Origin of the sequence: Dolosicoccus paucivorans, from assembly GCF_900100125.1 — a bacterium.
GTDB lineage: Bacteria > Bacillota > Bacilli > Lactobacillales > Aerococcaceae > Dolosicoccus > Dolosicoccus paucivorans.
Map to the genome: position 1 here is coordinate 1 of NZ_FNEL01000003.1, position 57,671 is coordinate 57,671.

At 37.2% G+C, this 57,671-nt stretch carries 57 protein-coding genes, 2 pseudogenes and 1 other annotated feature (1 of these 60 running past the window's edge); of the genes and pseudogenes, 10 read left to right on the top strand and 49 right to left on the bottom strand.

All coding sequences use genetic code 11. The annotated features are described in order from the left end of the window. From BLR79_RS00860 to BLR79_RS00870, 3 genes and pseudogenes are all read right to left on the bottom strand, one after another. Positions 1-204 (bottom strand): annotated as a pseudogene (locus tag BLR79_RS00860) (IS30 family transposase); the annotation flags it as partial. 89 nt (positions 205-293) lie between these two features. Next, positions 294-542: a hypothetical protein gene (locus tag BLR79_RS00865; protein WP_092083933.1), complete on the bottom strand. Its 249-nt coding sequence runs from the start codon at positions 540-542 to the stop codon at positions 294-296. A 1-nt stretch (position 543) separates the two neighbouring features. Next, a complete protein-coding gene (locus BLR79_RS00870; protein WP_092083934.1) occupies positions 544-1,596 on the bottom strand; it encodes a bifunctional glycosyltransferase family 2/GtrA family protein in 1,053 nt (350 codons plus the stop codon). 137 nt (positions 1,597-1,733) lie between these two features. Here BLR79_RS00870 and BLR79_RS00875 point away from each other — a divergent pair, with 137 nt between their 5' ends. Together BLR79_RS00875 and BLR79_RS00880 are read left to right on the top strand one after the other, a co-directional pair. Further along, positions 1,734-2,609 carry a DegV family protein gene (locus tag BLR79_RS00875; RefSeq protein WP_159427551.1) on the top strand — a complete coding sequence of 292 codons (876 nt, stop codon included), beginning with the start codon at positions 1,734-1,736 and terminating at the stop codon, positions 2,607-2,609. 50 nt (positions 2,610-2,659) lie between these two features. Further along, a complete protein-coding gene (locus tag BLR79_RS00880) occupies positions 2,660-3,370 on the top strand; it encodes a GNAT family N-acetyltransferase (RefSeq protein ID WP_268752889.1) in 711 nt (236 codons plus the stop codon). A 28-nt stretch (positions 3,371-3,398) separates the two neighbouring features. On the opposite strand, the gene BLR79_RS00885 is transcribed toward BLR79_RS00880, so the two are convergent. From BLR79_RS00885 to BLR79_RS00900, 4 genes are all read right to left on the bottom strand, one after another. After that, positions 3,399-4,019: an NUDIX hydrolase gene (locus tag BLR79_RS00885; protein WP_092083940.1), complete on the bottom strand. Its 621-nt coding sequence runs from the start codon at positions 4,017-4,019 to the stop codon at positions 3,399-3,401. 10 nt (positions 4,020-4,029) lie between these two features. Then, complete coding sequence (locus BLR79_RS00890) at positions 4,030-5,169, bottom strand: RtcB family protein (protein WP_092083942.1); 1,140 nt, start codon at positions 5,167-5,169, stop codon at positions 4,030-4,032. Positions 5,170-5,264: 95 nt separating this feature from the next. Next, entirely contained in the window at positions 5,265-6,545 is a 1,281-nt protein-coding gene (locus BLR79_RS00895) for a dicarboxylate/amino acid:cation symporter (RefSeq protein WP_092083944.1), read from the bottom strand. Further along, a complete protein-coding gene (locus BLR79_RS00900) occupies positions 6,542-7,408 on the bottom strand; it encodes an SDR family oxidoreductase (RefSeq protein ID WP_092083946.1) in 867 nt (288 codons plus the stop codon). The genes BLR79_RS00895 and BLR79_RS00900 overlap by 4 nt, the downstream gene beginning before the upstream one ends. Positions 7,409-7,604: 196 nt before the next feature. Here BLR79_RS00900 and BLR79_RS00905 point away from each other — a divergent pair, with 196 nt between their 5' ends. Next, positions 7,605-8,000 (top strand): DUF4430 domain-containing protein, encoded by a 396-nt coding sequence (locus BLR79_RS00905; RefSeq protein WP_092083948.1) that lies wholly within the window; start codon positions 7,605-7,607, stop codon positions 7,998-8,000. Continuing rightward, positions 7,976-8,497 (top strand): ECF transporter S component, encoded by a 522-nt coding sequence (locus BLR79_RS00910; RefSeq protein WP_092083950.1) that lies wholly within the window; start codon positions 7,976-7,978, stop codon positions 8,495-8,497. Before BLR79_RS00905 ends, BLR79_RS00910 begins: the two co-directional genes overlap by 25 nt. Here the strand turns inward: BLR79_RS00910 and BLR79_RS09370 are convergent. Beyond that, a complete protein-coding gene (locus BLR79_RS09370; protein WP_092084070.1) occupies positions 8,484-8,729 on the bottom strand; it encodes a DUF503 domain-containing protein in 246 nt (81 codons plus the stop codon). The genes BLR79_RS00910 and BLR79_RS09370 overlap by 14 nt on opposite strands. Before the next feature lie 132 nt (positions 8,730-8,861). On the opposite strand from BLR79_RS09370, the gene BLR79_RS00920 reads away from it, so the two are divergent. Then, positions 8,862-9,461, top strand: coding sequence for a DUF4230 domain-containing protein (locus BLR79_RS00920; protein WP_092083952.1), 600 nt, complete (start codon positions 8,862-8,864; stop codon positions 9,459-9,461). 49 nt (positions 9,462-9,510) lie between these two features. Here BLR79_RS00920 and BLR79_RS00925 read toward each other — a convergent pair whose 3' ends face one another. Then, positions 9,511-10,761, bottom strand: coding sequence for an amidohydrolase family protein (locus tag BLR79_RS00925; RefSeq protein WP_092083954.1), 1,251 nt, complete (start codon positions 10,759-10,761; stop codon positions 9,511-9,513). A gap of 184 nt (positions 10,762-10,945) precedes the next feature. Here BLR79_RS00925 and BLR79_RS00930 point away from each other — a divergent pair, with 184 nt between their 5' ends. Continuing rightward, positions 10,946-12,106 (top strand): MFS transporter, encoded by a 1,161-nt coding sequence (locus tag BLR79_RS00930; RefSeq protein WP_200778853.1) that lies wholly within the window; start codon positions 10,946-10,948, stop codon positions 12,104-12,106. A 36-nt stretch (positions 12,107-12,142) separates the two neighbouring features. Here BLR79_RS00930 and BLR79_RS00935 read toward each other — a convergent pair whose 3' ends face one another. The 9 genes from BLR79_RS00935 to BLR79_RS00975 form a co-directional block, all read right to left on the bottom strand. Further along, the gene (locus tag BLR79_RS00935) at positions 12,143-12,685 is read right to left on the bottom strand and encodes an EamA family transporter (protein ID WP_092083956.1); all 543 of its coding nucleotides are present in this window, start codon (positions 12,683-12,685) and stop codon (positions 12,143-12,145) included. A 1-nt stretch (position 12,686) separates the two neighbouring features. After that, entirely contained in the window at positions 12,687-13,064 is a 378-nt protein-coding gene (locus tag BLR79_RS00940) for a DMT family transporter (protein WP_092083958.1), read from the bottom strand. 61 nt (positions 13,065-13,125) lie between these two features. After that, positions 13,126-13,770, bottom strand: a complete 645-nt coding sequence (locus BLR79_RS00945; protein WP_092083960.1) for an amino acid ABC transporter permease — start codon at positions 13,768-13,770, stop codon at positions 13,126-13,128. Between the two features lie 59 nt (positions 13,771-13,829). Further along, positions 13,830-14,030, bottom strand: a binding site (T-box leader). Between the two features lie 39 nt (positions 14,031-14,069). Then, positions 14,070-14,411 (bottom strand): hypothetical protein, encoded by a 342-nt coding sequence (locus tag BLR79_RS00950; RefSeq protein WP_092083962.1) that lies wholly within the window; start codon positions 14,409-14,411, stop codon positions 14,070-14,072. After that, positions 14,408-14,761, bottom strand: coding sequence for a DUF6568 family protein (gene traF / locus BLR79_RS00955; protein ID WP_092083964.1), 354 nt, complete (start codon positions 14,759-14,761; stop codon positions 14,408-14,410). Before traF ends, BLR79_RS00950 begins: the two co-directional genes overlap by 4 nt. 78 nt (positions 14,762-14,839) lie before the next feature. Then, a complete protein-coding gene (locus tag BLR79_RS00960) occupies positions 14,840-16,393 on the bottom strand; it encodes an LPXTG cell wall anchor domain-containing protein (RefSeq protein WP_092083966.1) in 1,554 nt (517 codons plus the stop codon). Positions 16,394-16,486: 93 nt separating this feature from the next. Then, the gene (locus BLR79_RS00965) at positions 16,487-17,623 is read right to left on the bottom strand and encodes a CapA family protein (RefSeq protein ID WP_159427553.1); all 1,137 of its coding nucleotides are present in this window, start codon (positions 17,621-17,623) and stop codon (positions 16,487-16,489) included. Between the two features lie 24 nt (positions 17,624-17,647). After that, a complete protein-coding gene (locus BLR79_RS00970) occupies positions 17,648-18,307 on the bottom strand; it encodes a thermonuclease family protein (protein ID WP_092083970.1) in 660 nt (219 codons plus the stop codon). Between the two features lie 136 nt (positions 18,308-18,443). Then, positions 18,444-18,893, bottom strand: a complete 450-nt coding sequence (locus tag BLR79_RS00975) for a PTS sugar transporter subunit IIB (protein WP_092083972.1) — start codon at positions 18,891-18,893, stop codon at positions 18,444-18,446. A gap of 143 nt (positions 18,894-19,036) precedes the next feature. Between BLR79_RS00975 and BLR79_RS00980 the strand changes: the two genes are divergently transcribed. After that, positions 19,037-20,140 carry a helix-turn-helix domain-containing protein gene (locus tag BLR79_RS00980; protein ID WP_092083974.1) on the top strand — a complete coding sequence of 368 codons (1,104 nt, stop codon included), beginning with the start codon at positions 19,037-19,039 and terminating at the stop codon, positions 20,138-20,140. A gap of 39 nt (positions 20,141-20,179) precedes the next feature. Here BLR79_RS00980 and nrdH read toward each other — a convergent pair whose 3' ends face one another. The 4 genes from nrdH to BLR79_RS01000 form a co-directional block, all read right to left on the bottom strand. Further along, positions 20,180-20,401: a glutaredoxin-like protein NrdH gene (gene nrdH / locus BLR79_RS00985; protein WP_092083976.1), complete on the bottom strand. Its 222-nt coding sequence runs from the start codon at positions 20,399-20,401 to the stop codon at positions 20,180-20,182. A 73-nt stretch (positions 20,402-20,474) separates the two neighbouring features. After that, positions 20,475-21,257 carry an ABC transporter ATP-binding protein gene (locus BLR79_RS00990; protein WP_092083978.1) on the bottom strand — a complete coding sequence of 261 codons (783 nt, stop codon included), beginning with the start codon at positions 21,255-21,257 and terminating at the stop codon, positions 20,475-20,477. A 9-nt stretch (positions 21,258-21,266) separates the two neighbouring features. After that, entirely contained in the window at positions 21,267-22,154 is an 888-nt protein-coding gene (locus tag BLR79_RS00995; protein ID WP_092083980.1) for an ABC transporter permease, read from the bottom strand. Between the two features lie 2 nt (positions 22,155-22,156). Beyond that, positions 22,157-23,143, bottom strand: coding sequence for an ABC transporter substrate-binding protein (locus tag BLR79_RS01000; RefSeq protein ID WP_092083982.1), 987 nt, complete (start codon positions 23,141-23,143; stop codon positions 22,157-22,159). A 405-nt stretch (positions 23,144-23,548) separates the two neighbouring features. Between BLR79_RS01000 and BLR79_RS01005 the strand changes: the two genes are divergently transcribed. Next, positions 23,549-25,243: an Rqc2 family fibronectin-binding protein gene (locus tag BLR79_RS01005; protein WP_092083984.1), complete on the top strand. Its 1,695-nt coding sequence runs from the start codon at positions 23,549-23,551 to the stop codon at positions 25,241-25,243. 37 nt (positions 25,244-25,280) lie between these two features. Here the strand turns inward: BLR79_RS01005 and BLR79_RS01010 are convergent, their stop codons facing one another. The 8 genes from BLR79_RS01010 to parE all read right to left on the bottom strand — a co-directional run bounded on the left by BLR79_RS01010 (position 25,281) and on the right by parE (position 36,172). Next, on the bottom strand, positions 25,281-25,967 hold the full coding sequence (locus BLR79_RS01010; protein WP_159427554.1) for a TlpA family protein disulfide reductase: 687 nt from the start codon (positions 25,965-25,967) through the stop codon (positions 25,281-25,283). Between the two features lie 19 nt (positions 25,968-25,986). Next, a complete protein-coding gene (locus tag BLR79_RS01015) occupies positions 25,987-26,646 on the bottom strand; it encodes a cytochrome c biogenesis CcdA family protein (protein WP_092083988.1) in 660 nt (219 codons plus the stop codon). 19 nt (positions 26,647-26,665) lie between these two features. Beyond that, positions 26,666-27,598: a manganese-dependent inorganic pyrophosphatase gene (locus BLR79_RS01020; RefSeq protein WP_092083990.1), complete on the bottom strand. Its 933-nt coding sequence runs from the start codon at positions 27,596-27,598 to the stop codon at positions 26,666-26,668. A 137-nt stretch (positions 27,599-27,735) separates the two neighbouring features. Further along, complete coding sequence (locus tag BLR79_RS01025) at positions 27,736-28,179, bottom strand: OsmC family protein (RefSeq protein ID WP_092083992.1); 444 nt, start codon at positions 28,177-28,179, stop codon at positions 27,736-27,738. A gap of 93 nt (positions 28,180-28,272) precedes the next feature. After that, positions 28,273-29,043 carry a pyruvate formate-lyase-activating protein gene (gene pflA / locus BLR79_RS01030; RefSeq protein WP_234970755.1) on the bottom strand — a complete coding sequence of 257 codons (771 nt, stop codon included), beginning with the start codon at positions 29,041-29,043 and terminating at the stop codon, positions 28,273-28,275. Between the two features lie 28 nt (positions 29,044-29,071). Then, positions 29,072-31,300, bottom strand: coding sequence for a formate C-acetyltransferase (pflB, locus tag BLR79_RS01035; protein ID WP_092083996.1), 2,229 nt, complete (start codon positions 31,298-31,300; stop codon positions 29,072-29,074). 347 nt (positions 31,301-31,647) lie between these two features. Beyond that, positions 31,648-34,107, bottom strand: coding sequence for a DNA topoisomerase IV subunit A (gene parC, locus BLR79_RS01040; RefSeq protein WP_092083998.1), 2,460 nt, complete (start codon positions 34,105-34,107; stop codon positions 31,648-31,650). A gap of 1 nt (position 34,108) precedes the next feature. After that, positions 34,109-36,172 carry a DNA topoisomerase IV subunit B gene (parE, locus tag BLR79_RS01045; RefSeq protein ID WP_092084000.1) on the bottom strand — a complete coding sequence of 688 codons (2,064 nt, stop codon included), beginning with the start codon at positions 36,170-36,172 and terminating at the stop codon, positions 34,109-34,111. Between the two features lie 274 nt (positions 36,173-36,446). Between parE and plsY the strand changes: the two genes are divergently transcribed. Continuing rightward, the gene (gene plsY, locus BLR79_RS01050; RefSeq protein ID WP_092084002.1) at positions 36,447-37,052 is read left to right on the top strand and encodes a glycerol-3-phosphate 1-O-acyltransferase PlsY; all 606 of its coding nucleotides are present in this window, start codon (positions 36,447-36,449) and stop codon (positions 37,050-37,052) included. Positions 37,053-37,082: 30 nt separating this feature from the next. On the opposite strand, the gene BLR79_RS01055 is transcribed toward plsY, so the two are convergent. From BLR79_RS01055 to BLR79_RS01110, 12 genes are all read right to left on the bottom strand, one after another. After that, positions 37,083-37,982: an aldose 1-epimerase family protein gene (locus tag BLR79_RS01055; protein ID WP_159427555.1), complete on the bottom strand. Its 900-nt coding sequence runs from the start codon at positions 37,980-37,982 to the stop codon at positions 37,083-37,085. 24 nt (positions 37,983-38,006) lie between these two features. Then, positions 38,007-39,425: an ATP-dependent protease ATPase subunit HslU gene (gene hslU, locus BLR79_RS01060; protein WP_092084006.1), complete on the bottom strand. Its 1,419-nt coding sequence runs from the start codon at positions 39,423-39,425 to the stop codon at positions 38,007-38,009. A 16-nt stretch (positions 39,426-39,441) separates the two neighbouring features. Further along, positions 39,442-39,972, bottom strand: coding sequence for an HslVU peptidase proteolytic subunit (hslV, locus tag BLR79_RS01065; protein WP_092084008.1), 531 nt, complete (start codon positions 39,970-39,972; stop codon positions 39,442-39,444). A gap of 19 nt (positions 39,973-39,991) precedes the next feature. Beyond that, positions 39,992-40,888, bottom strand: coding sequence for a tyrosine recombinase (locus BLR79_RS01070; RefSeq protein WP_092084010.1), 897 nt, complete (start codon positions 40,886-40,888; stop codon positions 39,992-39,994). A 132-nt stretch (positions 40,889-41,020) separates the two neighbouring features. Further along, a complete protein-coding gene (gene topA / locus BLR79_RS01075) occupies positions 41,021-43,072 on the bottom strand; it encodes a type I DNA topoisomerase (protein WP_092084012.1) in 2,052 nt (683 codons plus the stop codon). A gap of 113 nt (positions 43,073-43,185) precedes the next feature. Next, complete coding sequence (gene dprA / locus BLR79_RS01080) at positions 43,186-44,088, bottom strand: DNA-processing protein DprA (protein WP_092084014.1); 903 nt, start codon at positions 44,086-44,088, stop codon at positions 43,186-43,188. Positions 44,089-44,136: 48 nt separating this feature from the next. Beyond that, complete coding sequence (locus BLR79_RS01085) at positions 44,137-44,910, bottom strand: ribonuclease HII (RefSeq protein WP_092084016.1); 774 nt, start codon at positions 44,908-44,910, stop codon at positions 44,137-44,139. Further along, positions 44,900-45,730 (bottom strand): ribosome biogenesis GTPase YlqF, encoded by an 831-nt coding sequence (gene ylqF / locus BLR79_RS01090; protein ID WP_234970756.1) that lies wholly within the window; start codon positions 45,728-45,730, stop codon positions 44,900-44,902. Before ylqF ends, BLR79_RS01085 begins: the two co-directional genes overlap by 11 nt. After that, complete coding sequence (lepB, locus tag BLR79_RS01095; RefSeq protein WP_092084020.1) at positions 45,702-46,349, bottom strand: signal peptidase I; 648 nt, start codon at positions 46,347-46,349, stop codon at positions 45,702-45,704. The genes ylqF and lepB overlap by 29 nt, the downstream gene beginning before the upstream one ends. Beyond that, a complete protein-coding gene (locus BLR79_RS01100; RefSeq protein ID WP_092084022.1) occupies positions 46,342-47,835 on the bottom strand; it encodes a S41 family peptidase in 1,494 nt (497 codons plus the stop codon). Before BLR79_RS01100 ends, lepB begins: the two co-directional genes overlap by 8 nt. A gap of 16 nt (positions 47,836-47,851) precedes the next feature. Beyond that, positions 47,852-48,580 (bottom strand): purine-nucleoside phosphorylase, encoded by a 729-nt coding sequence (gene deoD / locus BLR79_RS01105; RefSeq protein WP_092084024.1) that lies wholly within the window; start codon positions 48,578-48,580, stop codon positions 47,852-47,854. A gap of 21 nt (positions 48,581-48,601) precedes the next feature. Then, the gene (locus BLR79_RS01110; protein ID WP_092084026.1) at positions 48,602-48,820 is read right to left on the bottom strand and encodes a YozE family protein; all 219 of its coding nucleotides are present in this window, start codon (positions 48,818-48,820) and stop codon (positions 48,602-48,604) included. Between the two features lie 141 nt (positions 48,821-48,961). Here BLR79_RS01110 and trhA point away from each other — a divergent pair, with 141 nt between their 5' ends. Beyond that, on the top strand, positions 48,962-49,603 hold the full coding sequence (gene trhA, locus BLR79_RS01115) for a PAQR family membrane homeostasis protein TrhA (RefSeq protein ID WP_092084028.1): 642 nt from the start codon (positions 48,962-48,964) through the stop codon (positions 49,601-49,603). A 44-nt stretch (positions 49,604-49,647) separates the two neighbouring features. Here the strand turns inward: trhA and BLR79_RS01120 are convergent, their stop codons facing one another. From BLR79_RS01120 to BLR79_RS01150, 7 genes and pseudogenes are all read right to left on the bottom strand, one after another. Next, positions 49,648-50,136: a dihydrofolate reductase gene (locus tag BLR79_RS01120; RefSeq protein ID WP_092084030.1), complete on the bottom strand. Its 489-nt coding sequence runs from the start codon at positions 50,134-50,136 to the stop codon at positions 49,648-49,650. Between the two features lie 12 nt (positions 50,137-50,148). Beyond that, positions 50,149-51,077 (bottom strand): annotated as a pseudogene (locus BLR79_RS01125) (thymidylate synthase). Positions 51,078-51,090: 13 nt separating this feature from the next. Beyond that, positions 51,091-52,986 carry an ABC-F family ATP-binding cassette domain-containing protein gene (locus BLR79_RS01130; RefSeq protein ID WP_092084032.1) on the bottom strand — a complete coding sequence of 632 codons (1,896 nt, stop codon included), beginning with the start codon at positions 52,984-52,986 and terminating at the stop codon, positions 51,091-51,093. 116 nt (positions 52,987-53,102) lie between these two features. Next, a complete protein-coding gene (locus BLR79_RS01135) occupies positions 53,103-54,779 on the bottom strand; it encodes a formate--tetrahydrofolate ligase (protein WP_092084034.1) in 1,677 nt (558 codons plus the stop codon). Positions 54,780-54,790: 11 nt separating this feature from the next. Further along, on the bottom strand, positions 54,791-55,294 hold the full coding sequence (locus tag BLR79_RS01140; RefSeq protein ID WP_092084036.1) for a methylated-DNA--[protein]-cysteine S-methyltransferase: 504 nt from the start codon (positions 55,292-55,294) through the stop codon (positions 54,791-54,793). A gap of 103 nt (positions 55,295-55,397) precedes the next feature. Beyond that, positions 55,398-55,961, bottom strand: a complete 564-nt coding sequence (gene merB / locus BLR79_RS01145; protein ID WP_092084038.1) for an organomercurial lyase — start codon at positions 55,959-55,961, stop codon at positions 55,398-55,400. 168 nt (positions 55,962-56,129) lie between these two features. Continuing rightward, positions 56,130-57,671 carry the 3' portion of an ABC transporter ATP-binding protein gene (locus BLR79_RS01150; protein WP_092084040.1) on the bottom strand. Its footprint extends 186 nt past the window's final position, so only the last 1,542 of its 1,728 coding nucleotides appear in the window; the start codon falls outside the window, past its right edge — the gene reads right to left on this strand; the stop codon is at positions 56,130-56,132.

Here is a 57,671-nt window from a genome sequence, read left to right on the forward strand (position 1 = left end):
CTTAGAGCCACACTTAGATTTGTTAGCTTTGTAGCCTTCATAATAGTCGATGATAGTTCCACCATCGTCTAAATAATGATAGACATTATAGATGGTTTGAGCAGATCTTCTTAACTTTTTAGCGACTATGTAAGCTTTTTCGCCAATTTCGTAGTAGTTTTCTATCCAAGTCAGTTCTTTCGTGGTAAGATGTGTATAGGCCATTTTGTGTCTACTCCCTTATTTATGATTGGACTCATAAATAGTGTAGCACAAATGGTCTTATTTGTTTTTTTCTAGCTTAATTTTACAATTCAGGTCTTTAAAAGTGGTTTTTGATTCATCCAGTGATTGATCATTTGATAAAGAAAATAAACGCTTCCTAAAACAACTAAAAGATAATAGGTCTCCTTTAACCGGCCAAACATTCCGCCAAAGGACAGTAAAATAATTATCCATCCACTCGTTAAAAAGGCACTTAAACGTAGTGGCAAGTGAAATGAAGTTTTATTCCAATAGACACCGCCTAAAAAACTAAATAAAGCAAGAAAGTTAGTTAACATCTTAATCCTCCTTTTTCGATTGGAAGATCAAATGCTTTTGAATTTGGTAACTTAATAAAAACAATCCACTATCCACAATGACTTTAACCCAAGTGACATTAAAAGGTAAGTAACGATGGATTAAACTGACTAACCCGCCTGAAAGGATCAATTGAACAAGGACTAAGCTATAATACTTTAATAAACTTTGCTGACTGGTGTCTTGAAAGACATAGTAACGGTTTAAACAATAATTACTAAAAGAAGAAATACCTCGACTTAATACCGTCGCTAACATAATGTTTTGCGTCGTATCTTGTTTAAAAAACTTCATTAATAAAAAGAACGATAAAATATCAATCAAAAAAGACCCGATAGCCGAACTTAAGTACTTAATAAATACCCCGTAAATGGCAACTGAGTCGTGAATCACTCTAAAATGAGTTCCTTCATTGTCGTTGTGATAAATCGTTTCAATCGGTACTTGAATTAACGAAACACCTAACTTTTTGGCATCCAGTAACATATTCAATTCATACTCAAATCGATCTCCTTGTGTTTTGAGTAATTCCTTTAACATCGAGCGTGGGATCACTCGTAGACCCGTTTGCGTATCTTGAAGGTTGATGCCGGTTAATAAATGAAGAATACGTCGTGTTAAAATGTTACCAAAACGGCTTTTAAAAGGAACGTCATTGGTAAAATGGCGTACCCCTAATACAAGTGAATGAGGGTGATTTAAAAAGGTCTCCCCTACTTTGACCATATCTTCATATCGATGTTGTCCATCTGAATCAATCGTAATGACGCCTTGGATGAAAGGTAAATGATCTAAAATATAAGTAAAGGCTGTTTTTAAAGCAGCTCCTTTTCCTAGATTCATTTCATGGGTTAATAAATGAACGCCGTAGGTGTCTTTTGCTGTTTGGAAATAATGATCAAAAGACTTAGCGCTTCCGTCATTGACGACAATAATAGTCGTTGGCGTACTTTCTTTTTGTCTAATTCGTTGCAGTAGCGTTAATAGCCGTTCATCCGGCTCTAACGATGGAATTAAAATTGCTAAATGCTTCATAAACTCCTCCCATTATAGGATATTCATATATTTTATATTGTACCATACCCCTTTGGAATCGCGTATCCTAATAAATTTGTCGCTTTGTGATATACTAGATGTGTTAAAAAATTATGAATAAAGGAAGTGACCAACGGATGAAAACAGCTTTTATTATTGATAGTACGGCTGGATTAACGGATCCTACTTTATTAAATCACCCGGATGTTTACATTGTTAATTTATCAATTCACTTTGAAGATGGACAAACCTTTTTAGATACAAGTGACCCTGAAACACTCACTCAACTGTATGAAGCGATGGAACAACAAAAGACCATCCCAACAACAAGCCAACCTGCTTTAGGGGATTATTATGAATTAGTGGAATCGATCATTGAAAAAGGTTATGAATCAATTATTGCCATTCATCTTTCAAGTCCGTTAAGTGGAACCTATCAGTCCGCGCGAATGATTTTAGAAGAATACAGCGATCAAGTTAACACTGCTTGCATCGACTCTAAAGGTGCGTCAGTTGTTATGATGAACTTATTAGAAAGCGGTCTTTATTTAGTTGAACGAGGCGGCTCCTTCGAAAAGATTGTCCAAACTTTAGAAGATCTTGTCGCTAATAGTTATATTTATATTTTAGTTGGCGGATTAGATCATTTAGTTAAAGGGGGCCGTTTAAGTCACGGATCGGCTTTATTAGGTAATTTACTGCGCATCAATCCAATACTTAAAGTGTTAGATGATGGAACGGTTGAAGTCGTAGAAAAAGTCCGTACTCGTAAAAGAGCTCACCAACGTTATGTTGAACTCGTTAAAGAATACATTAAAGACCACCCAGGACCTGTTCGTGTCTTTTTAGCTCATACTCAAAATGAAAAAGAAATGAAGGAAGTAAAAGAACTGATCGAATCAGCCATTCCTTCAGTCAAAGTTCAAATGGAAAACTTAACACCCGTCATTGGTGTTCACTTAGGAACGGGATGTTTAGGATTAGGACTAACTCCTGATATTTTCTCACATTAATTGAAAGAAGGTTTGTAAATGACGCCCATTCCGCGTTTACTGGTTCAACGATTCACCTTTCAACCGTCGCTTGGAACCAACACCATAGTGTATATAGCCCTCATTTTTATGACCAAAACTTTATTGAATTTAAAGTGTTACCCTTTTTTGAAGAATTTATTGAAATTGAATCCTACCAAAAACGAACCACTAAAAGTGATGCGCTAGTCTTTAAATTTCCTAGAAATAGACACCCGCGTCCAAGCGTGAATACTTACTTAAACCGCCATGGCTACGATCAATTAACACTAAATGTCTATATAAAAGAAAATAACTTTAACCCCCACTCTACTTTGCCAAAGGAATATGTGCTTGAAGTAATTACTGCTAACAACTTAAAAGAGTATTTAGCTTACCAGTATCAACAAGACCTTCCTTTAGGCGAAGCTTTTGCTAAAAGTAATCAAGCTATGTTAGAAGAGTTATTTAAAAACAACGAGTTCTTTGGCTACTTTATTCAATATAAGGATCAAATCGTCGCTCACGCTCAATTTTTACACCACTTAGATAAAGTTGAACTTTATTATATTGAAGTCGAACCCTCCCACCGCCAAAAAGGATTAGCAGCCTATTTACAAAATCTAGCTAAAAAAGAGTTTCCAGAACTCCCTCTTTTTGCGGTAGCCGACGCTCAAGATGTAGCAGCGAACTCAATGTATCAATCTTTAGGTTATACATTAAGTTATTGGTTCTTACAATTTCAAAAAGTGCTCATTAAATAAAAAATATAAATCGACCTCAGTCTATTCACTAAGGTCGATTTTTTTGCTTAGAATCTTTAAGAAGAGAAATAAATTGATCAGTTAGTCGCGCAGTTAACCCCCATAGGGACTCTTTTGTAGAATAGATGGGTACTTTGGTATTAAACCCTTTTAACTGCTGGCTACTAGATAAACCAATCGTTTGGAAAGGAAAGTTTGTGTTAACTCTAGGAGTGTATTGAATCGAGTGGTAGATGGGAGGTTGGTTCATTAGAACGTTAATTGGTATCGTAAAGACTCGCTCGACTTCTTTCGTATTGAGCGGTAAATCTTTTAAATGAGTAAGGGTTAATCGACCTACAAAGCAATAGATGATCCGTTCTTGATCAATAATTGGATCAAGTTGGCCGATCACTTCAATCTCATTTTCTTTTATCCCTAACTCTTCTACCGTTTCTCTTATGGCTGCTTTTTTAGCAGTTTCCCCAGCTTCAACCCCTCCACCTGGAAAAGAGGTTTGTCCAGGGCTAGAGATATGTTGACTTCTAACTTCATAAACGATTTGCCACTGGTTATTTAACCAAATGAGTGGCAATAAGACCGCATACACTTTCCGATTTCGTTCAATGGAAACTTGATGGTTTTTTATAATTTGTATAATATCTTCCACAGGACACCTCTTATCCTTTAAAGTTATAAATAGGCGTTAGATGATGTAACACTTCAACTGTTGGGTCAATCTCATCTAAGATCCATTCTTTAGGTTTATAAGCCAACGGTGCTTCATCAATCGTCCGGCGATTAACACTCGTTGAATAAATTCCTTTCATCATTTGCTGGAATTCGTTAATCTTTAACTGTTTGCGCGCTTGAGTACGACTCATCAATCGCCCGGCACCATGGGGCGCAGAATAGTTCCAATCTTTATTTCCTAATCCTCTAGCAATTAACGAACCATCTTTCATGTTGAGTGGAATTAACAAGCGTTCGCCTTCGTGAGCTGAGGTGGCTCCTTTTCGAATAATCCCTTCTTTTGGATCAACGAAGTTATGAATTGAATCAAATTGATCCACCGCTTGCCAGCCCATTTGTTCTAAAATCGTCTCAATCATAGCTTTCCGGTTTAAATGTGCAAAAGTTTGCGCCACCGTTACGTCGTTTAAATAATTGTCTAACGGATCATCGGTTAAGTAGTCTAAATCACTCCGACGAGTGTTAGTCATTTGGTGGGCAATTTGTTGATGGTATTCAGCTACTTGAACCCCTAAGTTTCTTGAACCTGAATGAATTGTTAACCAGTAACTTCCGTCATTGGACCGGCTTAATTCGATAAAATGGTTCCCTCCACCTAATGTGCCAAGGGAGCGAACTAGACGGTCATATAAATCTTTATTCATAGGAATGGTTAATCGGTCCAACGCCTCTTTAATTTCTTGAGGGTATCTAACTTGGCGTTGGGATTTATGAACTTTAAATCCTGTTGGGATCTGTTGTTTAATCGCTCGGTTTAATTGAGGCATGGTGTTAGGGTTAAGAGAGTCGATTTGAACAGAATACATCCCGCACCCAATATCGACGCCTACGACATTAGGACAAACGCGCCAATCAGCTTGGTCTTTAGGCAGTTGGATGGTGGTTCCAATCGTTGAACCTTTTCCAACGTGACAATCAGGCATAATCCGAATGTGAGTATCTTCGGCCATCGGATGATCCGTCATCGCTTCAATTTGGTTTAATACGCCTTCATCCGCTTTGGGGGCAAATACTTTTGCTTTAGCGTACTCACCTTGGACAATTAATGGATTCGTTTGATTACTCATAAGATGACCTCCTTACCTTTAGTATAGCATACTCTTTAATGAGCTATTTTAGCGCAAAATAAAAGAACATATCGCTATGTTCTTTTATTAGTTGATTAAGTTGTTGCTTTATAATATTGTTTTTCATCAAAGGAGCCATCTTTAGCTTGTTTAGCCATAATAAGCGTACACACTGCGTCTCCTGTAATGTTGACAGCGGTTCTTGTCATATCTAAAATGCGGTCAATCCCCATAATCATGGCAATAGCTTCAACAGGTAAGCCAACGGAAGCAAAGACCATCGTTAGGGTGACAAGTCCTACTGAAGGAATTCCAGCGGTACCAACGGAGGCTAAAGTTGCAGTAGCAATAACAATTAAATAATCGCGTGGGGTTAAGGTAATCCCATAAGCATTCGCTGCAAAAACAATAGCCACTCCTTGCATAATCGCGGTACCGTCCATATTAACTGTCGCTCCTAGAGGAATCGTAAACGAAGAAATACGACGACTAACTCCCATATTTTCTAGCGTTTGAATGTTCACCGGTACGGTTGCGTTAGAACTTGATGTTGAAAAGGCAAAGGTCATGACCGGGATGAATTTCTTAATGAAAATAAATGGGTTGACCCGAGCTAGTATCACAAGTAAAACAATATAAACGCCGAATTGTTGGACGAATAAACTTAAGAATACGACCATCATGTATTTCAACATAGATAAAATCGCTCCAAACCCTAACGTTGAGAAGGTACGAGCAATTAAACTAAATACACCAATCGGTGCAAGAGTCATGACTAAGTTCGTCATATCCATCATCATGTCGTTTAGCTCTTCGAATAAGTTAGCAATTTGTCGGCCTCGGTCCGCCATATTCGCTAAAACAATCCCAACGACGATCGCAAAAACGATAATTTTTAACATATCCCCTTCAGCTAACGCTTGAATTGGGTTTTTAGGAATCATTTCGATAATTGTATTCGTAAAGCTTAAATCTTGATCAGCGACGGCTAATTCAGCTGCTTGGGCAGGATCAAGAGCTAAATTCATTCCTAAACCAGGTTTAAAAATAACTCCTAAACCTAAAGCAATCGCAATCGCTAAACTCGTTGTAAATAAATAAAAGGCTAGTGTTTTAACTCCAATGCTTCCAAGCTTTTTAGTGTCTCCCATACTCATTGTTCCTGTGACTAAAGAACAAAAAACTAAGGGAACAACAAGCATTTGCATCGCAACAATAAAACCTTGTCCAAAAATTTTAAACACGCCATCAACAATAAATGTTTGAACGCCACTTACATTAATAAAAAATTGGTTAATTAAAATACCTGTTAATAAACCACCTAATAGAGCAATAAAGATCTTCGTTGTAAGGGACTTAACTTTTAATGATTTCATTTAGCCTCTCCTTTCAATGGGTACCCATGCTCTCTTAAATAATCTTTGAGTGCTGTCTTCCAAGCAGGGAATTTATACAACTTAGATAAATGAAGCATATAGTTATCTAACGCTGTATATTGAGGTCTAAAGTTAGTTGAAGAAATCGTTTCATCTTCAATGACTTCTCCTTGTAACCCTGTTAAGTTCAAGACTTCCTTTGCAAATTCAGCATAGGTCGCTACCCCTTCACACGTTGCATGGTAAGTACCAAATTCATAAGAACGCATTAAGTAAATAATAAATTTAGCCAACTCATAAACAGATGTTGGTGAGCCGTAGTAATTTTTAGCTACATAAATCGGTTCATTATTTTGAGCTGATTCAATAATGCGTTCAACACGACGGTTAACCGGAGAGTATAAATAACTCATGCGAATAATAAAATAACGCGAGTTAAATTGGCGAACTAATTGTTCTCCAAATAATTTAGACTGACCATAGACGGTTTGCGGTTCGGGTTCCACATACTCACGGTAAGGTTCATCACTTCCACCGTCAAACACTTCATCGGTTGATAGATGAATCAATTTAGCATCGACATGACTGGCAGCAATCGCCATATTCCGAGCGCCCAGTCCGTTGACCGCGTACGCTTTATCTGGGTTTTCTTCACATTCTACTGGGTTTGTATAACCAGAACAGTTAATAATCACATTCGGACGAATTCGTGAAGCAAATAAAACGGTCTCTTCTGCATTCGTTACATCAACCGTATCGATGTCTGTTAAAATAATGGTTTCGGCTAAAGGGTTTAAGTATTCAGATAGGGCTTGACCCACTCGGCCGTTGGAGCCGCTAATCCATACTCTCACATTATTCATAGTTCACACCTCACAATTTATAGTTTCTTTATATTATCATCGTTTATTATGTTTTTCAAATAGTATTACATTAAAATCTGATGAATTGGTGATTCTTATTATAAATCATCTCTAATGAACAATCCATTATTTTTTTCCTTCTAAACACATGATATAATGAGTTTAAAATCTATTACACCATTATCGGAGGTTATCTATGTTTAAAAAACTTTCTCTACTTATGGCAAGTGTATTTCTTGTCGGATGTGCTACGACAAATGCTCCTTCCACTACTCAATCTCATGAAGAAACAAGCATTGAAAAAGCGCAAACTATTGATGTCATCATCCAATTAAAAATTAAAGATGCACCGGATCAACAAAAAGAAGTCCGTGTAGAAGAAGGCGCCACAGCCCTTGATGCGCTAAAAAAAGCTTATGAAGTTAAAGAATCCGATGGATTTGTTACAGAAATTGACGGATATTCAAACGATGAAACCACTCAAACTTACTGGATGTACGAAGTAAACGGTACGATGGCTGAAGTAGGAGCTAATGATTATCTTTTAAATAATCACGATACAATGACATGGACGCTAGAACCGATTCAATAAAGTGGTCTGCTAGACGCATCGCCTTATTAGGGTTACTCAGTGCAGTAAGCTATGTCGGACGCTTGGTTTTTTCCTTTATTCCAAATGTCCAACCAATGAGTGTCATCCTCCTTCTTATTAGTCACTACTTAGGGATAATTGATGGAATCATTGTGGCTAGTTTGTCCGTTGTACTTTCTAATCTTTTTTTAGGATTTGGTCCGTGGACGATTTATCAAATCCTTTCCTATGGGCTCGTACTTTTAATGATCACTCCTCTATTTAAACGGCGCTCATCTAGATGGTACCGAGCTTTTTTAGCAGGCCTTTTAGGGTTACTATATGGATTGATTATTTCTTTATTATTCGTCTATAGTTACCGAGTGAATCATTTTTGGGCTTATTATTTAAGAGGAATTCCTTTTGATTTAAATCATTGTCTTGGAAATATCGTCTTTTATTTATTATTAGACCCAATTGTTAAAAAACGATTGCCTTTTTTAATTAATAACAACTAAGTTTTGTGATTTCAACAGGATACCACTCTTCAATCGCCTTTAAAAAGCGATCAATGATTCGCTCATTATGACTGTCGCTATTAGAAACAATGGCTAAGCCGATTGTGCCTGTTTGCCAGTGATCTAAATGATCTACTTCGCTAATAGAAAGTCCAAAACGCTGTCTACCTCGTTGGATTAAACTTTTAAGAACCCGACGCTTGTCTTTTAAATGATGACTTTCAAAAAAAATATAATTCTACTTCATAGGCAGTGACAATCACATAACTCATCCTTTCATTCGATAAACTCATCCTCTAGACGGATGATTGATTGTATCGTTTATTCTACACTATAATTGACATAAATATATGGAGGTGGATCAATGAAACAAAAAAAGTATTGGTTTAAAGGAATTATCGTTGCTCTTTTAACACTTATTCTTTTAACCATTGGTTTATGGGTATTTAAACCTTTATCGGTTAAACAACACACACAAATGCCTTCAGACTTAATCAGTCACCAAATCGCATCAATAGAAGAGTTAGCCACGAGCCAATACCACTATACGAATATGGGAACTTATGAGGATTTCTCCACATGGGCAGATATTAAACTGCCCTTTACAACGAAAAAGTTCGTTGTTTCTTATGAAGGTGACGTTACGGCTAGTATTAATATGGATGAAGTGACTACTCACGTAAAGGATCAAACGATCGAAATCACTTTACCTAAAGCGCATATTTTATCCCATCAAATTAATGAAAAAAGTTTAAACGTGTTCGATGAAGCATCGGCTCTTTTTAATCGATTATCCATTGAAGATGTTTATTACTTTACCGATCAACAAAAAGAAAAAATCGAACAAGAAGCGGTGGATAAAGGACTTCTTGAGGATGCAACTGAGCGTGCAAAGCAATTAATCGAAGACGTCCTACTCGATCAAAAAGGGTTAAAAAACTATACTATTGTATTTAATCAATAATAAAAAGCGATGAAATCTTTTCGGTTTCATCGCTTTTTGAATGATTAAATTAGTCTAACTCAAGTTCTACATCATACTCAACAGGTTTTTTCTTAAATAAATACTCTCCATTACGAACAGATGCTAGGACATCGGCACGAATACGCTGTGCTTCATAAACATCTGGAGCGTCTAAAACAATAAAGTTAGCAGAGTTTCCTTCTTCTAAGCCATAATCATCTAACATCATTGTTTTTGCGTTATTGTAAGTAATTAAGTCAAAGTTACGCTTAAAATCTTCGTCATTCATTAATTGAGTTAAATGAATCCCGTTATCTAAAATATTCATTAAGTTACCGTTTCCAGCTGGGTAGAACAAGTCAGCAATCGAATCTTGAGCAAATCCAACGTTAATGCCGTGATCAACGAATTCACGCACGCGAGTAATTCCTCGGCGTTTTGGATAAGTGTCATAACGACCTTGTAAGTAAGCATTTTCTGTTGGTGCAACAATGAAGTTTAAGCCTGTTTTAATAAAGTTACCAATCATACGGTAAGCATATGAATCATCTGCTGAACCAAATGAACATGTATGGCTTGCGGCAGTGTATTTACCGTAATCGTTATAATAAGCTTCTGCCGTTAATAACTCTAAGAAACGTGATTGTGGGTCGTCGTTTTCATCAATATGAACGTCCACCATACGGTTGTATTTATAAGCTAGCTCCATCATTTGTTGAACAGATTTCTCACCGTATAAACGGGCAATTTCAGAGTGGGGGATGCCTCCAACAGCGTCCGCTCCCATTTTTAATCCTTCTTCAACAAGTTCTAAACCGTTTTTGTAAGAATACATGGATTCTTGTGGGAAGGATACTAATTGTAGTGTGACTTTGTCTTTTAACTCTTCACGTAATTCAAGCAATGCTTTCATGCCGGTCATGTTTGGGTCAGTCACGTCAACGTGAGTTCGAATATACTGTGTTCCGTAACTCATTTGCTCTTTAATCCCTCTAAGAGCGCGCTCTTTTACTTCTTCAACGGTTTGAGTACGCTTATACTCTGCCCAACGTTCGATTCCTTCAAATAAAGTTCCTGAATCTGAACCTGTTTGGTCCCCTTCTAAACCAGTGTAAACGTAGTCTAAGTGAATATGTGGATCTACATAAGGCGGAAGTACCAATCTACCTTCTAAGTCGATGACTTCATCAGCTGGGCCTAAGTCTTTCCCAATTGCTTTAAACTTACCATTTTCGACTAAAATTTCATTGGCATCATCGTGCTTATAGATGACAGCATTAATAAATTTTTTAGTACTCATTCTATCTTCCTCCTTGTTTTTCTTAGTTTCATTATAAAACAAAATGAGCAACAATACAAACTTCAATAATTGATTTAATCAGTTTTCATCACTGTTTTCATAAATTGGATTTAAAGATTGTAAACCATTATACTAAGTATAGGGAGTATATTTTAATTAATTATTTATAGAAAGGAGAATAACAATGACTCAACATAAAAAAATTCATCTGCCTTTATTTATTTTAATGGCAAGTATTACGTTTATGGCGATTTTATCTGAGTTGGTTCCTGCGGGAATTTTGCCACTCATGAGTCAAGACTTGGGGGTCTCAGAATCAAAGGTAGGACTGTTAGTAGGTTATTATGCTATCGCTAGCGCTCTTTGTTCGATCCCTTTAATTACCGCAACATTACATATTAACCGTAAGTTTCTACTGATGACGCTGCTAGTGGCGTTTGCTTTAAGTAACTTTCTTGTTGGTTGGACTCATTCTTACTCTGTAATGATCGTAGCACGTATTATCGGAGGTGCAGCGGCGGGTGTTTTATGGCCGATGATTTCTGCTTATGGTATGCGTTTAGTTCCCAAAGAGCTCCATGGGCGTGCCATTGCGATTATTATGTCCGGGACAACCTTTGGCTTAAGTTTAGGGATGCCTTTAATGACATCAATTGGCCAACGCTTTGGATGGCGGATTGAATATTATGTCGTAGGTGGGTTAATTTTAACCATCGCTCTTTTAAGCGCTTTATTCTTACCGTCTATTTCTGGTGAAAAAGTCGCGAAAGATAGCTCCCCTCTTACGTTACTTAAACAACCTTCTATTTTACTCGTTTTAGCTTTAACACTCCTTGCAGTGATTGCTCATTATGCAGCCTATACTTATATTACCGCAATTGTTGATGCACTAGCATTTAGCGGTGGCATTCAAATGGCTTTAATTTTATTTGGAATAGGTTCGATTATATCCGTTTGGATTGCAGGGCGTTACGTTGATGAGCATTTATATTTACTGTCTTTATTTTTATTAAGTACCGGCGTTATTTCGATGGGGTTATTCCTTTCATCAGCATTCATTCATATTGTTAGCTACTTAGGCTTTCTGCTATGGGGAGTTAGCTTTGGAGCGTTAGTTACTTTATTCCAAGCAGCTATCACTCGCCAAGTCAGCTCTGGAACAGATATCGCAACGAGCTTGCAGTCAAGTACATTTAATTTAGCGATTATGATCGGCAGTTGGGTAGGAAGTATCTTATTAAGCTCTCCTAACCGTAGTGCTCTTTCAATTGTCACCCTTGCATTTATACTCCTTATTATTAGTGTGGTTGTCTCTTATGTTTCTAAACCAACACTGGATAAATAAAGAAACAGGGTCCCTTTTAAAGGTGACCGTGATTTTTTATTGTTGACGATGAGTTGAAGTGGGTTTAACTTTCTTTGCATCTAAGACACTAAGAAGTGTAATCGTTATTAAAACAAGAACAATCCCCATTAATTCAGCTGGTTGGAAATGACGGTGAAATAGCCATACTGAAAAAATGGTCGCCACAATGGGTTCTAAAGCTGATAATACACTTGCTAAAGTTACGGGTAAATAATTTAAACTCGATAAAAAGACAATAAACGGAACGGCTGTTCCTAATGTGATAACGAAGATTAAACTAAATAATTCCCCTTGAGTCAACTGAACATTTGGTTGCCAGAACGGAGAAAATAATTGAAAAATCATCCCGCCGATTAACATACCCCACCCTGCTACAACGAGGGTACCGTATTTTGTCATAATTCGGCGCGGGTAGAGTAAATAAAAAGCTAATGCTATTGCTGAACTAACCCCAGTTAAAAAGCCTCTTGGCGAAATGGTTAAAGAATCGAGTTGACCGTTTGTTGTAATTAGGACAATGCCAATTAAAGTTAAAATAATCAAGAAAAATTCCGTCATATTAAATACTTTTTTTTCTCGTTAAGACAAGAAATAAAAAGATAAAGATTGGAGCTGTATATTGTAAAATAGTCGCAGTGGATGCGTCTGTGAATTGAATCGCTTTAAAAAAGGTATACTGCATCGCAGACATACCAAAAATCGAAAAGATGATTAATTGACGACGATCTTGTTTATGATAAATCCATGTAAAGATAGATTCCTTTTTTATAAAAGCATACGTTAAAATCATTAAGCCAGCCATAAATAAACGTGTGCTAATAAGCCATTCAGCACTTAAATGAGGATTAGTAAATAATAGTTGCGCCACCACTCCTGATAATCCCCATAAAGTTCCTCCTGTCACTGCTAAAGTAATTCCTTTAAAATAATGATTCATATAATCTCTCCTCAGTTTAAGTCATGAGAAAAAGACATCCTAAACTAGAATGTCTTTTGGACTAGTCGACTCGACTTAAATAGTGCTCAAATTTGTGAACAAGTGTAGAAATAACAAATGTCATGACAAAATAAATGAGTGCAGTAAATAATAAGGGAGTAAAGACAGTATAAGTAGCACCTCGTACGGTGTCTGAAGCAAACATTAAGTCTTTAATTCCTAAAACTGATACAATCGAAGTTTCTTTAATAAGTACCGCAAACTCATTACCAATGGCTGGTAAAATATTACGAATCGCTTGAGGAATAACTACTTTGACTAAGGTTTTGTTTGAAGATAATCCTAAAGCTCTAGCCGCTTCTGTTTGACCTTTATCAATGGATTGTAAACCTGAACGAACGATCTCACAAATATAAGCAACGGAGTTAATCGTCACCGCTAGTACCGCCGTTAAAAAGTCAGGCAAGACAATACCTAACATCGGTAAACCAAAGTAAACAATATACACTTGAACAAGCAAAGGCGTTCCTCGAATTAATTCAACATATCCTCGGCTAAATCCGTTTAAAAACTTATTATTCGAAAGACGCATCAACGCCATTAACGCCCCAAAGGGTAGCGCCAATAGAACAACACAAAATGATAAAGCTAATGTATAACCTGCTCCTTTTAAAAAGAGAGGTAAATAATCAATAATAATTTCCATTTAAACACTCCTTTATGGATATAAAATAAAAGTCTCTATTCCCAGTCTAGAAAGCTAGGAATAGAGACGATATAAACCGTGGTACCACTCTATTTGATATTAGATTCGACTAATATCCACTCGTTCATAACGCTGAAATGCGGGATAATCTAATGTATCCATCTCGTAGGTGCGATTCATAAAATAAAAACTAACAACCTCACACCAACGCTGTCTCGCTTCAAGTTTTATTTTACTACTAATCTACTCATCGATTTTAATACATTTATATTAGTCGACCCATTTCGGAATGTCAATACTTAATTTTCATTTTCTTCTAATACTTGCCCAGTGATTGGATTATATTGATAATGGGCGACAACAATCATTTGATCGGTATGATTTTCGCCAACTTCAATAAAATAGCGCTTGTGTGTTTCATCGTAAGTGACTTGATAAACGTATTCAGCACTATCAATCGCTTGTTGATGCTCTTTGCGGTAAGAAATGACGGCTTCAATGACTTCTTCATTGGTTGGAAGTACAATCGATTCTTCGAAACTTTCTTGCTTTTCTACATGATTTGAAGAAACATTATGTTGGCATCCACTGAATAAAGTCACCGTTAAAAGCAAACTCATTCCTTTAATTAGTAATTTCATTGAGCAACGTGAACGAAGCGTTTAATATCCTCTACTGGCATTGAGCTGTCACTTTTAACAGACACTTCTTCTTCACCAGCATAAATTAAAGTAGGCACTGTCTTGGCATCATATTTTGCACGTAGTGTTTCAACATCTTCAATCGTATCATTACGACGAGAGTTGACGAAATAAACGGTTAAATCATGCTCATCAGCAACTTGCTTTAATTTAGGAGCAAATTTTTGACAATAAGGACATTGAGCAAATCCAATAAAAATAACTTTTCCGTTTCGTTCATCAATTAAAGCTTGAGCTTCATTAGGGGTTACTTCTGTAAAGGTATTTAAAATTTCTTCCATTGTATTCATGAAATATTCCTCCTTAAACTTGCTTCAACACATCTTATAGATTTATTTTAACAAGTTTGATAACAAGATACAAAGAAATCAATCTAACGTTAGTTCATCAATAGGTTGTTTTTGTTGACGTTTTTTGCGGTAGTTGACTAACAATAAAACTAATCCAATAACCAATAATAAAATGATGATCTGCGTTAATTTAGAGCGTGACTCTCCGGTATTCGGTAACTCTTTTTCGTCTTTAGTTTTTTCGGCTTTTTCTTTTTTATCTTTTTTCTTCAACTCTTTACGATGATCCGTTGATGGATTATTTTTAGCTAGGCGTTCTTTTAAAGTGGCTAATTGATTATTTTTACTTAAAGGTTCTTGATCTTTAACTGAGTGATCATTTTTGTTGTTACTATTGGATTCCAGCCAAGAAGAAGCACTAACGTCTTCATATTCAAGAACAAATTCATCTTTTGTCGGGTCAAATAAATCCTTTGTTTGATATTCTAAATAAAAGCCTGATTGATTTTGAGGTATTCCATACCAACTTTTTGTGTCATCGTTATAGCCTACAAGCTTTACTTGCATACGCTGTTGAAACGCTCGAATTTGTTGAATACTTTGAGTATCGGTATATTGATGCGTGTTTAAAAAGTCCACTAAATAGTCTTTTAAGTACTCAAAAGTATCGGCGTTAATAGAATAGAAATATTTATACTGAGCTTCTTTTATTTGTAACATTAGTAAGTAAAAATGAGTATATCGTTCTTCATCTAAAGAATTAGCATAGTGTTCCTTTGCCTTTTGCGCCACCCCGTGTACGATAGGTAACGTTAATTCATTAGCATAGGTGTATTGTTCAATCATTTCCTGTTCTAAAGGCCATTCTGGTAAATGCTCACTGGCTTCAATAATGGATTCTTGATCTAAAAAGGCTTCATAAATACTTTCAAATGTTAACCGTGTATAAGCTGCAGGGACAAGTTTTTCCATATATTTTGTCACTGAGACTAAATAGTTAGCTAGCGTCGTGGCTTCATTGTTTAATAAAATATTTTTTGGTTGATATTTCTTAACAGAATAAGGATAAAACAAACAAGTTTGTAAATCTTTTTTTGTTTGTTCGTCGATTTGTTTTTCCTCTTCTTGAACTTCTAATAAATAATACGCGTGATCGTAAGCTGCTTCAACTTCTTGTCTTTCTTCAAGAAGCTTATAGAGCTCTGCTTGAGTGAGATCGATTTGATCTTCAATCTCGCGGTAAGAATCTGTCGCTTCAATCGTTCGTTGCTGATCTTCTTCATCTAAATAACCGAATTCGTCATCTTGTTCGAATAACTCTAAATATAACGCTTCAAAGTGTTCCATTAAATATGCATTTAATTCCTCAACTTCCGCTTGTTTTTGAGTAATTTGTTGATTGATTTGATTGTACTGCTGCTCCAACGCCTCCACTTCAGAAGTAGTTATTTTTGCTTCTTCTTCATCCACCTCTTCTTCAACTTGCTGGGTTATTAAAAACTCACACTCTTTTTTCAACACATTTAGCGAATCTTTTTCGATCACTTCTTCTTGAGCAACCATCACCACCGGGTAAACTAACTGAACATACAATAATACTAAACTTATAAATATTCGTCTGAATTTTTTCAACTCAAACACCTCCTATTTATAAGTTAGTAATTTAAGCTCATTTCCATTTTTAAAAAAAGAACTTTTTAGAAAAAATCTAAAAAGTTCTCTTAATTAGTCTAAATGCGTCACAAATTCGATGTCTGAATAAGCCGTCATTCGTTCTTGTAATTGTTGATAAAGAGAGTCTACATCGAATTGAGATAAACCGTATTCAACTCCATCCGCTAGAGGAATCACCAAACTATAACCATAACTTGGTGGACCGAAGTTATACGTCGGCATAAAGCGGATATGATCAATCGTTACTGAATCATCTGGATGTTTGGTCACTTCCACTTCAGTAATGCCGCCAAGTTTATTTTCTAAATCATACTGCCCGGAGATAAAGTTTCCATGGGAGAATAAACTCATCTGTTCATCGTTATAACGTTTAAAGGGTTGTAATATATGAGGGTGTCCGCCTAAAATATAGTTCGCTCCTGCATCGATAGCTATATCATGAACCTCTAATTGGGCATCAATCGGGTATTCGGAGTCGATCCCTTCATGAATCATCACAATTGAAAAATCACAATGATCATTGAGACGTTCGATCTCTAAAGGAATTAAATCATAATCGATTAAAGTGGCTAAGTATTCTTCTTCAGGCGGTAAATAGTTACCGTTTAATCCATAAGTGTAAGCTAAAAACCCTACATCGACTCCGTTGACATCTAGAACACGTAAACGGTTATAGTCATCCCAACTTTCATAACTTCCCGCATATTCAATGCCACGCTCTTGAAGCGCTTTTAAAGAAGCATGCGCTCCTACCGGTCCGTGATCCATTGTGTGGTTAGTTGCATTATTAACGATATCCACCCCTAAGCGGTTTAGCGTATCTAGCAATTCTTCGGGTGCACTAAAAAATGGATAGTTCGATACGCCGGTTACTTGAGCTGCGGTAATTACTTCTAAGTTTGCGGTCACTAAATCGGCATTTTTAATGTATTTAGCTACTGGTTCAAACATAGGATCAAAGTAATACGTTCCGTCTTCTTGTAAAGCGTTGTTGTAGACTGAATCGTGAATTAACAAATCACCGATGGAACGAATCGTAATCGTTATAGGTTCTTTTTCGACAACGACACTTTCTTCTTCTAGGGAATTGCTTTCTTCACTGACTGTCGTACTGGACTGTTGCTTACATCCTACAATAAACAACAAAAGAATACATAAACTCAACCATTGAGCTATTCTTTTTTTCATTGATTTACTCATCTCCTTTTTGTTTTATGGCATCGGGGTAAATTTTCCTTCATCATTGACATATCCTGGGATACCCCATACTCCTATTTGAGCTTGTTGGGCTTGTTGTTGCACGGCTTTTAAATATCCTTCATAACTATCATTAGGTGGGTAGACATAGGCTACAATCGCATAACCGTTTTGAATTAGAGCTTCTTGAACAAACTGATCATCAGCATAAATATAAGCAAGCAATCGGTCATAACGATCTGTTCGAGGCCCTTCATCTAGCGCTAAATATAATGTATCCGCTTGAGTTAATAATTGCTCATTAAAATGTGAAGCTTCCTTAGCAAAAGGCTGGACAGACATGCCAGATTTAACCGATTCAGGCGTATCGACTAGTAGATAACGAATACGCACTGTTTCTCCATTAATATTTCCCACAATCGTATCTCCATCGACCACTCGTTCTAAATTAAACGGAATTTTGACCTCTTTAGGAATAACTTCGAAATTTGTTCCATCAAATCCTTGAACCAGTTCTGTCGTCACTGAATCGTAGCGCGGAGGGGTTGTTTCGTCTTCTAATTGTAAAACTCCCACCGACGTTAACACTAAAATAATAACGCCCATAATGATGCGTTCTTTAAAGGATAATCCTTTCATCAATTGTTCAATTGTATTTTTCTTCTTTTTAGCCATCAAATCGCTCCTTCATATCATACCATAAGGTATAGGCTCTTTGATATATCATAAGCTAATTTACTAACACAAACAAGTGTTCGCCTAAAAAGAAAACCACTTCAAAAGAGTTTTCCTTTCGAAGTGGCTTAGTTCATTATGAAGTTGGCATATTATTAAAATTAATGGGAACTGATAAACGTTTGATTTCATGTAAGAACCACTGTTCATCTGAATTAAAATCATCCCAGTCACAAGTATAGTAATCAACTTTATTTGTTTTAGGAATCCCCATATTTAACGTAGGAATAGGTAAACCAATTTTAGCAAGTTTTACCATATCTTCTAAATTTTCAGTAATAAGTAGAATGCGCTCATCTTTTTTAAGTAATTGGGGTAACTTAACGACTGCTTTTGAAAAAGAATAATACAAAACAGGTAAGTCATCAGGAATTGTCATTTCGAGTATTCCTTGCGTTTTTTTATCTTGAGCGATTTGGTCATTTACTACGACGATAAGCGAACAATTTAAATTCCGACACCAGCGAGTCGCTAGTTGGCCTTGAATCACGTGTTCGTCCACTCTTGCCATAACAATTTTTCCCAACAGTCATTCCTTCTTTCTATCATTCACTCAATGCGTATGAAGCCATTATAGACCTTTTATAAATAAGTTCAACCTTATTTTCAAATAAAAAGTAATCATTAATAAAGATAAATTTTGTTATAATAAAGAAAAGGAGGACTTATATGTTTTTATCTACGTCTCAACTAATCCATCCCTTATTTAACTTAGCAACGGACACCCCGCCTCATATTGATATGTTAACTATTCGCAATAAAAAAAGTAATAAGCTGTTGCAGTTTAAGCAACCCGTCTATTTAGCTCCAGCACGCCATAAAGCTGTCCTTATTTTTACTGATCATCTAGCAAAAAAATCAAACTATCAATATATTTTTCTAGACCAGCCAATCATGTTAAATAAAGGCGTATTGTTTAATATTTTACCTTTAGATCAAAAAGATTGTACCATCGCTTTAGGCTTAAAAGAAATCGAACAACCTAAAATGCATACCGTCCAAGAATACACTCATCAATTGTCTGTTTATCCTTTTTCATTAGACATTATTCAACTGCAATGGGTCAATGAAGCAACTCTTTTGACGGATAATACGCAAATTTATATTTGTTTAGAAGGCGAGTATCAATTACAAATAGGTCACAAAAGAGAATACCTTTACCCTCTTCAAGTGCTCGTTCTTCAAGAAAAAGAAGTCACCATTAAGCCTTTGAAAAAAGGAAAATTAATTGCGATTGAGTGCGAAACTAAACTGCAGAGTCCATCTTTTAAAAGTACTATTAATTTAACTCAAAAAGAGTTTTTCCTTTCTTTAAAGCATCAATGGAACTTATTAACTTATGCTTATTTATATCACTGGATTTATACTCTTTTATTAACCGAACCTTTTATTCCTCCTACTGATCCTGTAGTAGAGTCAACAGCGATGAAAACAAATGCTGAACGAGAATTGTTTTTAAAGATGCGAGATTATTTACTGGAAGACTTAAAAAATCGTCATCAAGTTCAACATTTAGTGGATGGGTTTGGATTGTCTCGCAGTACCATTCAAATGCTTTTTACAAAGCATGCAAAAATGAGCCCGGTAGAATATATTAATCGTTTGCGAATTGAAGAAAGTCAACGATTGATGAAGGAGTCCTCTCTTAATTTAACGCAAATTTCCCAGCAGTTAGGTTTTAAGACCTTGTCTTATTTTTCTAGAGCGTTTACTAAACAAGTAGGAGTTTCTCCTTCTTCTTATGCTAAGTCACTGCAATCCTTTCAAGATTAAAGACCCCAACCATGACTTGAAATTGGGGTCTTTTTTTCATTAAATTAATTCTTCTAAACGATCTGGACGAAAACCAAAAAAAGGTTCATGTCCAGGCGCTTCAATCACTGGAACTGCTTGAAACCCTAAAGATTTAATGTGTTCCACTGCTTTTGGATCAGTAGTAATGTCCACTTCTTTAAATTCAACATTTTTATCGTTTAAGTAATTTTTTGTAAAGGTACATTGCATACAGTTTGGTTTTGAATAAATCGTAATCATAAATAGCCTCCTACTTTATATTCATTGATGTAATGACTTATTTTACTCTTACGAAGATAAAGGTTCAAGTTTTTTACTCTACTTCTTGGGATAGTGACTCTAAAATCATATATAAATCTCCCGGAGTCATTCCTTGAATTTGATCTCTCGTATAGGCTCGGTGAATATGTCCTTGATACAACACTAATATTCGGTCACTATAATCTAATGCATCGGCTAGTTGATGAGTGATCATTAATGTCGTTAATTGATTTTGTTTAACGATAGCTACCGTTTCTTCCATGACTTGTTTACTTGTTTTAGGATCTAAAGCTGCTGTATGTTCGTCTAGTAACAATAGTTCAGGCCGTTTTAATGTGGCCATAAGTAACGCAACAGTTTGACGCTGACCTCCGGATAAATAATCAATTGGAACATCCAGTAAGGTTTCTAAATTTAAATTAAAGGGTTTGAGTAAATCAGACATTTTTTGTTTATTTTCTGGAGTTAGAGATCTTCTAAAACCTCGTTTTTCCCCTCTTAACTGAGCGAGCATTAAATTTTCAAATACTGTCATACGAGGAGCGGTACCCATTCTTGGGTCTTGAAAAACTCGTCCAATGTGCTTAGCATACTCTAAAGGATTCAAGTGATCAATTCGTTCATCAGCTAAGTAAATACGTCCACTATCTGCTGGTAACATTCCGGCTAAGATATTCAATAGTGTTGATTTTCCTGCTCCATTTGTACCGACTATACTTACTAGTTCACCTTTTTGAATTTCAAATTGGATGTCGCGTAAACCAATTACTTTTGAACCATCTTCGCGATAAAAATCTTTCGATAATTGTTCGACTTTTAATTGTATTTCATTCATTGTAATCCCCTACTTTACTTCATTAACAGTGCGCGAACCCATTAGCTTTCTTTTGAGAACGGGTAAGGCTAAAAATAGTGCTAAGAAAAATGCTGAGATAAGTCGAAAATCATTGGTACTAAAGCCTAATTGTAAAACACTGACTAATAACAAACGATAAATAATCGCTCCTATAAAAATTGTCATAAAGCGTTTTAAAAGTGTTAATTGTGGAAACAGAACTTCAGAAAGAACAATTGAGGATAGCGCGATAACAACTGTTCCCGTTCCCATCGTAATATCGGCAAAACCATTATCTTGAGCAATTAAAGCACCACTCAATCCAATCAGTCCGTTGGCCATCATAAGACCTAAAAGCTTCATTTTTGAAACAGGAATACCGAGTGATTTGGCCATTAATTCATTATCACCTGTAGCAATTAATGCTTGTCCTCGATCCGTTAAAAAGAAATAATAAAGGGATCCTATAAATAGAGTACTTATCGCAATACCGATAATAAAATAACGAACAATTAGTTGATCACTCAATTCAGTCAAATAATCAAAAATTGTCGAAATGCGACGTAAACTTTCATTCCCGCTTCCTAAAATACGTAAATTAATAGAATAAAGTCCAGTAAGGGAAATGATACTTGCTAAGATGGGAGGAATTTCAAAAAACACCATCAACATCCCCGTCAGTAACCCCGCTAACATACCAGCTATCAAAGCAGCAACACAAGCTACTAATGGAGAGTATCCTTTGGTCATTAAAGACACTGCCACTACCGCTCCCGTCGTAAAGGACGCTTCACTGGTTAAATCCGCAAAATTTAAAATTCTAAATGTAATATACATCCCAAGGCCCATTAATCCCCATAATACTCCTTGAGCCATTGCGTTTAAATAGACGGTCATTTTTATTCCTCCTTAGATACATCCGTAAATTCTTTTTGTATTCTTTCAGGTATATTAAGATCTAAGTAACTCGCTGTTTCACTACTATAAACACCTTTGGTTTTCTCAGCTTGTTGAATAGGCGTTGTTTCTGGAGTCCCTGTTTTTAATACTTCTAGCCCCATTTGAGCTGCCTGCTCACCAATTCCTTTTTGACTAATACCAATAGATGCAACCCCTCCAGTGCTCACCATCGCTTCAACAGTTGGGAAGATTGGAATTTGATAGTTATCTGTTTGAGTTACAAGCGTTTCAAAAGCGCTCGCGATGTTGTTATCTGTTGGAACAAAAACCGCATCCACTTTCGGCGCTAACTCTTGAGCAATCAGTTGCATATCTAAAGCAGTCGTAATAGAAGTCACTTCAACTTGAATACCTCTAGCTTCAGCAATTTCTTTTGCTTGATCGACTTCAAATTTGGAGTTATCCTCACTGTTTGTGTAAATCATACCAACCGTTTTAATCTCTGGTAAAAACTCTTCAATAACGTCAAACTGTTTGTCTAAAGGAGCGACGTCACTTACACCAGTAATATTTCCACCAGGTTTTTCTAAATGATCAACAAGACCTGCGCCCACAGGGTCAGATACACCCGCTAAAATAATCGGAATATCTTGTGTACGTTGTTGCAACGCTTGGGCAGCGGGGGTAGCGATCGCAAATATTAAATCAGGATCTTCTTCTACTACAGAATCAGCGATGGTCGATAACATGGACATATCACTTTGAGCATTTTGAATAGTTAACTTTAAGTTTTCTCCTTCAACATAGCCCGCTTCTTCTAACCCAGCAACTATACCTGAAGCAATTTCATCTAAAGATGGATGATTAATAGGAATAACGATCGCAACGGATAGTTCTTTTTCCTGAGCAAATCCTGTCAAAGAAATGGGAAGAAAACTGGTTAAAACTAAAATAATTAACATTAATCCTTGAATAAAACGTTTCATTGTTATTCTCCTTTCGAATTTAAACAACCAATATAATATCTCAAACAAAAAAGAGCTCGTTAACTCCTATGAAGTTAACAAGCTCTTTAGCCGGCACCCCACAGAAGTTATCCTTCATCGGTGCCTTAAAAGTGTTGGCACCATATATAAAGTCTCTCATGCTGAAGAGGCTGTATATATGGTGAACCCATTTTACAGCCTAAAAGTGATGCCAATCCCAGCTATTCAATTGTACAAAAATTGGTTTCATCATTTTTAGTCCTTTCCTGTTTGTTAAATGTATTATACTAATCCCTTAGGACAATATCAATCTTTTTATGAGATTATGATTAAATTGTTTAAAGTACATTCATTTTGGTTATTTGTTATAATAGTAACATCATCACCACACAAGGAGGTTTTCTCATGTCCTTTGATGGATTTTTTGTACACAGTCTCGTTAACGAATTAAAAGAGTCTTTGGAAAATGGTCGAATTAACCGTGTGTTCCAACCTTTTTCCCAAGAATTACATTTAGTGATTCGTTCTAACCGCAAAAATTACCGACTCGCTAGCTCGATTCACCCAGTTTATTACCAGATGCATTTAACGGATGAGCAGCCTACAAATCCTGCTAAAGCGCCTTTATTTGCGATGATTTTACGAAAGCATATTGAAAACTCGCAAATTTTAAAAATTCGCCAAATTCAAAATGACCGAATCATTGAATTTGAATTGAGCGGTCGCGACGAATTAGGAGACGCTAAAAGCTATTTATTAATCTTTGAATTGATGGGACGACACAGTAATATTATTCTAGTTGACCAACCTACGATGACAATTATTGATTGTATTAAACACGTCCCACCTTATCAAAATAGTTACCGAACTTTATTACCAGGAGCGAATTATCAACTCCCACCCCTTCGCGAAAATCAAGTCAATTTATTCGAATTAACTAAAAAAGAACGAGCCGAGTGGATTAAAAAACATCCTGATTTATTAGATCCTTCCTACCGTGGTCAAGCTGTGCAAGGATTAAGTCGCGCATCTAATCAGCTCATTACTTATTGGATTGAGCACGACAAATTAACGATCGAAGACGCCTTGGAGCGCTTTATCGAAAAAGCCTCGTCTCCAACGCCTACTCTGATAAAGAGTAAACAGGACATGGCGTTTTACTTTACTGATTTAGAATATATTAAAGGAGAGCGTCGAATCTTTAATAGTTTAAGCGAATTAATCAGTACTTTTTATAAACAAAAAATACTAACCGACCGTATTAGTCAAATGACAGGCAGTTTAATTCAGCGACTAGAGCACATTATTAAGCGCAATAAGCGTAAACTAAAACATCTTGCTAAAGACCGTATTCGGGCTCAACAAGCTGATCGTTACCAATTGTATGGTGAATTAATTCAAGCCTATTTGTATGACATTCATAAAGGTGATATTGAAGCGACTGTCATCAACTACTACACCAATGAACCAGTAACTATTCCTTTAAATCCGCAACAATCAGCTGTAGAAAACAGTCAGCGCTACTTTAAACGCTATACCAAATACCGGGATTCATTAAAGTTTATTGATCACCAAACAAGACTAGCTATGGACGAAAATGATTATTTAGAAAATATTTTACTTCAAATTGAACAAGCCGATATGGATGATATTGAAAGTATTAAAGAAGAACTCAATCAACAAGGCTATTTGAAAAAACAAAAGCGTTCTTCGAAAAGACATAGCCGGCCTTCTAAACCTCGTTTATTTATAACCCCGGATAATACGCGTATTTTAGTGGGACGAAACAATACCCAAAACGATCAATTAAGTATGAAACAAGCTAATAAAAATTATTGGTGGATGCATGCAAAAGATATTCCAGGAGCTCATGTCATTATCGAACACGACGACCCTAGTGCAGATACATTAGATTATGCTGCGATAATTGCTGCCTTTTATTCAAAAGCTCGAGATTCTGCAAATGTTCCTGTTGATTTAGTTCAAGTTAAACACTTAAGAAAACCTAACGGAGCTAGACCGGGATTTGTTATTTATGAAGGTCAACAAACCCTCTTTGCCACGCCAAAAGAAGAAACTATTCAATCGCTCCAAGTATAACAAAACGCCGAATCCTTCTAATAGGTTCGGCGTATTTTTATTGGATAATGTAATTAATAAATTGATCCATCGTTGCTTCAGTCACTTGACCTGGATAGTATATAATAACGTCTCCATTTTCATCAATCACAACTGTCGTAGGTAATGAACGGGCACCAAAAGCAATTTGACTGTTAAAATCTATATCAAAATAGACTGGAAGATTTAGACCTTCTTCTTCTAAATAGTTAAGAGCCACTTCTTGTGTTTCTGTAGGACGACTTTGAGTTGCATTTAACATAATAAAACGAATATCTTCGCTATATTTTTCGGCATACTCTTCAAAAAGAGGCATTTCTTCTTTACATGGCGGACACCAACTCGCCCAAATGTTAATAATTGTCGGTTGTCCATCTGCTAATAAATCCTTTAAATACACCGTTTCGCCCTCTTCAGTCAACATTTCGATGTTTGGGGTAGGTGGTTGCTCGGGAAGCTCTGGAGCAGTCTCTTTTGCTACTTCAGAGTTACTTTCTAAAGCCGTATTGCTTTCTATTTCAGCTATATCACTACTTTTTGATGAAAGAGAGGAACTTTCTATAGTGGATTCACTACCGACCATCGTTTTTGATTCTGATGTCTCTACGGCGACATCATTCGTACTAGTGGTTTGTGTGGTGTAGAACCAATAACTTCCTCCAAGTAATACAATCAACCCAGTCATTAATAAGACTAGTCGTTTCATATTCATCCTTCTTTCTATTTTAAGTTAAACTAATAAGCCAAGTTTCCAAATAACCCATCATCGTCAAGATTCCCATTAGAATTAAAAACCAACCAGAAAATAGTTGAATTTTACGATGATGATGCTTTAAGAAATCAAAAACATGACTTAACTCATCGACTAACAATGCTGAAATGACAAAAGGAATCCCTAGCCCTAAACAATAAGCTATTAATAAGCGCGCGGCATAAAAATAAGAATGTGATTGAACAACTAATGCTAACGCACTCGCTAAAAACGTTCCAACACATGGACTCCAACTTAAAGCAAACACGACACCCAAGGTCAACCCATTACTCCAAGGTAAAGACCACTGACGTGTCGATTGGAGTTTAGACATCATTGGACTATGTCTTAAAAAATCAATTCCGAGTAAAATTAAAATAACTCCTGCAAATCCATTAATCCACTGTCGGTAAATAATAAATAATCGCCCAACACTGGAGACAAATAAACCTAACATAACAAAGACAATCGAAAAACCCAAAACAAATAAGAGCGCTTCTTTTAAAATATGTTGGCGCTCTTTTGTTTGATCAGTTGATCCTGAAAAGTATGCTAAGTAAATCGGTAACATGGGTAAAATACACGGAGATATAAAGGTTAAAATTCCTTCGAAAAATAGTAATAAATACTGCACCTTTTGCTCCTATATCTACTTATTCTTGGCTGAATACTTCAGTTAATTGAGGGACAATTTGCGTCTTACGCGAAACTACTCCTGGTAAATCGAATTGATTATCAACAACGGACTGGTCGAAAGCTTTTTGAACCCCTTCTGCTCCGTCGCCGACAACAAAGCCAATCGAGTCATTTTCTAAAATATCAGTCACTACTAAAATACTGACGACTAAATTATTGTCTTGACGTTCTTTTTCAAGTAAGTTAACTAAATCTTTTTTACGAGCTAAGATTTCGTCAAATCCAATAACGTTTACTTGGCCAATACGGACAGTTTTTGGTCCCATTTCAAAGATTTTAGCGTCAGCATTTAAAATATCTGAATCACTACGGCTAGCTACATTTGTTCCCGCACGTAAGAAGTCAAGACCATAAGCTTCTAAATCAATATCAGCAAGCTTTGCTAAGGCTTGAGCGGCATCAATATCTTCTTGAGTACATGTAGGAGATTTAAATAATAAAGTATCAGAAATGATCGCAGAAACCATAGCACCGGCAATCTCTTTAGAGATTGTTAAATCTTTTTCGTTAAACATTTTATATAAAATAGTTGCGGTACATCCTACTGGCTCAATGCGTAAGTACATTGGGTGAGCCGTTTCAAAGTCACCAATCTTATGATGGTCTACAACATAGTCAACGCGAACATCTTTTAAATCAGCCACTGACTGTTGTGATTCATTATGGTCGACTAGCGCAACGCGGTCTGTTTCATTGGCGACGGTTTCTACAACTCGAGGCGCATTTAATTTAAAGTAGTTTAACATAAATTGAGTTTCATCATTAGGTGTCCCTAAAGCTACAGGCTCACTTTCATGGCCTAATTGAGTTAAATAGTCACTCATGACAATGGCTGAAGCAATTGTATCTGTATCTGGGTTTTGATGTCCAAAAACTAAATATTTATTCATCAATATTCCTCCTAGTATAGTTATCTAACACTTGTATTTTAGCACGATTCCCTTATTTTTTGAAGAAGTGCGCTTAACTTATCCTACTAAAGATAAAAAAGAAGTGGACTCACCCCACTTCTTTTAAGTCAATTAAACTATTTTTCATTGACGACACGAGTTAATTTTAGCGGCACGCCATTTTCTAAGCAATCGCCAACTGGACATTTAGATTCAATAAATTGAGCAAAAGATTCTAATTCTTCTTGAGTAGCCGTTGATTTAAAGTGCATTGAATAGCGAATTTCTTGAAATCCATTTCTAACGTCTGCTAAACCCATAAAGCCATCTGGATCCAAATCACCTTCAAGTTCAACATGGAACTCTTCCAAATCAATTCCTTGTGCCTTCGCGAACGCATAAGCTACGATCGTTTGACAAGATCCTAAAGCACACAATAAAGCTTCGACGGGATTCATCCCCGTATTTGTCCCGCCTAATTCTTCTGGTTCATCCATTGTTAGTTTAAACCCTCGAGCGGTAGATTCTACTTGAAGGCCTGTTGGTGTTTTTTTAGAAATTACTTTAAATGTCTCTTTCATCGTTAGTCTTCCTTTCCGCTATTGAACAAGAAAAAGAAAACACACCTTCTAAAAGACCCGCTAAGAGGTTTAATAGAAGATGTGTTCATTTATTTAACTATCTAAATACCCTGTATATTCAGCGGTTCTTAAAATGCGTCGCGCATTTTCAACTCGTTCTTTCGTCGGAGGCTCAATTCCTTCTAAACGGTAACGAATTCCCATTTCTTCATATTTATAAACACCCATCTTATGATATGGTAAAATCTCAAATTTTTGTACATTTTTAAGAGATGCAACAAAATCACTGAGACGATACAAATAATCATCATAATCCGTCCGCTCTGGAACGAGAACGTGACGAATCCAAACAGGGAAGTCTCGATCAGAAAGATATCTTGCCATTTCTAAAATATTTTCGTTTGGCATTCCAGTTAAACGCTGATGTCCTTTTGTATCGATATGTTTAATATCAAACAAAATTAAGTCAGTATATTTTAGTAGCTCTTCGAAACGACTAAAGAATGGCTCTCGAGTTGTAAAAGGCATCCCACACGTATCAATACATGTGTGGACTCCTTCTTCTTTAGCTAGTTTAAAATATTCAATTAAGAAATCAATTTGGAGCAAAGGTTCACCACCACTGACGGTGATGCCCCCTTTGTCGCCCCAAAAATTCTTATATTTTAATGCTTCATCAAGGAGTTGTCGTGGAGTGTACTCTGTTCCTCCGCCTATATTCCATGTGTCCGGGTTATGGCAATATTCACACCGCATACGGCATCCTTGTAAAAAGGATACAAACCGTATCCCGGGACCATCAACGGACCCAAAGCTTTCAAGGGAGTGAACATAACCAATGGTTGGTTTTTGTACTTGTTCCACTATCATTCTCCTTTACATTTTATTTTTGTTACATTGAACCGTGCATTGTACGGTTAATAACATCCATTTGTTGCTCACGAGTTAACTTAATAAAGTTAACAGCGTAACCTGATACACGGATTGTTAATTGTGGGTACTCTTCTGGGTGATCCATTGCGCGTAATAGCGTATCACGGTTGAATACGTTAACGTTTAAGTGGTGTCCACCGTTCTTAGAGTAACCGTCTAACATTGAAGATAGGTTTTCTTCACGAATATCTTCATCTTTACCTAACGCATCTGGCACAATTGAGAATGTGTTAGAAATTCCGTCTAAAGCACACTCGTATGGTAATTTAGCAACAGATGATAAGCTTGCTAAAGCCCCACACTTATCACGTCCGTGCATTGGGTTAGCACCTGGTGCAAATGGTTCACCTGCACGACGTCCGTCTGGAGTGTGTCCAGTTTTCTTACCGTAAACAACGTTTGATGTAATCGTTAAGATTGATGTTGTATGCTCAGCATCACGGTAAGTAGGATGTTTCTTAACTTTAGTCATAAAGTCTTTTAATAATTTAACTCCGATTTCGTCTGCACGGTCATCGTTGTTACCATACATTGGGAAATCACCTTCGATTTCATAGTCAATAGCTAATCCATCTTCATCACGAATTGTACGAACTTTAGCGTGTTTAATTGCAGATAATGCGTCAACTGCTACTGAGAATCCTGCGATACCAGTTGCCATTGTACGGTGCATATCTGTATCTTGAACAGCCATTTGAATACGCTCGTAACTATATTTATCGTGCATATAGTGAATACAGTTTAATGTATTAATGTATAGTCCTGCTAACCATTCTAACATGTCATCGTATTTATCCATTACTTCATCATAATCTAAGTATTCTGAAGTAATTGGTTGGTAACGTGGACCAACTTGTTGTTTAGATAACTCGTCCACTCCACCGTTAATAGCGTAAAGTAATGCTTTAGCTAAGTTAGCACGAGCTCCGAAGAATTGCATTTGTTTACCAACGCGCATTGCGGATACACAACATGCAATCGCATAGTCATCACCGTAGTGAGGACGCATAACTTCGTCGTTTTCATACTGAATAGCTGAAGATTCAATGGACATTTTTGATGCGAATGTTTTGAATCCTTCTGGTAAGTTTGGTGACCATAAAACAGTTAAGTTTGGCTCTGGTGCTGGACCTAAGTTAGATAATGTGTGTAAGAAGCGGAAACTGTTCTTAGTTACTAATGAACGTCCATCTAAGTTCATACCTGCAATCGCTTCCGTTACCCAAGTTGGGTCTCCTGAGAATAATTGGTTGTACTCTGGTGTACGTGCGAACTTAACTAGACGTAACTTCATAACGAAGTGGTCAACTAATTCTTGTGCTTCTTCTTCTGTTAAGACACCGTTTCTTAAATCGCGCTCGATATAAATATCTAAGAACGTTGAAACGCGACCTAATGACATCGCTGCACCGTTTTGTTCTTTAATTGCTGCTAAGTAAGCTAAGTATAACCATTGGAAAGCTTCGTGAGCATTTTCTGCTGGACGTGATAAATCAAATCCATAAATGCTTCCTAATTCTTTTAGTTCTTCTAAAGCGCGGTATTGTTCGCTTACTTCTTCGCGTAATTGAATCACTTTGTCAGACATTTGACCGTTTCCGATGTTGTCGTGGTCATTTTTCTTTTCTTCCATTAAGCGATCCACACCGTATAAAGCTACACGACGGTAGTCACCGATGATACGTCCACGTCCATAAGCATCTGGTAGTCCAGTAATAACTCCAGAACGACGTGCAGCGCGCATTTCTTTAGTATACACATCGAAAACACCTTGGTTATGAGTTTTGCGGTATTCTGTAAAGATATGCTCAATTTCTGGATCAATTTCGTATCCATAAGATTCTAACGCTGCTTCAGACATACGAATACCACCAAATGGTTGTAAGCTACGTTTGAATGGTTTATCTGTTTGGAAACCAACGATTTTTTCTTTTTTAGCATCTAAGTAACCTGGGCCATGAGAAGTAATAGTAGATACGATTGATGTATCCATATCTAATACTCCACCCGCTTCAAGTTCTTTTTGAGAAAGATCCATTACTTGATCCCATAAATCTAATGTATCTTGTGTTGGACCTGCTAAGAACTCATCATCACCTTTATACTCTGTATAGTTTTCGTTAATGAAATCGCGTACATTAATTTCGTCTTGCCATTTTAACCCTTTAAAATCTTGCCATGCTTTCATGCAACGACCTCCTTAAAAATTTCACTTCCTGTGATCAACTTCACTTAAAGTATACCATAAACTTTTACAAATTGTAGTGATTCTATACAAAATTGTACATTTTTGTACAAAATGAACGTATTTTGTTTAATGGTTATATAAAACTGTACTATTTTTTGTATTATATTATGCCATTTTGTGAAATGAATCTTTTAATTAACCAATCTCTAATGAGTGCTTTTATAGGAATGGCAACGGTTTCTAACTCCACCTATCTCACTCCCTTATCTGTTATAGGAACAAAATTAAATCTGTTATAGTACAAAATAAAAAAGCAGGTTTTTAGCTTCAAACCTGCTTTAAATCCCTTAATCATCTAATAATGTCAATCGAGCAACATGCATGTTGAGTACTTTTCCAGCATCCTTTGCTTCTAGCGCGGTTCCGTTTGTTAAACGGGGCGTAATATTAATATCCGTACTTTCCAATTGAAGCTCTTTTCCTGTATCAAATTGAACGATAATCGGAACTTTTGGATTAATTAAAGCAATCGCATCAATTAATTCATGCGGGTTGGACTTAACGTGTTTCAGTAAGGTCATTCCTCGACTGCCGCGTCCAGCCGTAGCAACTTCCGATAGATCCATTCGCTTAATATTTCCTCTTTGAGTAAGCAACATAAGTTGCGGACGTTCAACTGATTGGTCAATAATAAATCCTTTAATGACCGAGTCATTTTCATGTAAATTAATCGCAATAACGCCTCTTGCTCTTAAACCAACTGGGTTAACTTCGTTTAAATCATAAGTTAAACCATAACTATCTTTAGTTAAAATTACCGCTTGATACTTAACGCCTTCTTTAGCGTGGTGAACTGCGACAACTTCATCGTCTTTAGATTTTAAATTGATGGCAACGGCTGTTCGTGTCTTATAACTGCGATACGTTGTAAACAAATGAAGATAAGTTTGCTTGATCATACCTTCTTTCGTCATAAAGACTAAAGTATCCTCTGACTCTTTTTCATCGGCGAGTGCTACAAAGACATTAACGATTTGTTCGCCGTCTTCTAATTGATAATGTTGGGATAAGTGAATACCCATATCTTTCCAGCGAATATCGGGCAGTTCATGAACGGGCAAGTGAATATAATTTCCTTTATTGGTGATAATTACAATCGCATCGTGGGTGCTTAATTCTTTAATAAATAATGGATAGTCAAATTCACGGCTACCTAAATCCATTGTATCCGACGCTCCAAAGGAACGTAAACTAGTTCGTTTTAAGTAACCTTCTTTAGTTACCGATACATAAACTTGTTCTTCAGGAACTGTTACGTGTTGTTCCACACTAATATCTTCAATTTTCTTTTCTAACTGCGTACGACGGTCAGTGGAAAAACGTTTCTTAATATCACGTAGTTCATTCACTAACACTTTATTAAGCGTTTGATCATCAGCTAAAATCGTTTCGTAAGTATGGATACGTTCATTTAATTCTAATTGCTCTTCTTTTAGAGCCACAATATCGGTGTTAGTTAAACGGTATAACTGGAGAGAAACAATCGCTTCAGCTTGGTCTTGACTAAATTCAAAACGATTCACTAAATTATCTTTTGCATTTTGTTTATTGTTACTTTGACGAATCGTTTCGATCACTTCGTCTAAAATAGACATCATATAAATAAGACCTTCAACAATATGGTGACGCTTTTTATCTTGATCTAATTGAAATTGCGTACGACGAGTGATCACTTCTTGTTGATGTTCAATATAAGCATTTAAAATATCTAATAAGCCAACCACTTCTGGACGTAAATGATTAATCGCAACCATATTGAAATGATAATTTACTTGTAATTCGGTGTTTAACAGTAAATAATTTAAAATGCCTTGAGCGTCAACTTCTCTTCTTAATTCAATCACAAGTCGCAAACCTTGACGGTCTGATTCATCTCTTACTTCAACAATTCCATCCACTTTCTTTTGAAGACGAATATCGTCAATTTTTTGAATCAGTTTTGATTTATTCACTTCAAAAGGTAGTTCAGTGACGACGATTTGGGACTTATTTCCGCGAAGTTTTTCAATTTCTGTCACTGATCGGACGACAATTCGTCCTTGGCCCGTTTCATAAGCTTTCTTAATACCTTCAAATCCTTGAATGATTCCACCCGTTGGAAAATCTGGGGCTGGAATAAATTCCATAATTTTATCTAACGTAATACGTTTATGAGTTAGCATATAGATCAAGCCGTCAATAACTTCATTTAAATTATGAGGCGGAATCTCTGTTGCATAACCGGCTGAAATCCCTGTCGCTCCATTGACTAAAAGATTAGGAAACCGAGCGGGTAGTACGACGGGTTCTTCTAATGAATCATCAAAGTTTAAGACATAGTCTACCGTTTGGTAACGAATATCTTGAAGTAACTCTTCAGCAATTGGCGATAATCTAGCTTCTGTATAACGCATCGCTGCTGCCGGGTCGCCGTCCATACTTCCGTTGTTTCCATGCATATCAATGAGTGGTTCGCGCAATTTCCAGTCTTGAGACATACGAACCATTGCTTCATAGACTGACCTATCCCCGTGAGGGTGATAGTTACCGATAACGTTACCGACTGTTTTAGCGGATTTTCGGTAAGGTTGGCTAGATAAGTTACGATCTTGATACATCGCGTATAAAATTCGGCGCTGAACAGGCTTTAAACCGTCTCGAATATCCGGCAAAGCACGGTCTTGGATAATATATTTCGAATACCTTCCAAAACGATCACTCATGACACTTGCTAAAGACATTTCTTGAATTGTCTCATGTTGAGCCATTTTATTCCTCCTCCTTTACAATCGTTGTATAATCATCCGCATCAAATAAACGGGTTTCTTCCGTATTAGTAGCAGTCGCTTTTAATTCTTCTTGGGCAATTGATGAAACGTGATTTGATTCTTCTAATAAAGAGTCTTCTTCATCCATTGTAAATTGAACGTTTTCTTCGATCCATTTACGACGCGGGGCTACTTTATTCCCCATTAAAGTCGTAACACGACGTTCAATTACGGCTGCATCGTCCAAGGTGACGCGAATAAGTAAACGAGATTGGGGATCCATCGTTGTTTGCCATAATTGGTCCGCATTCATCTCCCCTAAACCTTTATAGCGTTGAAGTACGTATCCTGAGCCCATTTTAGCAGTTATTTCAGCTAATTCTTCATCGGTCCAAGCGTATTCTACTTGTTCTTTTTTACCTCGTCCTTTTGAAACTTTATATAAAGGAGGCATCGCTAAATATACTTTACCTGCTTCAAGTAAGGGTTTCATATAACGATAGAAAAAGGTTAAAAGTAAGACTTGAATATGAGCTCCATCCGTATCCGCGTCGGTCATAATAATAACTTTATCGTAGTTGACCGCATCTAAATCAAATTCTGGTCCAACACCTCCACCGATCGCGTAGATCATTGTATTGATCTCTTCATTTTTCATAATTTCAGTAATAGAGGCTCGCTGAGTATTGATCACTTTTCCTCGCAGAGGTAAAATCGCTTGATATTTTCGGTCGCGACCTAATTTAGCTGATCCTCCTGCAGAGTCCCCCTCCACTAAGTAGAGTTCATTTTTAGAAGTGTCTTTTGACTGAGCTCGGGTTAGTTTACCGGAAATTAAACGCTCTTGTTGGCTACGCTTAGCGCCACTTCTAGCAACATCTCTTGCTTTTCTGGCAGCTTCTCTTGTTTCACGCGCTTTAATGGCTTTTCTTAAGATCATTTGACTAAAAGAGCCATTTTCATTTAAATAAGCGAACAAATTCTCATTAATGAATTTATCCACTAAGCCACGAGCTTTAGGAGTTCCTAGACGTTCTTTCGTTTGGCCTTCAAATTGTAAGTAAGACTCTGGAATGTGAAGAGATAAGACAGCAGTTAATCCTTCTCGTACGTCTGAGCCTTCTAAGTTTTTATCTTTTTCTTTTAAAAGACCCACTTGTCTTGCGTATTCGTTAAATGCTTTTGTCATTCCGGTCTTCATGCCTGTTTCGTGAGTCCCGCCTGAACTAGTTCGAACATTATTGGCAAAAGATAAAATAGTTTCTGAGTAGCCATCATTATATTGCATCGCAAAATCAATTTCAAAACCATCTACTGTACCGGTAAAGCTTGCGATATCGCCTAAAGTATCTTTTTCTTCATTTAAATATTTAATAAAGTCAATAAGACCTTCTTCAAATAAAAAAGTTTCATCATACTCAGTGCGATCATCAATTAATTGAATACTTAACCCTTTTAAAAGAAAGGCTGATTCTCTTAAGCGTTCTGAAATGACACTTGTATCGATTTGTGCTTGACCAAAAATTTCTGGGTCCGGCATAAAATGAACACTAGTTCCGTGATCAGTCTTATTAGGTGCTTTTGTTTTCTTTAAGTCACCTACGGGGTGTCCACCTTTTTCAAACTGCATTGAGTAATAATAACCCTCTCGCTGGACGCGAACTGTTAACCAAGAAGATAAAGCGTTAACAACACTGGCTCCTACTCCGTGAAGTCCTCCGGCTGATTTATAGCCTCCTTGTCCAAACTTTCCGCCTGCGTGTAGCACCGTGAAAATAACTTGAATGGTCGAGACGCCACTTTCGTGTTGTCCTGTAGGCATCCCCCGGCCGTTATCGCTAATTTCAACGCTACCGTCTTTATATATATGGACTTTAATTTTATCAGCAAAGTCTGATAACGCTTCGTCCACCGCGTTATCGACAATTTCATAAATTAAATGATGCAATCCTTTTTGATCCGTTGAACCAATATACATCCCCGGACGTTTGCGAACGGCTTCTAAGCCTTCTAAAATTTGAATTGCTTGATCGTCATATTGAATCGTTGCTTTTTTTGCAACCATATCCTCACCTCGATAATAAATTAACGATTTTATATTATGTTATATTTATTGATAGGTCAATCATTTTTAAAAATATACGAATAAATGTTCGCCTATCTTCGCAAAAAAATAGGACAACCGATTTGGTCATCCTTTCGCTCTTCTTTCTCCATTATAACTTAAGAAGAATCTTTTTGTAAAGAAACTAAGAAAATTAGTGAATCAAATAAGTATTTTATATTTTAGTGAATTGAGGTAAAATATAAAGGACTACCGTTAAGGAGGAACATTGATTTTGGCATTTATATACATATTAATAGGTTATTTAAGTGGATCAATCCCTACGGGGGTTTGGTACTCTAAAATCCAACATAACATTGATGTAAGGCAATTAGGTAGCCACAATAGTGGAACGACGAATGTGGGCCGAAACTTTGGAGCAAAAGCAGCTATTATTGTCGCAGCAGTGGATGTATTAAAAGGTTGGATTCCTGTTCTAGTGGCTCGCCTACTACTTTCACCCAATAATCCGATTGTTATTGGCGTAGCGATAGCTACAGTGATTGGTCATGCTTATCCTTTATTTGCAGAATTTAGAGGAGGAAAAGTTGTCGCCACATCGATCGGTGCTTTATTAGGCTTTCACTTTTTCTATGGTTTAACGTCGGCTATTTTGTTATTAATTTGTTTATTTTTAACAAGCACTGTCAGTTTATCAGCTATGTTGAGTTACACTTTAACTTGTTTCATCATGTTACTGACATCTAATAATGTAACGGCTAGCGTAGGATTTTTATTGATTGCTTTATTTATGATTTACCGACACCGAGATAATATTAAACGTCTCGTTAACAAAACAGAGCGTCGTATTAATTTTGGTTTAAATTCTCCTCAAAAATAATAAAGCCCCTCCATTTAGGAGGGGTCTTATTTATTTCTTCGTAAAAGTCATTGTATAGTCGTGAGTAGCAATATTTCGCGGTGTTAGTCGCTCAATTCCGTATTTATTAATGAGTTGTTGATCGGTATCCACTACATCAGCAACTCCTGCCCACGGTTCTAAACAAATGAAACCCGCCGGTTGATCAAAAGGAGTCCACACTCCAAAAAACGGCATACGGCTCCAATTCATACGAATTTCAACATTTTCACAATAATCTTTTAAAATCGCTGTCGTTTCTTCACCTGTTAAAAAGACCCAAGCATCATCTCGAAAGTCTTTACGCGTTAGAAGACGTAAATCGCACGGCACATATCGTTCGTCTTGACGATTGAGTAATCCTTCTTTTGTTAATGGGTATTTTAAATAGGGCCCACTTGGTTCAAATACAATCGCTGCTTCTTTAAAGTCGCCTTTTTCGTCAGTCGTGACATTAAAAGCTGGGTGCCCACCTACACTATAATAAATCGTTTCATCATTTGAAGGATTGAGTAATTCATAAGTTACAGTCACTTGATTTTCATATAGTACATAAGAGATTTGAAAACTAAACTCGAAAGGATAAGAAGATAATGTATCAACAGTGCCTTCTTGTCCGTCACCATCTTTAACATAAAAGGTGGCTGAATTATCTGTAACTGTTTGAACTTCAAAATTCAAGTCTCGAGCAAACCCATGTCGAGATAATTGATATGCTGTTTCTTTATAATAATAAGTATTATCTTTTAACGTTCCAACTATTGGAAAAAGAACAGGAGCTGTGCGATTCCAGTAGTTATTTTCTTGTTGCCACATAAATTCATAACCTGTCTTATTATCAATGACGGAACGAATTTCTGCGCCTTTTGGGTCAATTTGAACGGTTAAATAATCATTGGCTAAAGTAATCACTGGCAAACCCCTTTCATTTTCTTATTATAAAATATATTGACTTAAATCGCGGTTTTCAACAATCTTTTCTAAACGTTGTTCCACGTATTGTTTAGTAATTTCGATGTCAGTATAAGGCATCGCATCGGCTTCGAATAATAATTCTTCTAAGACTGTTTCTAAAATAGTATGCAAACGACGCGCGCCAATATTATCTGTCGTCTCATTTAACAAAACAGCGTATTCTGCCATACGATCAATCGCTTCATCAGTAAATGTTACATGAACCTCTTCTGTAGCCAATAGAGCTTGATATTGTTTAATTAAAGCATTCTTTGGTTCACTTAAAATACGTTGGAAATCTTCTTTCGTTAAATCGTTTAAGTTAACACGGATTGGAAAACGTCCTTGTAGTTCAGGAATTAAGTCACTTGGTTTTGACATATGAAAAGCGCCACTTCCAATAAAAAGAATATAATCGGTGTTAATAATACCGTACTTAGTTTGAACTTGGCTTCCTTCAACAATTGGCAAAATATCTCGTTGAACACCTTGACGGCTTACTTCCCCGGATTGTTGGCCTTTAGTGGCAATCTTATCAATCTCATCAATAAAAATGATACCACTTTCTTCGGCTAATTTAAGTCCTTGTTGATTTATATCATCTTGATTAATTAGCTTGTCAGCTTCTTCTTCTATTAATAGTTTAAGTGCTTCTTTTACTATTAAGGTTCGTTTGATTTTCTTTTTAGGGCGTAAAGCGTCTAGGCTTTCTTGCATCTCCATCATCTGTTCCATGGCTGGATTAACGCTACTTAATTGTATTTTCTTTTCTTCTAATTCAATCGTCACTTCCATTTCATCCAAGTCACCTTGGCGAATTTGTTGGGCAATTTGACGACGTGAACGGGCTACTTCTTCAGTCACTACTTCTTCGTCTTGACCTAGATCCGGTTGCCCCATCATTTTCGTTAAATATTCTGATAAATTCGAAAGATCCATTCTTCCTTGAGGTACATCTGAGAAAGGAGAGTCTTTTTCGATCTTTTCACCTGGTTTTAGTGTTTTCGCTAAACGTTTAATGGCTTTTTCTTTGGCTTCTTCATGAACTTCTTCGTGTTTAGTCTTTTTAATGAGGCGAATGCTGTTTTCAACTAAGTCTCGAACCATTGACTCTACGTCTCGTCCTACATAGCCTACTTCAGTATACTTAGTCGCCTCTACTTTAATAAAAGGAGCATTAGCTAAATCGGCTAATCGTCTAGCGATTTCCGTCTTACCTACTCCTGTGGGGCCAATCATAAGTAAATTTTTAGGTTTTACTTCATGTTTTATTTCATCTTCTAAGCGCAGACGTCTTAGGCGGTTTCTTAATGCGACCGCTACGGCACGCTTAGCTTCATTTTGACCAATAATGTATTGATCTAAACGTTCAACAACTTCTTTGGCTGTTAAATGTTTCATTCATTCGTCCACCTTTCTAGTGATTGAATTCCTCAACGATGATCGAATCGTTTGTATAAACATCAATTTCGCTAGCAATCTTTAATGATTGTTCAGCAATCTCAGCAGCTGTTAAATCACTAGCTGAACGCTTAAGCGCTCTAGCCGCCGCTAAGGCAAAATTACCTCCCGAGCCGATAGTTAAAATACCATCATCTGGTTCAATGACTTCTCCAGTTCCGCTAACTAGCAACAATTGTTCATCATTCATTACAATAAGTAAGGCTTCTAGTTTTTGTAGGGTGCGGTCTGTCCGCCATTGTTTAGCCACTTCAACGGCAGCTCGAACTAGCTGGCCTTGGTGAGCTTTTAATTTATCTTCAAACATTTCTGATAAAGTGATCGCATCGGCCACGCCACCAGCAAATCCTACAATCACTTCATTATTATAAATACGTCTTAATTTGCGGGCTGAACCTTTCATAATCGTCGATTCACCCATCGTAATTTGTCCGTCTCCTGCCATCGCAAGTTGTTGGTCTTTTTTGACTGCACAAATTGTTGTCATAAATGTGTTCGTCCTTTCCTTATTCCTTCCGCGCTCGTGGGTGGAAGGCAAGATAGTTTTGTCGAAGATGTTCTTTCGACAAATGGGTATAAATTTGAGTTGAGCTGAGATTTTCATGTCCTAACATTTCTTGAACTGAACGTAAATCAGCTCCATTATTAATAAGATGTGTCGCAAACGTATGCCTAAATTTATGAGGATAGATTGCCATATTCAGTCCTTTTTTTCGTGAAAGGCGTGTAAAATAATATCTAACATAATCGGGAATCATCGGCAACCCTTTTTTAGTTAAAAAAACATAATTAGAGTTTTTAGTATTAATTTGCGGACGTTCTTCGTCAATATAGCACATCAATGAATCAAAAGCACGTCTTGAGATTGGCACCACTCGTTCTTTATTTCCTTTCCCAATTACGCGAAGTAAATGGGATGTTTGATTGATCTGATCAAGTGTTAAATCACACAACTCACTCACACGAATGCCTGTGGCATAGAGTACTTCTATAATCGCTAAATGCTTTAAGCGCTCTTCATCTTTTGGATCATTCGCTGCATGTAAAATTTGAATCACTTCATCTTCATAAAAATATTCAGGTAAGCTTTCCTTTTTTACTTGATACTCTACTAACTGCATAGGATTAGCATCAACCCATCCTTTATGTAGAGAAAAATTAAAAAAGGAACGTAAAGTAGATAACTTTCTAGCAACGGTCGTTCTAGATAAACCTTTGTTGCTTAAAAAAGCAACATAATAGCGCATGTCTTGATAAGTTAATGACTTTATATCGCTATCGCCTGTTTCTTTTAAAAAGCAATAAAACTCATTAAGATCTCGTTCATAAGCAGTGATGGTACGCTCGGAGTAGCGACGCACTGTACGAATATATTGAATAAATTGATCAATCAATACCTTCATAATGTACCCCTTTGTGATCTAGTCTTTCATTCTATTGTACAATTTTTTATCTGATTTTAACACTTTTATCTATTGGAGAAAATATTAACGACAAAGAAAACGACTAGCTAGCGCTACTCGTTTTCTAAAAAATTATTCTTCTTCCTTGTAATCACAGTTAGAACACAGAACGGTTTTACCTTTTCTAGTGACTTTTTCTTCTAAGTAATGATTACATACAGGACAGTTTCTGGAAAGAGGTTTGTTCCAGGAGACAAATTCACATTTAGGGTAACGGTCACAGCCGTAGAAAATGCGATTCTTTTTCGATTTACGTTCGACTACTTCACCCTTTTGACAGGTTGGACACTTGACGCCAATTTTTTTAACGATTGCTTCAGTATGACGACAATCAGGGAAGTTGCTACAAGCGTAAAACTTACCGTAGCGGCCAATTTTAATGACCATTTCCCCTCCATCCACAGGACATTTAAACCCAGCCGGTTCGTCTTTTATTTCGATTTCGGCCATTTCTTTTTCAGCTTTCGTTAACTCTTTTTCGAAGGGTTGGTAAAATTCATCGAGTACTTTAATCCAAGCTTGTTTTCCTTCTTCGATTTCATCTAACTTTTGCTCCATTTCGGCTGTAAATTCTGAGTTTACAATATCAGGGAAGAATTCGATCATAACGTCGTTAACGATTTCACCTAGTTCAGTTGGCTCAAAACGTCTCGCTACTTGTTTAATATAGTAACGTTTACGTAATGTCTCCACTGTTGGAGAGTAGGTAGATGGTCGTCCGATGCCTTTTTCTTCTAACGCTTTAACTAGACTCGCTTCATTATAACGAGCTGGTGGTTGAGTAAAGTGTTGAGTAGGTTCAATTTTATCTACTTTAACTGTATCCCCCGAAGCTAATGCAGGTAAATAATTGTTTTTATTTTGGTTAGATGGGTAAACTTTTAAGTATCCTTCAAACTTAATTCGCGATCCAGTGGCTCTAAATTGAACATTGTTTTGTTCAATATCCGCACGAATCGTATCAAATACCGCCGGAGACATTTGGCTTGCCATAAAACGTCCCCAAATTAATGAATATAGACGCAGTTGATCTTTAGACAATGCATCTTCAACATCAGATGGAGTTAAGTTAGGATTTGTTGGACGAATCGCTTCGTGGGCGTCTTGAGCACCTTGTTTACTTGTAAAACTTCCTTTTCCTAAATACTCTTTACCGTAAGTTTTAGTAATAAATTCACTCGCTGCTTTACGGGCAATCGGAGAGATGCGGGTAGAGTCTGTACGCATATAAGTAATTAAACCTTCCGTTTGACGGCCTACTTTAACCCCTTCATACAATTGTTGGGCGACCATCATCGTCTTACTCGTTCTAAAGTTCAAACGACTAGAGGCTTCTTGTTGCATCGTACTGGTTGTAAATGGAGCATTAGGACGACGACGGCGTTCTTTTTCTTCAATATTTGCAACAGTAAAGTCCGCTTTTGTATCTAGACGTTCCATCACTTTTTTAACATCTTCTTCGTCATTTAGCTCTTGCTTTTTGCCGTCTACGCCGTAAAAGTCTGCTTCAAAGGTATCTTTTCCTTTTTTGAAAATAGTTGGAATTTTCCAATACTCTTCGGGTTTAAAGTTTTTAATTTCATTTTCCCGGTCAATAATCATCTTTAACGTGGTTGATTGAACACGTCCAGCGCTGAGACCTTTTTTAATCTTCTTCCATAATAATGGCGAGATAGAATACCCTACCACGCGGTCTAAAATACGGCGTGCTTGTTGGGCATCAATAAGATCTTTATCTAATTGTCTTGGTTCTTTAAACGCTTCTTTCACCGCATCTTTAGTAATTTCGTTAAAAACCACACGGTTAGACGCTTCGGGGTCTAATTTTAATAAATGACTTAAATGCCAAGCAATTGCTTCTCCTTCGCGATCCGGGTCGGCAGCTAAATAGACTTTTTCAGCTTTTTTGGCGAGTTGTCTTAACTCTTTAACTGTCGGTCCTTTTCCTCTAATGGTAATGTAATCCGGTTCAAAATTATTATCTACATCAACGCCCATACGGCTTTTAGGTAAGTCTCTTAAATGTCCTTTACTGGCGACTACTTTATAATTACGACCTAAGTAACGGTCAATGGTTTTAGCTTTAGTAGGCGACTCGACAATGACAAGATATTTATAAGCCATTGCTCCATCCACTCCTTTTATTGTTATCTATTGGTTATACTTGGAATTATTTCTAAAATCGTAACCAATCATATTAAAAAGAAGTTCCTGTGTCAAATTAATTTGATAATAAACTAATTTTTCCATAGGTTTTGTAAAGCTGTCACTTCCGTGACTAGTTTGTCGATTTGAGTGATGGGCGTTGCTCCAGCTTTAATTAGTTCATTTGTTCCGCGAGCCATTGGATTAGTAATTTCCCCTGGCAAAACGAACAGTTCTTTATTAAATTGAAGCGCATAGTTAGCCGTAATTAAACTGCCACTTTTCTTTGCCGCTTCAATCACAACTACAATAGGAGCTAATCCAGCTACTAGACGGTTTCTCATCACAAACTGATGTTTTCTAGCACAAATATGAGGTAAGTACTCGCTCAATGCTAAATGATACGTTTCAATACGCTTTTGAAGGGGTGCGTTATTTTTAGGATAACATTGATTAAGTCCGTTGGGTAAGATCGCAATGGTACTTTGATCTTTATATTGGCTAGCTGCTTCATGAGCAATCGTATCGACCCCGTTCGCTAAACCTGAAACAATAACATTTTGATGTTGAACTAACTGAGACGAAATTAAATGCGCCATTTTTTGTCCATAAGGACTTAACGTTCGACTTCCAATGACACTCACAAGTGGCTTATTTAATAATTCCTTATGTCCTTTATAAAACACAATTAAAGGAGGCTGGTGGATGTAAAGCCATTGCCTGGGGTAATCGTGATCAACGATAGAAATACTTTGTTCCTCTAACGTATCTATTACATTTTTAAAGGATTGATAATTTAAAAAGTTAACAGTTGTTTGAACTCTTAATAATTGTTGTACTTTCAAATCTTCGATGATCTCTTGGCACTCTTTTAGTTCCAAAGGTTGATTCATGAGTTCATGATCTTTTAAATACTTTAAATAACTCCAACTTTCACGATATGAAAATTGATGGAGGGCTAAAAATAATAATTGTTCTTTTGTTGTTAGTTTCATTTCAATCACCTCTATATATAGATACACAAAAATGATTGAATTCCATTTTTATTTTTTAACTTTTTTTACTGGATCGAAACTATAACGGTGAATCGGGCATGGCCCCCACTCCTTAAGAGCCTCTAAATGCTCCTTAGTTCCATAACCCATATGACGATCAAAACCATATTGAGGGTATTTTTGATGGTACTCTCTCATTATTTGATCCCGGTATTCTTTTGCCAAAATACTCGCAGCAGCAATACTAAGGGACTGCTGATCTCCTTTAACCAGTGACTTTTGAAACAAATCACTTTCAATCATCATCGCATCAATTAATAAGGCGTCCGGTTGAAGGGATAACTGTTCAACTGCTTGCTTCATCGCTAATCGAGTGGCTTGATAAATATTGAGTTCGTCAATGATCGGAGCGTCCACGACTGCTACAGCATAACTTAAAGCAACTTTTTTAATGAGGTCAACAAAGTGTTGTCGTTTTACTCTAGACAATTGCTTTGAATCGTTAACACCAATAAGTAATTGAGGGTCAGTGGGTAAAATAACACTCGCTGCGACAACCGGACCGGCCAAAGGACCTCGCCCGACTTCATCAACACCAGCAACAAAAGGATGGGTTAGCCATAATTGACGTTCATAGCTTAATTTTTGATCGTATTCCTTTTTGTCTAAAGCTAATTGTTCTAATTGACGCTTCCGACTATTAATAGCTTGTTGAACGCCTTTTCGTGGATCATTTGAAATTGTTTCAATAAAAGGATCCGTTAAACTAGTAATCTCTTGAAGTTGATTTTTTATTTGTTGAACTGTCAGTTTATCCTTCATAAGACACACTTTCATAAGGCGGGTCAAGAGTGAGTGAACCTAAGCGGTGACTTCTAAAGTCATGAATGATGCGAAAGCTTGCTTCGTCATAATCTTCTCGTAAACCCATTTTTTCAGTAATTAGCAATAATAAATCGACAGTGGATAAAGCATCGATATCGTTTTGTGAAATATTATAACGCTTTAAAGCTTCCGGGTTAGCGTCTACTAATCGATCTAATAAATATAAGGCTAAGTCATCCATATGGAGTAGTTGATCTTTAATAGCTCCTGTAATGGCTAATTTTTTGCCGACATCGGGATCTTCAAATTTAGGCCATAAAATTCCAGGAGTATCTAGTAAACTAAATTGTTGACCTACTTTTAACCAGCGCTGAGCTTTAGTTACCCCCGGTTTATTTCCTGTAATAGCTTGGTTTTTGCCAACAAATCGATTAATTAAAGTCGATTTTCCAACGTTGGGGATACCTAAAATCATTAAACGAATGTCTCTAGGTTTCACGCCTTTTTTACGTTGTTCTTCATGAACGGGCTTCATAATGTCTTGAAGTAGTTTTTTTAAAGCGTTTAGCCCTTTATTGTGCTGAGCGTCGATCGCTATGGCGTGCATTCCTTGTTCTTGATAAGTTTGAATCCAACGTTTAGTATCTTGTGGGTTTGCTAAATCCATTTTATTTAAAACAATGACCGAAGGTTTTTGGCCAATAATTTCTTGAACAATTGGGTTGCGGCTTGATTCAGGGATACGTGCATCCACCAATTCAATCACCACATCTACCATTTGAATTCTTTCAGTTGCTTCCCGACGGGCTTTGGCCATATGTCCCGGGAACCATTGAATTGTTTGAGACAATTTCATCATTCCTTCCTAATGTATTCGTTGCTTCATATTGAATTAACGGTCCAAAGTGTTCAGTTGGACTTAAAATAAAAATTGCTTTTCCTTTAATATCGTCGATAGATACTAAGCCAAACTGACGACTATCTCCTGAAAAAGGACGGTTGTCTCCTAAAACAAAATAATGATCTAAAGGAACCGTTTCTTCTCCAGTAATTTGCCATAAGTTAAAATCTAGGGTGTAGTTAGGATCTTCTTCATCACGGTGTTGTAAATACGGCTCTTTCATCGGTATATCATTAATATATAATTGATTATTTTCTACTCTCACATGGTCTCCCGGTAGACCAATAACGCGTTTAACATAACTATCAAATGAGTACCTTGGATCATTAAAGACAACCACATCGTACCGGTTAATATCTGTCGTCGGCTTCATCAAAACATACTCACCATCATATAAAGTGGGCTCCATTGAAAACCCATCCACAATAAAGGGTTGAACAAAGTAATGTCGCCCTCCTATCCATAATAAGAGCGCGACACATACTAAAAATAACCCGTGAATAAGTCGTTGGACCCATAAAGGTATCTTATTCACTTTTTGACTCCTTTAATACTTCCAATGCCTTTTTATATTGGACATCGTTAGCTTGTAAATAATTTCTTGTTTCTTCCATTAATTGTCGAGCCGTCTCACCGGTTACTTGCCCGGTTTGTTCCAAATCATGATCTTTTTGAAAGGCTTTAACTTGTTTTTCAACAGTTTCGTCAAAGATATTTGCTTCTTCAACGGAATAGTCTAACGCATTTAAGATCATAATAATTGTATCGACAAACTCCCCGTAATCACCTTTTTGATACACTTCTTCATCATTTAAAAATAAAGCGTGAGCAACAGGGTCATTGTCAACTTCAACATCAGGCTCAATTCCTTCTTGATGAATCCATGTGCCGTTTGGAGTTAGCCATTTAGCAATCGTTAACTTTAATTCACCATACTCATTTTCCGCTGCCATCGTTTGAACCGTTCCTTTACCAAAGGTTTTGGTTCCGACAACTTGATGCTCAGTATTTTGCTGGATGGCCCCGGCAAAAATTTCGCTCGCACTGGCACTTCCTTCGTCGACTAAAACGACATATGGATCAGCCATTTTAAAGTCTCCTAGCGCTTTAGTCGCTTTAGATGACTCTATTTGACCGTTAGCTTCTTCAATTTGAAAGATCGTTTGACCCTCTTCCAAGAAGATATTACTAATCTTCATCGCTTGATCTAACAACCCGCCAGGATTTGATCTAAAATCAAAAACAAAGGATGTCGCACCTTCTTTTTTAAGTTGTTTAATGCTTTCCACTAGTTGGTCGTAGGTATTTCCAGCAAATTGGCTAACACGAATCATCCCTACCATTGGGTCTTCTTCATCGAGTTCAGCTTTGACACTAATAATAGGAATTTCAGCTCGGTCTACCGTTACGTCAAAAGTTGTATCCGCGCGTTTTATTTTTAATTCAACGCTCGTTCCCTTTTCACCACGGATTAGTTGCACCACTTCATGGGTGGACATATCGTTTAATTCTGTTCCGTCAGCTGCTAAAATAATGTCATTTGCTTTTAAGCCGGCCTTTTCTGCTGGCGTATCATCGATAGGACTGACAATCATAATTTGCCCATCTTTAGAAACAATTTCTACCCCAATTCCTTGAAAGGATCCCGTCACTGCTTCATCAAACACTTCTGATTGAGAAGCGTTTAAAAACTCAGAATAAGGGTCACCTAATGCATTGACCATGCCACTCATGGCCCCTTCAAGGAGCTGATTTTTATCGATCTCTTCAATGTAGTTAGCTTGAATCGTTCCGTAAAGCCTTTGAAAAGCGTTAATGTCTTCTTGAGTCAATTGTTGTGTTGGCGTAGTAGATATTGGTTGAATCCATTTCTCGCTATAGCGTCCCGTTATAAAGCCAACAATAAAAAACAAGGACAGCCCTAAAGCAGTGATCCCTAATTTGAATAAAGGATGCCACTTGTTAGTAGTAGCATCCTTTATTGTTTGTTCAGGGTTTATTTGTTCGTTGGATGTGGTCATTCCATCCTACCCTTTCTTATTTTGCTTCTTTGTCTAGTTTAACTGCTGTTTCAAGCGCAACTTCCATCATTTGTGTAAAAGTCGTTTCGCGTTCTTCGGCTGTTGTTTCTTCACCTGTAACTAAATGGTCACTAATTGTTACCATTGCTAGAGCTTGACGGTTATGTTTAGCAGCCACTGAATAAATACCTGCTGCTTCCATTTCCACACATAAAACGCCGTAGTCAGCTAGTTTTTTAGTGTTAATTTCATCGTTGTAGAAACGGTCACTTGAGAACATATTACCCACAATTACACGGTTGTCCGTTACAATATCTTGTGCTAAGTGGTAAGCCGTATCTAACACGTTAAAGCTTCCTAACGCCGCAAAAGATACTTGACCTTCAAAAATGTTCTCTAATACACTTGAATCGGTTGTCGCACCTTGAGCAATGACAATATCACGAATGTTAATATCTTCGTGCATCGCTCCAGCTGAACCGATACGAATAATTGTTTCAACATCATACAATGTGTATAACTCTTCAGCATAAATCATCGCTGAAGGAATTCCCATTCCTGATCCTTGAACAGATACACGAACGCCTTTATACGTTCCTGTATAACCAAACATATTACGAATGGTGTTATATTGCTCCACATCCTCTAAAAAGTTATCAGCAATATATTTTGCACGTAGTGGGTCACCTGGGAATAAAACTGTTTTAGCAATTTGACCTTTTTCTGCTCCAATATGTACACTCATGTTATCGTCTCCTTTAAAATTTTATTTATTTAATTGATAATCAGACCACGCATCGTCAAAGGCTGAAAGTAGCCTTGAATAGCGACTATCCATTTCTAAATGTTGCGTAATCTCTTCAAAATCTTCGGTATGCTTTGGAAAAGTTGAATCTTCATGAACCGCATTGGCTAATCGACTTCGCGGATCATCGGCATCTTTATCCACAAAGCGAATAATAAAACTATAAAAGCTGAGTTGCATAAATGACTCCCTTCTTTAGTTTGTACTGTTATTATATCAGAAGTGTCGCGCTTTGTATGTAGTTAAGTCCAAAAAGGGATACTGCTTTTTGCGTTCTTCTGTGCTATACTTAATAGACCATCTTAAGAAAGTAGGGTTCCTATGAATCACTCATTCAATCGTCGGTATCATATTATTATAGAAGTGTTAAACGCAACAACCCACGGTATCGCTGCGGCGTTAAGTGTTGTTGGGATGATTTTTCTTATTTTAAAAGCAATTAAAGACAATAATACGTTAGCCATTACGGCCTTTAGTATTTATGGAGTCAGTTTATTTATTTTATTTTTAAATTCTACTCTTTATCACAGTTTTAGTTTTACTCAATATAAAAATTTCTTCCAAAAATTAGATCATAGCTCGATCTACTTATTAATCGCAGGAACGTATACCCCTTATTTAATGCTTGCGATTGGCGGTCGGTTAGGTTGGACGTTTTTAACTTTAATTTGGACGTTAGCCATTGCTGGCATTATTTTTGAAGCAGTCACTCTTGATAAATATCCAAGACTGAGTACTTTCTTTTATTTACTTCTTGGTTGGCTTGCGCTATTTATTATTTATCCTTTATACCAATCCGTTCCTTTATACGGCATTGTGTGGCTCGCTTTAGGGGGTATTATGTATTCTGTGGGCACGATTTTTTATCGTATGAAATCCATTAAATGGATGCACATTATTTGGCATTTATTTGTTATCGCCGGTGCAGCTTTCATGTTTGTCAGCATTTGGCATTACATCTAACGAAAATAACCTTCTAGAAGTTAAAACTTTTAGAAGGTTATTTTTTATCGTCTCTTCCACCATTCAAACTGATGGGCATATGGATTTTGAGGGTCTACTTTACCTGGCTCAATACGAACCAGTTGCCATTTCGTTTCATCAATAGGTGGTATAAACGTATCAGCGTCAAAGGTTTCATCAATTTGAGTGCATATAATTTCATCAGCATAAGGTAAAAACTCTTTATAAATTTGAGCGCCACCAATGACCATTAGGGGCTCTTTTTCAGCGTATTGTAACGCTTCTTCCAAAGAATTTACTACTTTCAATCCTTCAATATCTTGACCGTACTTTGCATCTCGAGTCAATACGATTGACTGCCGTCCTGGCAATAAGCGTTTGTTCAACGATTCAAAGGTTTTACGTCCCATTAAAATCGAATGACCCATCGTTGTTTTTTTGAAAAACTTTAAATCATTGGGTAAATGCCATGGCACTTTATTATCTTTCCCAATCCCGCCTTGACGGTCTTGAGCATAAATTAGTGTAATCATTCATTGACCTCCTTAGACCGCAATCGGCGCAGTGATGCGACCGTGAGGATGATAGCCTTCTACTTTAATATCTTCAGACTCTAAGTCAAAAATTGACTGATCAGAATCAATAACTAAGGTAGGTAAAGCTTAGGATCTCTTTCCATTAATGTATTGATTGCATCTATATGGTTACTATAAATATGAGCGTCCCCAAAGGTATGAATAAATTCTCCAACCTCTAGTCCACATTCTCGCGCAATTAAATGAGTTAATAAAGCGTAACTAGCGATATTAAAAGGCACTCCTAAAAATACATCGGCGCTTCGTTGATACAATTGACAGCTCAGTTTCCCGTCTTGGACATAAAATTGGAACAATGTATGACAAGGAGGTAGAGCCATTTCATCGACTTCTACCGGGTTCCAAGCAACGACTAAATGACGTCTTGAGTAAGGATTTTCTTTAATTTGCTCAATCACTTGTTTAACTTGATCTACCCCGTTAAAATCGCGCCATTGTTTACCGTAAACAGGACCCAAGTCACCATATTTTTGACTAAAATCGTCGTCAGTTAAAATACGTTCTTGAAACTTTTTCATTTCGCGTTGATACACTTCATTAAAGGCTTCATCTTCTAAAGTGCGCAGCCCAAATTGGTCCATATTAGGTCCTGTATAGTCGTCACTTTTAACATAATTTTCAAACGCCCATTCATCCCAAATATGGTTATTATGTTCTAGTAAATAACGAATATTTGTATCCCCTTTTAAAAACCATAACAGTTCGCTAACAATGAGGCGAAACGGAACACGTTTAGTCGTTAAAAGAGGAAACCCTTTTTGTAAATCAAAACGCATTTGGTAACCAAAATAACTCGTCGTACCGACACCTGTACGATCGCTTCGTGTTTCTCCTTTAGTTAAGATCGTCTCGATTAAATCTTTATACACTTGTGCCATTCATTTCACCTTTCTACATTGACAATTGTTCTAAAAATTCATACCGTTCATAGGCTTCCATTAAAGACATCTCAGTCGCTTCTAGTTGCTCTTGAAGTTCCATTAACTTGCCAGCGTCACTTCCTGATTCGTTCATTTTGTTAGAAATATCGTCAAGCATCGTTTCATACTTTTCGATTAAATCTGGTAGTTCAGCCCATTCTTTCTTCTCGTGATAAGTCATTCGGCGCGGTTTATCTTCTTTTGGTTCTTCATTTACTTTTTCAACCGCTGTCGCTTCTTTAACGGGTTTTGGTTTAGAGGTCATTGTTTTCACTGTTTCTAAATATTCAGTGTAACTACCCCAATACCACTCAAACTCTCCGTGACCTTTAATATCTAACAGTTGATGGACTGTTTTATCTAAGAAATAACGATCATGGGAGACGACTACGACAACGCCTTTAAAGTCTTCTAAATAGCTTTCTAAAATAGTTAACGTGTCGATATCTAAATCATTCGTCGGCTCGTCTAATAATAAAACGTTGGGTTCTTGAATAAGTAAGCTAAGTAAGTACAAACGACGTTTTTCCCCGCCGGACAATGTATCAATAGTCACCCCATGGCTATGACGATCGAAGTTGAAACGCTCTAGCATTTGCGCAGCACTGGCTGTTGTTCCATCGGGACGTTTAAAGTTATCCGCCACATCGCTTAAATATTCTAAAATACGCTTATCGCCGGGTAAATCTTCATCCAACTGGCGGTAATAAGCAAAACGTACCGTCTGGCCGACTTTATACACTCCATTAGAGACAGGGTAGCGTTCGGCTAAAACGTTTAAAAAGGTTGTCTTTCCAACTCCATTGTCTCCAATAATACCAACACGATCACCTTTAACAAACACGTGAGTTAAATCTTTCACCACTGTTTTACCGCCGATTTCAACAGTCACATCTTCTAACTCCATCACTTGGTTTCCGATGCGTTGTTGAGAAAAGTCCAATTCGATATCTCGATCTTGTTGGTCGCGAGATTGAATGTTTTCTTTTAAAGACTCAAAGCGGTCAATCCGTGCTTGTTGTTTAGTCGTTCTAGCTCTGGCTCCTGTACGCATCCAAGCTAACTCTTGCGTAAATAGACGGTCTTCTTTTTCTTGCATCCGAGCTTGAAGTGCTTCTCGTTCAGCTCGTTGCTCTAAATAATCTTGGTAAGCCCCTTTATAATACGTTAATTTGCCGTGTCTTAATTCAACAATTTGATTAACGACGCGGTCTAAAAAGTAACGATCATGGGTGACGAGTAAAACAGCCCCTGGGTAATTAGATAAATAACGTTCTAGCCATTGAATAGAATCAACGTCTAGGTGGTTTGTCGGCTCATCTAAAATGAGTAAGTCTGAAGAGGCGATGAGCGCTTGGGCGATCCCAACTCGCTTGCGTTGTCCCCCGGAACTTTCGCCTAAGGTTTGATTAAGTTGTGTTAAACCCAGCTGAGAAAGTATTGTTCGAGCTTTAGTTTCTACGTCCCAGCCACCTTTTTCACTCATTTCTTCACTCATACGCATAAAGGATTGTTGAAGCGCTTCATCTTGTGGATTGTCCTCTAGTTGTAGACGAATCGTTTCATAACGTAAAACAAGTTGAACTAAAGGTGCCGGACTATCATAAATCGTTTCTAGAATAGTTTTATCGGGGTCAAAGACAGGATTTTGATCTAAATAACTAATCGTGTAGTCATTCGGTTTTAAAATTTGGCCACTATCATACCCCTCAAGGCCGGCAATAACTTTTAAAAGAGAACTTTTACCGGTTCCGTTGGGTCCAATTAGCCCAATGCGGTCGCCTGTTTTTATGGATAAGTCAACGCCTTCGGCTAATTTTTTGACGCCGTAAGTTTTATATAATTGTTCAATCGCTAATTCTTTCATCAACAAATCCTCCTCTATTGTATCTGTAATAGTATACCAAATTCCCCATAATATAACTATCAAGATTAAGCGACAAATAAAAAAAGGAATGCGCGAAGCACTCCTTTTCTGGCGGATTAGAACAATCCAGTAATATTTCCTTCCACATCGATATCAATGGACTCGGCTGCGGGTTGTTTTGGTAAACCTGGCATCGTCATAATATTTCCAGCGAGGGCGACGATAAAGCCAGCTCCTGCTGAAAGTCTTAACTCGCGAATCGTAACATCAAAGTCAGTCGGTGCGCCGACGCGACCAGCTTGGTCAGTGAATGAATACTGAGTTTTAGCTACACAAATAGGTAAGTTTCCGTAACCTAGCTCTTCTAATTGACGAGCTTGACGTCTTGCAGCAAGTAATAGCTTAGCGTTATTACCACCATAAATGCGGCTAACTAACGTGTCTAATTTTTCTTGAATCGTTGTATCCAAGTCATAAGCGTAACGTACTTCTTCTTGAGGTTGGTTGGCTAATTCGACAACACGTTTTGCTAAGTCGCTAGCTCCTTTTCCGCCTTCGCCCCAAACGTCAGCAACTTCTACAGGGATGCCTTTTTCAGCACATGCTTGTAACACCACATCTAGTTCTTCTTGAGTATCGAAAGTGAATTGGTTAATTCCGACGACGACATTTAAGCCGTATACTTGTCTTAAGTTATCCACATGACGCATCAAGTTTGGTAAACCGTCTTTTACTGCCTGTGGGTTTGGCTCTTTTAGATCTGTCTTTTTCACCCCGCCGTGCATTTTTAATGCGCGAACCGTTGCTACAACAACTACTGCGTCAGGGCGAATGCCAGCCATACGACCTTTAATATCTAAAAACTTCTCAGCACCTAAATCCGCCCCAAATCCTGCTTCAGTAACCGTGTAGTCAGCTAAGTGCATCGCTGTTTTAGTCGCAACAACCGAGTTACATCCGTGAGCAATATTCGCAAAAGGTCCGCCGTGAATTAAAGCTGGTGTTTGTTCTAAAGTTTGAACTAAGTTTGGTTTAATCGCTTCTTTTAATAAGGTTGCTAAAGCACCCGCAGCTTTTAAATCACCGGCTGTAATAGGTTGTTTATCGAAGTTATATGCAACAACCATTGATGATAGTCGTTCTTTTAAGTCTTTTAAATCTTCAGCTAAACATAACACCGCCATAATTTCAGAAGCAACGGTAATGTCATAGCCGTCTTCACGCGGCACACCGTTAGTGGCTCCTCCTAATCCGTCCACAATTTGACGAAGCTGACGGTCGTTCATATCAACCACACGTTTCCAAGAAATCGAACGGGTATCGATATTTAAAGCATTGCCGTGGTGGATATGGTTGTCGATCATGGCTGCTAATAAGTTATTCGCTGCACCAATCGCGTGTAAGTCTCCGGTAAAGTGTAAGTTAATGTCTTCCATAGGAATAACTTGTGCATACCCTCCGCCGGCTGCGCCACCCTTCATCCCAAAAACAGGACCTAAGGAAGGTTCTCTTAAAGCAAGCATCGCTTTTTCGCCGATATAACTTAAACCATCTGCTAACCCAACAGACATTGTCGTTTTTCCTTCACCAGCCGGAGTTGGTGAAATGGCTGTCACTAAAATCAATTTGCCTTTAGAAGCTGGCTGATCTTGCAAAGCACGTACATCAATTTTAGCTTTGTAAGAGCCATATAAATCTAAGGCATCTTCTGGAACCCCAGCTTTTTGAGCAATTTCGTTAATGGGTTTGGGAGTTACTTGTTGAGCAATTTCAATATCTGTTAAATGAGTCATTCAATCTCTCCTTAAATTATTGATTCTAATGTTAATAAATATTCTTTACGCTGAACCCCAGCACTAAAGCCGCCTAATGTTCCATTTAAAGGTAATATGCGGTGGCAAGGTTGTAAAATCAATATGGGATTCTTTCCTATCGCACTTCCAACGGCTTGATACGCTTTAGGCCGACCGACTTGTTGAGCTATTTGCTTGTAAGATGATCTTTGACCGTACTCAACGTGAGTTAAAGCATGCCAAACTTGGCGTTGAAAGTCTGTTCCTACTCCTTTTAGAGGAATAGAAAAGCGTTGTCTTTTTTGTTGGAAATAGTCATCTAATTGGCGTTGTAACGTCAAAAATAAAGGCGTTGTTTGTTGCCGAATCTCACCTTGGTATCTTTGAAGCTTTTGAATGTACAGTGCGTCCTCACTATATTCTACCGGTTGTAAGTAGTAAAGATGAGTGTGACTCGCTACTGCGTATAGTGCTCCAATAGGTGAATTAAACGTCTCATAATAAAGACGATCCATCTTGCCACCTCCTACGGCTTCATTATATCAAATTTCATTAAAAAATATAGAAAAACCCCCACCAAAAATGAGTGGAGGCTAACCATAAAATTGTTCACTTTGTCTAAACTTCAAATAATTCACGGGCTTCTTCAATGGATTCGTCTAAGTTTAGCACTTTATAATTTGTAATGTGCGGGTTGTTTTCTAAATAGGTCTCAACGTGGTCACGTCGATTAAAAAAGTGGATAAAAGGACAACAATCTACGTTGCAATTCGTTGTACAGGACACTTCTTTATATAAAACAAAAAGATCATCCGCAGCATGGTTTGTAATCTGACCATTTTCCATTTCGATCGTGATCGGCTCTTGAGTAAGTTGGTCTTCACTCACAATTTTAATGGGACGATGAACGGTAAAGTGAATCCCTAGCGCATCAATAGCACACATCGCATAGACGGGTTGTGTTTTCTCATCGACATAGACTTGTTTATTTGTTTTTACGGTAGAAATAGGATAAATAGAGATAATATCTTCCTTATCATCTAGTACAATGACTTCTTTTTCCACGAGGGGTTGATAAGCTTCTTTCATATGAACTGGCGCTTCAGGGTGATTGATAATCGCTTCAATAATTTCTTGACGCAACTCAATTTCTTCTTTTGTTAAATGATCTGTAAAATTCATTCTATAGCCTCCTGTCACTTACTTTATTAAACTAAATTATATCGCAAAAGCTGCTTCATAAAATGATAAGTTAATAAAGGTTTTCTAGGATAATTTTCAATAACTTCTCACGAAATCCTTTAAAATAAAAACTCCTCAAACCTTTCATAAGGTTTAAGGAGCATCATCTTAAGCTATCGTGGCTTGTCTAAACTGTGAATAATACAATTTAGCGTAGTGTCCGTCGAGTTCTAATAACTCTTCATGGGAACCTGTTTCTTTAATGCCTTCTTCAGTGACGACAACAATACGATCCGCATGTTGAATAGTCGCTAGACGGTGAGCAATAATTAATGTGGTCCGTCCGGTAGCTAATTCATCAAAAGATTGTTGAATTTGCATTTCCGTTTCGGAATCGAGGGCACTAGTGGCTTCGTCTAAAATTAAAATACTTGGATTTTTCAAAAAGATTCGCGCAATGGATAGACGTTGTTGTTGACCTCCGGATAAACGAACCCCCCGCTCACCAATTTCAGTGTCTAGCCCGTCAGGCATTTGACGCACTACTTCTTCCAATCTTGCTGCTTTAACAGCTTGCCAAATTTCTTCTTCCGTAGCATCCAATTTACCGTAAGCGATATTATCTCTTAAAGTACCTGCAAATAAGAAAACGTCTTGTTGTACAATTCCGATTTGGCTTCTTAATGATTGTTGGGTGAATGATTGGATATTGATACCGTCAATCGTAATTTCACCTTCATCAATTTCATAAAAGCGTGGTAGTAAGTTAACTAAAGTCGTCTTACCCGCTCCAGAAGGTCCTACAAAGGCAATAGTTTCTCCTGCGCGAATCGATAAATTAATCTTTTCTAAAACAGGATGCTCGCTGTCGTAACTAAAGCTGACGTCTTTGTATTCAATATCGCCTTTTAACCCAGTCGCTTCAACCGCATCCGGCGCATCGACAATTTTAGGCTGTCGAGCGAGTTCTTCTTTAAAACGTCTAAAGCCAGCCCAACCTCTTGGGTATTGCTCGATCATGACGTTCATTTTTTCAATGGGACGAATTAAAACGTTGGCTAATACAATAAATCCAGCTAATTCACCAATCGTCATCTGATCTGTAATCGTAAAATAAGACCCTACAAAAAAGGTATAAATATTAATAATACGAACCATTAAGTAGTTTACTGACGAGCTCGTTCCAATCGTTGTATAAAATTTGATTTTATCCCGTCGGTATTGCTGGATCAACGATTCAAAGCGTTCTTTTTCATACTCTTCGTTGGAAAAAGCTTTAACAACACGAATACCCGCTAAAGAGTTCATCAACTCTGCGTTAAAATGACCTAGGTTTTTGTACACTTGACGATTAATTTGAATCATTCGACGGTTAAAGTAAGCCATAATTAGCGCTAATAAAGGAACAATTAAAACTGTGCCGACTGCTAGAGTGACATTCACTCGTAACATTAGGAAAAAAGCGGCCACTATAGTCATTACCGTAATAAACATATCTTCTGGCCCATGGTGAGCAAATTCACTGACTTCGAATAAGTCACTAGTTAATCGGCTCATCAATTCTCCTGTTTTCTTTTCATCGTAATACTCAAACGAATGGGTTTGGAAATGCTCAAATAATTCACGACGTATATCAGTTTCAATGTTTACTCCCAAAGTGTGCCCGAAACGAACAACGATGTAGTTTAAAGCAGTACTCAATAAATAAAG

What these genes read in the sequence shown, in the direction of transcription:
- BLR79_RS00920 (WP_092083952.1), top strand. Translation starts at nt 8,862, where the DNA reads ATGAAACAAAAAAAGTATTGGTTTAAAGGAATTATCGTTGCTCTTTTA.
- dprA (WP_092084014.1), bottom strand. Translation starts at nt 44,088, where the DNA reads ATGAAACTAACAACAAAAGAACAATTATTATTTTTAGCCCTCCATCAA.
- topA (WP_092084012.1), bottom strand. Translation starts at nt 43,072, where the DNA reads ATGGCTTATAAATATCTTGTCATTGTCGAGTCGCCTACTAAAGCTAAA.
- BLR79_RS01140 (WP_092084036.1), bottom strand. Translation starts at nt 55,294, where the DNA reads ATGGATCGTCTTTATTATGAGACGTTTAATTCACCTATTGGAGCACTA.
- BLR79_RS00895 (WP_092083944.1), bottom strand. Translation starts at nt 6,545, where the DNA reads ATGAAATCATTAAAAGTTAAGTCCCTTACAACGAAGATCTTTATTGCT.
- BLR79_RS00870 (WP_092083934.1), bottom strand. Translation starts at nt 1,596, where the DNA reads ATGAAGCATTTAGCAATTTTAATTCCATCGTTAGAGCCGGATGAACGG.
- BLR79_RS00875 (WP_159427551.1), top strand. Translation starts at nt 1,734, where the DNA reads ATGAAAACAGCTTTTATTATTGATAGTACGGCTGGATTAACGGATCCT.
- BLR79_RS01085 (WP_092084016.1), bottom strand. Translation starts at nt 44,910, where the DNA reads ATGAAGGATAAACTGACAGTTCAACAAATAAAAAATCAACTTCAAGAG.
- parE (WP_092084000.1), bottom strand. Translation starts at nt 36,172, where the DNA reads ATGGTTGCAAAAAAAGCAACGATTCAATATGACGATCAAGCAATTCAA.
- BLR79_RS00900 (WP_092083946.1), bottom strand. Translation starts at nt 7,408, where the DNA reads ATGAATAATGTGAGAGTATGGATTAGCGGCTCCAACGGCCGAGTGGGT.
- BLR79_RS00990 (WP_092083978.1), bottom strand. Translation starts at nt 21,257, where the DNA reads ATGAATGAAATACAATTAAAAGTCGAACAATTATCGAAAGATTTTTAT.
- BLR79_RS01120 (WP_092084030.1), bottom strand. Translation starts at nt 50,136, where the DNA reads ATGATTACACTAATTTATGCTCAAGACCGTCAAGGCGGGATTGGGAAA.
- hslU (WP_092084006.1), bottom strand. Translation starts at nt 39,425, where the DNA reads ATGAAACATTTAACAGCCAAAGAAGTTGTTGAACGTTTAGATCAATAC.
- BLR79_RS00970 (WP_092083970.1), bottom strand. Translation starts at nt 18,307, where the DNA reads ATGGCTAAAAAGAAGAAAAATACAATTGAACAATTGATGAAAGGATTA.
- merB (WP_092084038.1), bottom strand. Translation starts at nt 55,961, where the DNA reads ATGAATTTTACAGATCATTTAACAAAAGAAGAAATTGAGTTGCGTCAA.
- BLR79_RS01005 (WP_092083984.1), top strand. Translation starts at nt 23,549, where the DNA reads ATGTCCTTTGATGGATTTTTTGTACACAGTCTCGTTAACGAATTAAAA.
- pflB (WP_092083996.1), bottom strand. Translation starts at nt 31,300, where the DNA reads ATGAAAGCATGGCAAGATTTTAAAGGGTTAAAATGGCAAGACGAAATT.
- ylqF (WP_234970756.1), bottom strand. Translation starts at nt 45,730, where the DNA reads ATGGCCAAAGCCCGTCGGGAAGCAACTGAAAGAATTCAAATGGTAGAT.
- deoD (WP_092084024.1), bottom strand. Translation starts at nt 48,580, where the DNA reads ATGAGTGTACATATTGGAGCAGAAAAAGGTCAAATTGCTAAAACAGTT.
- BLR79_RS00930 (WP_200778853.1), top strand. Translation starts at nt 10,946, where the DNA reads ATGACTCAACATAAAAAAATTCATCTGCCTTTATTTATTTTAATGGCA.
- BLR79_RS00950 (WP_092083962.1), bottom strand. Translation starts at nt 14,411, where the DNA reads ATGAAATTACTAATTAAAGGAATGAGTTTGCTTTTAACGGTGACTTTA.
- BLR79_RS00980 (WP_092083974.1), top strand. Translation starts at nt 19,037, where the DNA reads ATGTTTTTATCTACGTCTCAACTAATCCATCCCTTATTTAACTTAGCA.
- BLR79_RS00940 (WP_092083958.1), bottom strand. Translation starts at nt 13,064, where the DNA reads ATGAATCATTATTTTAAAGGAATTACTTTAGCAGTGACAGGAGGAACT.
- BLR79_RS00965 (WP_159427553.1), bottom strand. Translation starts at nt 17,623, where the DNA reads ATGAAAAAAAGAATAGCTCAATGGTTGAGTTTATGTATTCTTTTGTTG.
- parC (WP_092083998.1), bottom strand. Translation starts at nt 34,107, where the DNA reads ATGGCTCAACATGAGACAATTCAAGAAATGTCTTTAGCAAGTGTCATG.
- BLR79_RS01135 (WP_092084034.1), bottom strand. Translation starts at nt 54,779, where the DNA reads ATGACTCATTTAACAGATATTGAAATTGCTCAACAAGTAACTCCCAAA.
- BLR79_RS01070 (WP_092084010.1), bottom strand. Translation starts at nt 40,888, where the DNA reads ATGAAGGTATTGATTGATCAATTTATTCAATATATTCGTACAGTGCGT.
- nrdH (WP_092083976.1), bottom strand. Translation starts at nt 20,401, where the DNA reads ATGATTACGATTTATTCAAAACCAAACTGTATGCAATGTACCTTTACA.
- traF (WP_092083964.1), bottom strand. Translation starts at nt 14,761, where the DNA reads ATGAATACAATGGAAGAAATTTTAAATACCTTTACAGAAGTAACCCCT.
- trhA (WP_092084028.1), top strand. Translation starts at nt 48,962, where the DNA reads ATGAATCACTCATTCAATCGTCGGTATCATATTATTATAGAAGTGTTA.
- BLR79_RS00910 (WP_092083950.1), top strand. Translation starts at nt 7,976, where the DNA reads ATGGACGCTAGAACCGATTCAATAAAGTGGTCTGCTAGACGCATCGCC.
- BLR79_RS01130 (WP_092084032.1), bottom strand. Translation starts at nt 52,986, where the DNA reads ATGAAAGAATTAGCGATTGAACAATTATATAAAACTTACGGCGTCAAA.
- BLR79_RS00890 (WP_092083942.1), bottom strand. Translation starts at nt 5,169, where the DNA reads ATGAGTAATCAAACGAATCCATTAATTGTCCAAGGTGAGTACGCTAAA.
- hslV (WP_092084008.1), bottom strand. Translation starts at nt 39,972, where the DNA reads ATGACAACAATTTGTGCAGTCAAAAAAGACCAACAACTTGCGATGGCA.
- BLR79_RS00905 (WP_092083948.1), top strand. Translation starts at nt 7,605, where the DNA reads ATGTTTAAAAAACTTTCTCTACTTATGGCAAGTGTATTTCTTGTCGGA.
- BLR79_RS00945 (WP_092083960.1), bottom strand. Translation starts at nt 13,770, where the DNA reads ATGGAAATTATTATTGATTATTTACCTCTCTTTTTAAAAGGAGCAGGT.
- BLR79_RS00865 (WP_092083933.1), bottom strand. Translation starts at nt 542, where the DNA reads ATGTTAACTAACTTTCTTGCTTTATTTAGTTTTTTAGGCGGTGTCTAT.
- BLR79_RS01100 (WP_092084022.1), bottom strand. Translation starts at nt 47,835, where the DNA reads ATGACCACATCCAACGAACAAATAAACCCTGAACAAACAATAAAGGAT.
- BLR79_RS01025 (WP_092083992.1), bottom strand. Translation starts at nt 28,179, where the DNA reads ATGAAAGAGACATTTAAAGTAATTTCTAAAAAAACACCAACAGGCCTT.
- BLR79_RS01110 (WP_092084026.1), bottom strand. Translation starts at nt 48,820, where the DNA reads ATGCAACTCAGCTTTTATAGTTTTATTATTCGCTTTGTGGATAAAGAT.
- BLR79_RS01010 (WP_159427554.1), bottom strand. Translation starts at nt 25,967, where the DNA reads ATGAAACGACTAGTCTTATTAATGACTGGGTTGATTGTATTACTTGGA.
- BLR79_RS00925 (WP_092083954.1), bottom strand. Translation starts at nt 10,761, where the DNA reads ATGAGTACTAAAAAATTTATTAATGCTGTCATCTATAAGCACGATGAT.
- BLR79_RS01000 (WP_092083982.1), bottom strand. Translation starts at nt 23,143, where the DNA reads ATGAAACGTTTTATTCAAGGATTAATGTTAATTATTTTAGTTTTAACC.
- BLR79_RS01020 (WP_092083990.1), bottom strand. Translation starts at nt 27,598, where the DNA reads ATGAATAAATATTTAGTTTTTGGACATCAAAACCCAGATACAGATACA.
- BLR79_RS00935 (WP_092083956.1), bottom strand. Translation starts at nt 12,685, where the DNA reads ATGACGGAATTTTTCTTGATTATTTTAACTTTAATTGGCATTGTCCTA.
- BLR79_RS00995 (WP_092083980.1), bottom strand. Translation starts at nt 22,154, where the DNA reads ATGACCGTCTATTTAAACGCAATGGCTCAAGGAGTATTATGGGGATTA.